Source organism: Streptomyces sp. NPDC030245, assembly GCF_055572995.1.
Genome location: NZ_JBVICF010000003.1, coordinates 1 through 57,671, shown reverse-complemented (window position 1 = coordinate 57,671; position 57,671 = coordinate 1). Strand labels below are relative to the sequence as shown.

The 57,671-nt window shown below is 70.7% G+C and carries 44 protein-coding genes, 1 tRNA gene, 1 rRNA gene and 1 pseudogene (1 of these 47 running past the window's edge); 18 read left to right on the top strand and 29 right to left on the bottom strand.

Annotation, left to right across the window (positions count from 1 at the left end; genetic code table 11):
* The 6 genes from hflX to miaA form a co-directional block, all read right to left on the bottom strand.
* Positions 1-230, bottom strand: the 5' portion of a protein-coding gene (hflX, locus tag ACZ4Z4_RS08930) for a GTPase HflX (RefSeq protein ID WP_468324324.1). It extends 1,261 nt beyond the left edge of the window; the window shows 230 of its 1,491 coding nt (coding positions 1-230); it begins with the start codon at positions 228-230; its stop codon lies beyond the left edge, outside the window.
* 194 nt (positions 231-424) lie between these two features.
* Positions 425-1,909 carry a M1 family metallopeptidase gene (locus ACZ4Z4_RS08925; RefSeq protein ID WP_468324321.1) on the bottom strand — a complete coding sequence of 495 codons (1,485 nt, stop codon included), beginning with the start codon at positions 1,907-1,909 and terminating at the stop codon, positions 425-427.
* A 111-nt stretch (positions 1,910-2,020) separates the two neighbouring features.
* Positions 2,021-4,162: a RelA/SpoT family protein gene (locus ACZ4Z4_RS08920; RefSeq protein WP_468324318.1), complete on the bottom strand. Its 2,142-nt coding sequence runs from the start codon at positions 4,160-4,162 to the stop codon at positions 2,021-2,023.
* A 142-nt stretch (positions 4,163-4,304) separates the two neighbouring features.
* Positions 4,305-5,183 (bottom strand): diaminopimelate epimerase, encoded by an 879-nt coding sequence (gene dapF / locus ACZ4Z4_RS08915; RefSeq protein ID WP_468324315.1) that lies wholly within the window; start codon positions 5,181-5,183, stop codon positions 4,305-4,307.
* A 74-nt stretch (positions 5,184-5,257) separates the two neighbouring features.
* Positions 5,258-5,719 carry a hypothetical protein gene (locus ACZ4Z4_RS08910; protein ID WP_468325723.1) on the bottom strand — a complete coding sequence of 154 codons (462 nt, stop codon included), beginning with the start codon at positions 5,717-5,719 and terminating at the stop codon, positions 5,258-5,260.
* A gap of 107 nt (positions 5,720-5,826) precedes the next feature.
* Positions 5,827-6,765, bottom strand: coding sequence for a tRNA (adenosine(37)-N6)-dimethylallyltransferase MiaA (gene miaA, locus ACZ4Z4_RS08905; RefSeq protein WP_468324312.1), 939 nt, complete (start codon positions 6,763-6,765; stop codon positions 5,827-5,829).
* Positions 6,766-6,947: 182 nt separating this feature from the next.
* Here miaA and ACZ4Z4_RS08900 point away from each other — a divergent pair, with 182 nt between their 5' ends.
* Both ACZ4Z4_RS08900 and ACZ4Z4_RS08895 read left to right on the top strand, forming a co-directional pair.
* Entirely contained in the window at positions 6,948-7,238 is a 291-nt protein-coding gene (locus tag ACZ4Z4_RS08900) for a hypothetical protein (protein WP_468324309.1), read from the top strand.
* A gap of 25 nt (positions 7,239-7,263) precedes the next feature.
* Positions 7,264-7,539 carry an antitoxin gene (locus tag ACZ4Z4_RS08895; RefSeq protein WP_468324306.1) on the top strand — a complete coding sequence of 92 codons (276 nt, stop codon included), beginning with the start codon at positions 7,264-7,266 and terminating at the stop codon, positions 7,537-7,539.
* A gap of 169 nt (positions 7,540-7,708) precedes the next feature.
* On the opposite strand, the gene ACZ4Z4_RS08890 is transcribed toward ACZ4Z4_RS08895, so the two are convergent.
* Both ACZ4Z4_RS08890 and miaB read right to left on the bottom strand, forming a co-directional pair.
* A complete protein-coding gene (locus ACZ4Z4_RS08890; RefSeq protein WP_468324304.1) occupies positions 7,709-8,437 on the bottom strand; it encodes a class III extradiol dioxygenase subunit B-like domain-containing protein in 729 nt (242 codons plus the stop codon).
* Between the two features lie 72 nt (positions 8,438-8,509).
* Entirely contained in the window at positions 8,510-10,000 is a 1,491-nt protein-coding gene (gene miaB, locus ACZ4Z4_RS08885) for a tRNA (N6-isopentenyl adenosine(37)-C2)-methylthiotransferase MiaB (RefSeq protein WP_468324302.1), read from the bottom strand.
* 139 nt (positions 10,001-10,139) lie between these two features.
* Between miaB and ACZ4Z4_RS08880 the strand changes: the two genes are divergently transcribed.
* Positions 10,140-11,135, top strand: a complete 996-nt coding sequence (locus ACZ4Z4_RS08880) for a TAXI family TRAP transporter solute-binding subunit (protein ID WP_468324299.1) — start codon at positions 10,140-10,142, stop codon at positions 11,133-11,135.
* On the opposite strand, the gene ACZ4Z4_RS08875 is transcribed toward ACZ4Z4_RS08880, so the two are convergent.
* Together ACZ4Z4_RS08875 and ACZ4Z4_RS08870 are read right to left on the bottom strand one after the other, a co-directional pair.
* Positions 11,125-12,561, bottom strand: a complete 1,437-nt coding sequence (locus tag ACZ4Z4_RS08875) for a sensor histidine kinase (RefSeq protein ID WP_468324296.1) — start codon at positions 12,559-12,561, stop codon at positions 11,125-11,127. The genes ACZ4Z4_RS08880 and ACZ4Z4_RS08875 overlap by 11 nt on opposite strands.
* A 16-nt stretch (positions 12,562-12,577) precedes the next feature.
* Positions 12,578-13,267, bottom strand: a complete 690-nt coding sequence (locus tag ACZ4Z4_RS08870) for a response regulator transcription factor (RefSeq protein WP_468324293.1) — start codon at positions 13,265-13,267, stop codon at positions 12,578-12,580.
* Positions 13,268-13,553: 286 nt separating this feature from the next.
* Between ACZ4Z4_RS08870 and ACZ4Z4_RS08865 the strand changes: the two genes are divergently transcribed.
* The 8 genes from ACZ4Z4_RS08865 (at position 13,554) to ACZ4Z4_RS08830 (ending at position 20,312) form a co-directional block, all read left to right on the top strand.
* On the top strand, positions 13,554-14,333 hold the full coding sequence (locus ACZ4Z4_RS08865; protein ID WP_398304982.1) for an amino acid ABC transporter ATP-binding protein: 780 nt from the start codon (positions 13,554-13,556) through the stop codon (positions 14,331-14,333).
* Positions 14,334-14,379: 46 nt separating this feature from the next.
* Positions 14,380-15,300 (top strand): glutamate ABC transporter substrate-binding protein, encoded by a 921-nt coding sequence (locus tag ACZ4Z4_RS08860; protein WP_468324290.1) that lies wholly within the window; start codon positions 14,380-14,382, stop codon positions 15,298-15,300.
* A 95-nt stretch (positions 15,301-15,395) separates the two neighbouring features.
* Positions 15,396-16,043, top strand: a complete 648-nt coding sequence (locus ACZ4Z4_RS08855; RefSeq protein ID WP_468324287.1) for an amino acid ABC transporter permease — start codon at positions 15,396-15,398, stop codon at positions 16,041-16,043.
* Positions 16,040-17,032: an amino acid ABC transporter permease gene (locus tag ACZ4Z4_RS08850; protein ID WP_468324284.1), complete on the top strand. Its 993-nt coding sequence runs from the start codon at positions 16,040-16,042 to the stop codon at positions 17,030-17,032. Before ACZ4Z4_RS08855 ends, ACZ4Z4_RS08850 begins: the two co-directional genes overlap by 4 nt.
* Before the next feature lie 255 nt (positions 17,033-17,287).
* The gene (locus ACZ4Z4_RS08845; RefSeq protein WP_468324281.1) at positions 17,288-18,967 is read left to right on the top strand and encodes an FAD-dependent monooxygenase; all 1,680 of its coding nucleotides are present in this window, start codon (positions 17,288-17,290) and stop codon (positions 18,965-18,967) included.
* 222 nt (positions 18,968-19,189) lie between these two features.
* Entirely contained in the window at positions 19,190-19,276 is an 87-nt protein-coding gene (locus tag ACZ4Z4_RS08840) for a putative leader peptide (RefSeq protein WP_361730811.1), read from the top strand.
* 80 nt (positions 19,277-19,356) lie between these two features.
* Positions 19,357-19,896: a cupin domain-containing protein gene (locus ACZ4Z4_RS08835; protein WP_468324278.1), complete on the top strand. Its 540-nt coding sequence runs from the start codon at positions 19,357-19,359 to the stop codon at positions 19,894-19,896.
* Entirely contained in the window at positions 19,893-20,312 is a 420-nt protein-coding gene (locus tag ACZ4Z4_RS08830) for a rhodanese-like domain-containing protein (RefSeq protein WP_468324275.1), read from the top strand. Before ACZ4Z4_RS08835 ends, ACZ4Z4_RS08830 begins: the two co-directional genes overlap by 4 nt.
* A 59-nt stretch (positions 20,313-20,371) precedes the next feature.
* Here the strand turns inward: ACZ4Z4_RS08830 and ACZ4Z4_RS08825 are convergent, their stop codons facing one another.
* The 7 genes from ACZ4Z4_RS08825 to ACZ4Z4_RS08795 all read right to left on the bottom strand — a co-directional run bounded on the left by ACZ4Z4_RS08825 (position 20,372) and on the right by ACZ4Z4_RS08795 (position 28,155).
* On the bottom strand, positions 20,372-22,918 hold the full coding sequence (locus tag ACZ4Z4_RS08825) for an FtsX-like permease family protein (protein WP_468325720.1): 2,547 nt from the start codon (positions 22,916-22,918) through the stop codon (positions 20,372-20,374).
* Entirely contained in the window at positions 22,918-23,652 is a 735-nt protein-coding gene (locus ACZ4Z4_RS08820) for an ArsR/SmtB family transcription factor (protein WP_468324273.1), read from the bottom strand. The genes ACZ4Z4_RS08825 and ACZ4Z4_RS08820 overlap by 1 nt, the downstream gene beginning before the upstream one ends.
* A 144-nt stretch (positions 23,653-23,796) precedes the next feature.
* Positions 23,797-24,528, bottom strand: a complete 732-nt coding sequence (gene recX / locus ACZ4Z4_RS08815) for a recombination regulator RecX (protein WP_468324271.1) — start codon at positions 24,526-24,528, stop codon at positions 23,797-23,799.
* 3 nt (positions 24,529-24,531) lie between these two features.
* The gene (recA, locus tag ACZ4Z4_RS08810) at positions 24,532-25,653 is read right to left on the bottom strand and encodes a recombinase RecA (RefSeq protein ID WP_468324268.1); all 1,122 of its coding nucleotides are present in this window, start codon (positions 25,651-25,653) and stop codon (positions 24,532-24,534) included.
* 247 nt (positions 25,654-25,900) lie between these two features.
* Positions 25,901-27,181, bottom strand: coding sequence for an AI-2E family transporter (locus tag ACZ4Z4_RS08805; protein WP_468324265.1), 1,281 nt, complete (start codon positions 27,179-27,181; stop codon positions 25,901-25,903).
* 140 nt (positions 27,182-27,321) lie between these two features.
* Positions 27,322-27,516: a DUF3046 domain-containing protein gene (locus ACZ4Z4_RS08800; RefSeq protein WP_468324263.1), complete on the bottom strand. Its 195-nt coding sequence runs from the start codon at positions 27,514-27,516 to the stop codon at positions 27,322-27,324.
* Positions 27,517-27,594: 78 nt separating this feature from the next.
* The gene (locus ACZ4Z4_RS08795) at positions 27,595-28,155 is read right to left on the bottom strand and encodes a GNAT family N-acetyltransferase (protein WP_468324260.1); all 561 of its coding nucleotides are present in this window, start codon (positions 28,153-28,155) and stop codon (positions 27,595-27,597) included.
* Between the two features lie 141 nt (positions 28,156-28,296).
* On the opposite strand from ACZ4Z4_RS08795, the gene ACZ4Z4_RS08790 reads away from it, so the two are divergent.
* From ACZ4Z4_RS08790 to ACZ4Z4_RS08770, 5 genes are all read left to right on the top strand, one after another.
* Complete coding sequence (locus ACZ4Z4_RS08790; protein WP_468324258.1) at positions 28,297-29,280, top strand: hypothetical protein; 984 nt, start codon at positions 28,297-28,299, stop codon at positions 29,278-29,280.
* Between the two features lie 192 nt (positions 29,281-29,472).
* Positions 29,473-30,804 (top strand): MFS transporter, encoded by a 1,332-nt coding sequence (locus ACZ4Z4_RS08785; protein ID WP_468324255.1) that lies wholly within the window; start codon positions 29,473-29,475, stop codon positions 30,802-30,804.
* A 190-nt stretch (positions 30,805-30,994) separates the two neighbouring features.
* A complete protein-coding gene (locus ACZ4Z4_RS08780) occupies positions 30,995-35,692 on the top strand; it encodes an ATP-dependent helicase (RefSeq protein WP_468324253.1) in 4,698 nt (1,565 codons plus the stop codon).
* Positions 35,693-35,850: 158 nt separating this feature from the next.
* Positions 35,851-36,651 carry an Fpg/Nei family DNA glycosylase gene (locus ACZ4Z4_RS08775; RefSeq protein ID WP_468324249.1) on the top strand — a complete coding sequence of 267 codons (801 nt, stop codon included), beginning with the start codon at positions 35,851-35,853 and terminating at the stop codon, positions 36,649-36,651.
* A gap of 57 nt (positions 36,652-36,708) precedes the next feature.
* Entirely contained in the window at positions 36,709-37,539 is an 831-nt protein-coding gene (locus ACZ4Z4_RS08770) for an SDR family NAD(P)-dependent oxidoreductase (protein ID WP_468324246.1), read from the top strand.
* Positions 37,540-38,002: 463 nt separating this feature from the next.
* Here ACZ4Z4_RS08770 and ACZ4Z4_RS08765 read toward each other — a convergent pair whose 3' ends face one another.
* From ACZ4Z4_RS08765 to ACZ4Z4_RS08725, 9 genes and pseudogenes are all read right to left on the bottom strand, one after another.
* Entirely contained in the window at positions 38,003-38,473 is a 471-nt protein-coding gene (locus ACZ4Z4_RS08765; RefSeq protein ID WP_468324243.1) for a Dps family protein, read from the bottom strand.
* 206 nt (positions 38,474-38,679) lie between these two features.
* The gene (locus tag ACZ4Z4_RS08760) at positions 38,680-39,054 is read right to left on the bottom strand and encodes a helix-turn-helix domain-containing protein (RefSeq protein WP_055564110.1); all 375 of its coding nucleotides are present in this window, start codon (positions 39,052-39,054) and stop codon (positions 38,680-38,682) included.
* 109 nt (positions 39,055-39,163) lie between these two features.
* Positions 39,164-39,742 carry a CinA family protein gene (locus tag ACZ4Z4_RS08755; RefSeq protein WP_468325717.1) on the bottom strand — a complete coding sequence of 193 codons (579 nt, stop codon included), beginning with the start codon at positions 39,740-39,742 and terminating at the stop codon, positions 39,164-39,166.
* A gap of 68 nt (positions 39,743-39,810) precedes the next feature.
* Positions 39,811-40,506: pseudogene (pgsA, locus tag ACZ4Z4_RS08750) on the bottom strand (CDP-diacylglycerol--glycerol-3-phosphate 3-phosphatidyltransferase); the annotation flags it as partial.
* Positions 40,503-41,975, bottom strand: a complete 1,473-nt coding sequence (rimO, locus tag ACZ4Z4_RS08745; protein ID WP_468324240.1) for a 30S ribosomal protein S12 methylthiotransferase RimO — start codon at positions 41,973-41,975, stop codon at positions 40,503-40,505. The gene rimO and the pseudogene pgsA, both read right to left, overlap by 4 nt.
* Before the next feature lie 150 nt (positions 41,976-42,125).
* Positions 42,126-43,043: a helix-turn-helix domain-containing protein gene (locus ACZ4Z4_RS08740; protein ID WP_468324237.1), complete on the bottom strand. Its 918-nt coding sequence runs from the start codon at positions 43,041-43,043 to the stop codon at positions 42,126-42,128.
* A 212-nt stretch (positions 43,044-43,255) separates the two neighbouring features.
* On the bottom strand, positions 43,256-46,060 hold the full coding sequence (locus ACZ4Z4_RS08735; RefSeq protein ID WP_468324233.1) for a DNA translocase FtsK: 2,805 nt from the start codon (positions 46,058-46,060) through the stop codon (positions 43,256-43,258).
* Between the two features lie 146 nt (positions 46,061-46,206).
* Positions 46,207-46,890 carry a response regulator gene (locus ACZ4Z4_RS08730; protein ID WP_069886868.1) on the bottom strand — a complete coding sequence of 228 codons (684 nt, stop codon included), beginning with the start codon at positions 46,888-46,890 and terminating at the stop codon, positions 46,207-46,209.
* Positions 46,891-47,134: 244 nt separating this feature from the next.
* Positions 47,135-52,543 (bottom strand): HAMP domain-containing protein, encoded by a 5,409-nt coding sequence (locus tag ACZ4Z4_RS08725; RefSeq protein ID WP_468324230.1) that lies wholly within the window; start codon positions 52,541-52,543, stop codon positions 47,135-47,137.
* Positions 52,544-52,989: 446 nt separating this feature from the next.
* Between ACZ4Z4_RS08725 and ACZ4Z4_RS08720 the strand changes: the two genes are divergently transcribed.
* A complete protein-coding gene (locus ACZ4Z4_RS08720) occupies positions 52,990-55,611 on the top strand; it encodes a SpoIIE family protein phosphatase (protein WP_468324227.1) in 2,622 nt (873 codons plus the stop codon).
* A gap of 76 nt (positions 55,612-55,687) precedes the next feature.
* Here the strand turns inward: ACZ4Z4_RS08720 and ACZ4Z4_RS08715 are convergent.
* A tRNA-Thr gene (locus ACZ4Z4_RS08715) sits at positions 55,688-55,760 on the bottom strand.
* 116 nt (positions 55,761-55,876) lie between these two features.
* On the opposite strand from ACZ4Z4_RS08715, the gene ACZ4Z4_RS08710 reads away from it, so the two are divergent.
* Positions 55,877-56,794 carry a CE1 family esterase gene (locus ACZ4Z4_RS08710; protein WP_468324224.1) on the top strand — a complete coding sequence of 306 codons (918 nt, stop codon included), beginning with the start codon at positions 55,877-55,879 and terminating at the stop codon, positions 56,792-56,794.
* Positions 56,795-56,798: 4 nt separating this feature from the next.
* Here ACZ4Z4_RS08710 and ACZ4Z4_RS08705 read toward each other — a convergent pair whose 3' ends face one another.
* Positions 56,799-57,470, bottom strand: a complete 672-nt coding sequence (locus ACZ4Z4_RS08705; RefSeq protein ID WP_468325715.1) for a DegT/DnrJ/EryC1/StrS family aminotransferase — start codon at positions 57,468-57,470, stop codon at positions 56,799-56,801.
* Positions 57,471-57,586: 116 nt separating this feature from the next.
* Positions 57,587-57,671: ribosomal RNA gene (gene rrf / locus ACZ4Z4_RS08700) — 5S ribosomal RNA — on the bottom strand; the annotation flags it as partial.

Genomic DNA, 57,671 nt, shown 5'->3' with positions numbered 1-57,671 from the left:
CGGAGCTGTCGGTACTCGACTTCGGTGACGTCCTCGAGCTCGGTGGAGAGGCCCGCGACGCGGCGCAGAGCCGCGCGCTCGGAGCGGTCGAGCTGCTCGCCGTCCCGCTCTCCGTCGATCTCGTGGCTCCAGGCGACGTCCTCTTCCATCAGGGCATCGGCCCGAAGACCTTCGGGGTAGTTCTGCGCGAAGCTCTGTGCGTCCTGGGAAGGGGAAGAAGAGGAGGTCATTTGGTCCTTACGTCGATTCGTCGATGGAAAAGGCGACGGATGCGGGATCCGTCACAGTCGACAACGCCCGGCGTCCTCCGGAGATTCCCGGAACCGGCCGATCGTGCCCTGAGATGTCCCCGAGGGGATGTCCCTGACGGGCGTGCCGTCGACCCGATGATGGTTGCACGGCACGGCCCGTCTCGTCATCCGGGTTATTTCCCGGTTTTCCACTCCGGATGCCCCGGCATCGGCGGCGTCTTCTTCCCGTACAGCCAGCCGTCGAAGAAGCCGCCGAGATCACGCCCGGCCACCTGGGAGGCGAGCCGCACGAAGTCGGCGGTCTCGGCGTTGCCGTCGCGGTGGATGCGGACCCACTCCCGCTCCACGCGGTCGAAGGCCTCCTGCCCGATCTCCTGGCGCAGGGCGTAGAGCACCAGGGCACTGCCGTCGTAGACGACGGGACGGAAAAGGCTGATCTTCTGTCCGGGCGCGGGCGCCTTCGGCCTGGCCGGGGGCCCGCCGGCCGCGCGCCACCCGTCCGACTGGCGGTAGGCGTTCCGCATCCTGTCGGCCAGCGGCCGAGCCGCCTTCTCCTCGGCGTGCAGAGCCTCGTACCAGGTGGCGTGGCCTTCGTTGAGCCAGAGGTCCGACCACGACTTCGGGCTGACACTGTCGCCGAACCACTGGTGTGCCAGCTCGTGCACCATGATCGCGTCGACGTACCACTCCGGGTACTCGGGGCGGGTGAAGATGTCTCTCTCGAAGAGAGAGAGTGTCTGCGTCTCCAGTTCGAAGCCGGTCCTCGCCCGGGCGACCAGGATGCCGTACACCTCGAAGGGGTAGCGGCCGACCTTCTGCTCCATCCAGCCGATCTGGCCGGGTGTCTTCTTCAGCCAGCGCTCCAGGACCTTGCGGTCCTTGGTGGGCACCACGTCGCGTACCGGAAGGCCGTGCGGCCCCTTGCGGTGCACCACGGTGGAACGGCCGATCGACACCTGGGCCAGCTCGGTCGCCATGGGGTGGTGGGAGCGGTACGCCCAGGTGGTGGCGGCGCCGTTCCGGGCCGTGCCGGCCGGCAGGCCGTTGGCGACGGCGGTGAGCCCCTTGGGCGCGGTGATACGGAAGGTGAATCGCGCCTTGTCCGCGGGATGGTCGTTGCAGGGGAAGACCCGGTGGGCGGCGTCCGCCTGGTTGGCCATGGCCAGACCGTCGCCGGTGCGCAGCCAGCCGCCCTCGGTGCCCTTCGCGGGCACCGGGTCACTGGTGTGCTGGACGGTGATGAGCATCCGGTCGCCAGGGCCGACCGCCGCGGACGGCGTCACGACCAGGTCCTCGCCGCTGCTCTCGAAGCGTGCGCGCTCGCCGTTCATCTCGACGGAGCGCACGGTGCCGTGCGCGAAGTCGAGGTTCACGCGCTCCAGGTGGTCGGTCGCGCGGGCGTAGATCTTGGTGACGGCGTCCAGTGGCTTGCGGTTGTCACCGTGGTAGGTGAAGGCGATGTCGTACGTCTCGACGTCGTATCCGGGGTTGCCCAGGTGCGGGAAGAGCCGGTCGCCGATGCCGAGCGGAGTGGCCGGTGACGGTGCGCCGGCCGCGAGGAGCGCGGTGGAGGCGGCCGCGGCGACCAGGGCGGCGGCCATGCGGGGCGTGCGGAGGGCCTTCGGCCCGGAGGCCGTGGTCCGAGGGGTGAGCAGCATGCAACACCGCTATCAGCGCGCGTCTTGTCAGCACGTGACGGCGCGCGTCGAGCCACTCGAACGAGTCGCCCGGCGCGCCTCCGACCAGGGCAGAGCGCGAGGGCGGTCTCTTCAGTGAGCGGCGGTCGCCGGATGCTGGGCGCGGCTCACGTCGTACACCCCGGGGACCGCGCGCATCGCGCGCATCAGGCCCGGCAGGTGCGCGGCGTCGGGGAGTTGCAGCGTGTACGTGTGGCGCACGCGCTGTTGGGTCGGCGGCTCCACGGTCGCCGAGACGATCGCCACTCCTTCGAGGGCGATGGCTTCGGTGAGGTCGGCGAGCAGGTGCGCACGGCCGAACGATTCGGCGATCAGGGTGACGCGGCACTCGGCGGTGTCCCCCCAGCGCACGCCGACCTCCGCGCGCCCCGCTTCCTTCATGCGCTCCACTCCGGGGCAGCCGATGCGGTGGACGGTCACGACGCCCCCGCGGACGGCGAAGGCGGTGATGTCGTCGGGCGGCACCGGCGTACAACAGCCGGCGAGGCGCACGCTCGCGCCCTCGCGGTCCACGACGGCGTTCGCGGCGGGCCGCAGCACTCCGGCGGGCTCGGGTTTGGGCACCGGCGCCGGGGCCTGCTGGGGCGGCCGCTGCGCGGAGGGTGTCGGCACGGGCGCGGGCGCCGGGTGTGTGGTGAGCCAGCGCCTGATGGCGATCCGTGCGGCGGGTGTGCGCGCGTGGTCCAGCCACTCGCTCGAGGGCCCGGAGGTGAGGTCCTGGCCCATGAGCAGCTGCACGGTGTCGCCGTCGCGCAGGACCGTGCTGAGCGTCGCCAGCCTGCCGTTGACCCGGGCGCCGATGCAGGCGTGCGCGTCCTCGCCGTACTGGGCGTAGGCGGCGTCCACGCAGCTGGCGCCCGCGGGCAGGCCGAGTGTGCCGCCGTCGGGCCGGAAGACGGCGATCTCGCGGTCCTGGGCGAGGTCCTCGCGCAGCGTCGACCAGAACGTGTCGGGGTCGGGGGCGGCCTGCTGCCAGTCGAGGAGCCGGGAGAGCCAGCCGGGCCGCGTGGGGTCCACGCGCTCGTCGTCGACGCCGTCGGACGGCTCCTCCGAAGGAGGAGCGTAGGGATTGCGCAGGGCGACGACGCCCGCTTCGGCGACCTGGTGCATCTGATGGGTGCGGATGAGGACTTCGGCGACCTCGCCGTCGGCGCGGGTCACGGCCGTGTGCAGCGATTGGTAGAGGTTGAACTTCGGTACGGCGATGAAGTCCTTGAACTCCGAGACGACCGGCGTGAAGCAGGTGTGCAGCTCTCCCAGGACTCCGTAGCAGTCGGCGTCCTCGTTCACGAGGACGAGGAGGCGGCCGAAGTCGCAGGCGCGCAGTTCGCCGCGCTTGCGGTGCACGCGGTGCACGGAGACGGAGTGCCGGGGCCTGATGAGCACTTCGGCCGTGATCCCCGCGTCGCGCAGCACGCCGCGCACCTCGCCCGCGATGTCCCCGAGAGGGTCGTCCGCGCTCGCCTCATTGGCGGCGATCATGGCCTTGACCTGCTCGCACTCCTCCGGATGGAGGATGGCGAAGACGAGGTCCTCCAGCTCCGTCTTGAGCGCCTGCACACCGAGGCGCTCGGCGAGCGGGATGAGCACGTCCCGGGTGACCTTGGCGATGCGGGCCTGTTTCTCGGGGCGCATGACACCGAGGGTGCGCATGTTGTGCAGGCGGTCGGCGAGCTTGATCGACATGACGCGTACGTCGTTGCCGGTGGCGACGAGCATCTTGCGGAACGTCTCGGGCTCCGCCGCCGCTCCGTAGTCGACCTTCTCCAGCTTCGTGACGCCGTCGACCAGATAGCAGACGTCGTCGCCGAACTCGGCGCGCACTTGGTCGAGTGTGACGTCCGTGTCCTCGACCGTGTCGTGGAGCAGGGACGCGGTCAGGGTCGTGATCTCCGCGCCGAGCTGGGCGAGGATCAGGGTCACCGCGAGCGGGTGGGTGATGTACGGCTCACCGCTCTTGCGGGTCTGGCCGCGGTGCGAGGACTCGGCGAGGACGTACGCGCGGCGGAGGGGCTCCAGGTCCGCGTCCGGGTAGTGGCCCCGGTGGGCCTCCGCCACGTGGCCGATCGCGTCGGGGAGACGGTCCCGGGTGCCGGATCCGAGGAGAGCGGCACGGCCGAGCCTGCGCAGGTCGAGACGGGCGCGGCCGCGCCTGCGCTGGGCCCCGGACGCGACGGGGCCGGGCGTGGCCGGATTCGTGGCCTCCGCACTCATGAGCACCTCCGGCTGCTTCGACCGGCGGTGATCGGACGGTGGCGTACTCCGTCCGGGCCGGTGCTTGATGCTACCGAGCCCATCACGCGGTGCTGACCGCCTCTCGCCGAGCGTGAAACGGATCACCCATTCGAGCGACACTTCATGAGGTTGCCGTTTCGATCCATGCGGGCATGATCTCGCCCTCGGCGACGATCACGGCGCCGCCCGTCATCTCGATCTCGCCGTCGGGCCGCTCGGTGATCACCAGCCGGCCGCCGGGCAGGTCGACGGTGTACGTGACCGGGGCGCCGGTCACGGCCGGGTCCAGGCCGTCCTTGCGGGCCGCCGCGACGGCCACGGCGCAGGCGCCCGTGCCGCAGGAGCGGGTCTCTCCCGCGCCGCGCTCGTGCACGCGCATGGCGACGTGGCGCGGACCGCGGGGGACGACGAATTCCACGTTCGCCCCGTGCGGGTAGGCGGAGGCGGGGCTGAGGGGCGGCGGGTCGTAGAGGTTTCCCGCTTCGGAGAGGTCGTCGATGAAGGCGACCGCGTGCGGGTTGCCCATGTTCACGTTGAGCGCGGACCAGCGGTGGTCGCCGGCCGCGACGGTGACGTCCCCTTCGGGGAGCAGCGCCTTGCCCATCCCGACGGTGATGTCTCCGCCGGACTCGGCCTTGGCGATGTGCACGGTCTTCACGCCGCCGCGGGTGGCCACTGCCAGGTCGCCCTCGCCGACGTGACCCGCGTGCTGAAGGTACCGGGCGAAGACGCGCACTCCATTGCCGCACATCTCGGCGACCGACCCGTCGCCGTTGCGGTAGTCCATGAACCATTCGGCGCGGTCCGCCATGTGGCGCGCCTCGGGGTGGGCGGCGGAGCGCACGACGTGCAGAAGGCCGTCCCCACCGATGCCCGCACGACGGTCGCAGAGGGCGGCCACAGCGGTCGGGGGCAGGTCGATGGCGTTGTCGGGGTCGGGGATGATCACGAAGTCGTTCTCGGTCCCGTGCCCCTTGAGGAAGGCGATCCGCGTGCTCATTCCTCGATCGTACGGGGTGGGTACGACAACCCGGTCACGCGGTGCCGTGCGGGCGGGGCCCGCACGGCACGGTCTCAGCGGAGTCTGGCCACCCGCCACACGGCGAGGACCACGGCGCCCAGGAACAGCACGGCGTACCCGGAGACGACCCGCCAGTCCGGGCGGCGCCCGGAGCCGCGCTCGGGCAGTCCGGGCCAGGTGTGCCCCACGCGGCGGGCGGCCATCATGCCCCAGCCCGCGGCGCAGCAGCTGAGCAGCAGCCCGAGCATGGCGACGACGGCGCCGCCGTCGCCGAACTCGAAGGCGAGCGGGAACGCGAACATCAGGGATCCGACCGCGGCCAGGATCACGATGGGTGCGAGCTGCCAGACGCGCAGCCGGGGCTGCGGACGCAGCTCGACCTCGACCTCGGGCTCCTGGGACATCGCGTCCGGGTCGGGGCCGTCGTCCGTCACGCTGTCCCGGGTCTCGTCGGGACCGTCGGGACTCAGCTGCTCCCCGCCGTCATGTGCGGTGTCACGAGGGCCGGCCTCCATCGCCACGCGCCCTCCCACTTCGGACTTCACCGGTCGATCGATGGTCGATGATGGCACGGCGTCAGGTGCCGGGATGACCGCCGGAGCGTCCCGATGCCATCACGTGATCAGGCTGTGACCGGTCGTTCGACCAACGCCAGTGCGCGGGCCGGGAGTTCCTCGTGGTCGGCCACCGCCCCACTGAGCCAGTGCACCCGCGGGTCGCGGCGGAACCACGAGTCCTGACGGCGCGCGAAGCGCTTGGTGGCGCGGACCGTTTCGGCGCGCGCCTCGTCCTCCGTGCACTCTCCCGCGAGCGCCGCGAGCACCTGCTGGTAGCCGAGCGCCCGGGACGCCGTACGCCCTTCCCGCAGCCCCTCTGCCTCCAGCGCGCGCACCTCGTCGACGAGGCCCCGGTCCCACATGCGGTCCACGCGCGTGGCGATGCGTTCGTCGAGTTCGGGGCGTGCCACGTCGACGCCGATCTGGACGGTGTCGTAGACGGAGTCGTGGCCGGGGAGGTTGGCGGTGAAGGGCTTGCCCGTGATCTCGATGACCTCCAGGGCGCGGACGATCCGGCGGCCGTTGCTGGGCAGGATCGCCCGGCCCGCCTCCGGGTCGGCGGCGGCGAGGCGGGCGTGCAGGGCTCCGGAGCCGCGCAGCGTGAGCTCCTCCTCCAGGCGGGCCCGCACGGCGGGGTCGGTGCCGGGGAACTCCAGGTGGTCCACCGCTCCCCTGACGTAGAGGCCGGAGCCGCCGACGAGGATCGGCCAGCGGCCCTCGGCGAGGAGACGGTCGATCTCGGCGCGTGCCAGCTTCTGGTACTCGGCGACGCTGGCCGCCTCCGTGACGTCCCAGATGTCGAGGAGGTGGTGGGGCACACCGCCGCGCTCGTCGGGCGTCAGTTTGGCGGTACCGATATCCATCCCTCGGTAGAGCTGCATCGAGTCGGCGTTGACGATTTCGCCGCCGAGACGCTGGGCGAGGAAAACGCCCAGATCGGACTTTCCGGCCGCGGTCGGACCGACGACGGCGATGACCCGCGGGGCGGGGGCTGCACTACTCACCGCTCCAGTCTCGCAAACCCCGCACCCCCTTCCCGAACGAGCGACGTGACGGCACGGCTCCGGGGTCGTTGCCTGTTGCGAGGTTCCGGCCGCCGGTTTCGAGGACCGATCACCCGGGCGACGCAATGAGACGCACCGGGCGGGGCGGGATTTCGCCCACACGAGTAACGTATGGAGTAGATATGGGCGTTTTTTCACGGTTCCGTCGGAAGGCCAAGGACGGCGCGGAGGCCTCGACGGCCGATGCGGCTTCCGACACGCTGACGGCCGAGCCGGAGGCGGCCGCGGAGCCCGCCAAGGCCGAAGCCGATGCGAAGCCCGCCGCCGAGGCCGACAAGGACGCCGAGGGCGTTACCCAGGGCACGTCCGACGAGGCCGCCGAAGGGGCCGAGGCGGACGGCGTGGACATCCCGAAGCAGCAGTCCGCGGAGAAGGCCGCCGACAACGAGGCCGGTGAGGGCGCCCGGAAGTAGCTCCCCGGCGAGGGAAGGTGGACCCATGGGCTTCCTGGACCAACTGAAAGCCAAGCTCGCCCCTGCCAAGGACAAGGTCTCGCACCTCGCGCAGCAGCACGGGGACAAGATCGACCAGGGCCTCGACAAGGCCGCGAAAGTGGTCGACGAGAGGACCAAGGGCAAGTACAGCGACAAGATCCGGACGGGCGCGGAGAAGGCCAAGGACGCGGTCGACCGTCTCGCCGAGCCGGACCAGGGCAAGGACGCGGGCGGCGGCACCACCCCGCCGACGCCTCCATCGCCTCCTCCGGCTTCCTGAACCGCAGCGGCGGACGGCCGCGGAGCACTCCGCTTCGCGGCCGCCTCCGCACGTCCTGACGCCTCCGTAAGAGGCCCCCGCGCGATCGCGCCGGTGACTAGGGCGCGCGTGGCTCCTTGTCGCGCTCAGGTGCGGCGAGGCGCTCCTGGAAGCGCCCCCGGAAGCCTCGCTACGACCAGGCGGCCACCATGTACCCCACGCCGTACGGCGCGTCCTCGTAGAGCAGTTCGCCGCTCAGCGACGCGCCGTCCGCCGCACCGGCGAGCACCTGCCACGAGGCGCGGCCCGCCGCCTTCAGCTCCGCCGCGAGACCCACGTCCAGCGCCTTCAGCGCCGCGATGTCGGCCGCGCCGAGCGCGCGCCCCACCTCCGCGTCGAAGCCGGCCGCACGCTCGTCGAGGTACCCCGGCGCCTTCAGGGTGCGGCACACGCTCGCGTCGCCCATCACGAGCAGTGCCACCCGGTCCGCCCCGGCCCCGAGCTCTTCTCCGAGTTGGATACACCGCTCGGCGGCAAGTGCTTCCCGCACGCCGAGACCTTCCATCGGAGCGGTCGACCAACGCGTGCGTTCGAGCAGCCAGCCGGCGACGGCGAGCGACGTCGGAAGCTCACGCCGCACGGCTTCGTCGTCCGGTGTGTACTGGGGCGCCGGTCCGAGACGTACATCGACGTCCACACCGAACCCCCGGAAGGACCCGCGCGCGCCCTGCGGGTACGGGCCGCGCCCGTTCTGCCCGGCCGGGCCGACCACGAGGAGCCGGTCGGGCCGCGCGGCGGCGAGCACTCCGACGGCGTCCGAGCACGCCGCGCGCGCGGCGTCCAGTTCGGGGGCGGCGCCCGCGGCGACCTCGGGGACGAGCAGCGGCGGAGAAGGGCAGACGGCTGCGGCGACAAGCATGATCCGCAGAGTAACGCGCCCTATGAGGAGATCTCTCCCGAGTCCGACCTCAGACCCACGACTACGGAGTGGTCAGTCGCAGCCGCAGCCACTGCCCGTCGCGACCGGAAGCGGCGCGGGAGCGCCGATCTTCGGCAGTCCCAGCATCACACCGGCGGGCTTCGCGGCCGCCTCGGCGTTCCGCTTCGCCCAGGCGTCGCCCGCGCGCGTGGGACGCACGTTCAGCACGGCGCCCTCGGCCAGCAGGTGGTGCGGTGCGGCGTAGGTGATCTCGACGGTCACGACGTCACCGGGGCGCACTTCGGTGTCCGGCTTCGTGAAGTGGACCAGGCGGTTGTCGGGGGCGCGGCCGGACAGGCGGTGCGTGGCGCCGTCCTTGCGGCCCTCACCCTCGGCGACCATCAGGTCCAGGGTGCGGCCGACCTGCTTCTTGTTCTCCTCCCAGGAGATCTCCTCCTGGAGGGCCACCAGACGCTCGTAACGCGACTGGACGACCTCCTTGGGGATCTGGCCGTCCATGGTCGCCGCCGGGGTCCCGGGGCGCTTGGAGTACTGGAAGGTGAAGGCGCTCCCGAAGCGGGCCTCACGGACCACGTGCATCGTCTGCTCGAAGTCCTCCTCGGTCTCGCCGGGGAAGCCCACGATGATGTCGGTGGAGATCGCCGCGTCCGGCATGGCGGCGCGGACCTTCTCGATGATGCCCAGGAAGCGGTCCTGCCGGTACGAGCGGCGCATCGACTTGAGGATCCGGTCCGAGCCGGACTGAAGCGGCATGTGGAGCTGCGGCATCACGTTCGGCGTCTCGGCCATGGCGGCGATCACGTCGTCCGTGAAGTCGCGCGGGTGCGGGGAGGTGAAGCGGACGCGCTCCAGGCCCTCGATCTTCCCGCAGGCGCGCAGCAGCTTGCTGAAGGCCTCGCGGTCGCCGATGTCCGAGCCGTACGCGTTCACGTTCTGCCCGAGGAGGGTGATCTCGGAGACGCCCTCGGCGACGAGCGCCTCGATCTCGGCGAGGATGTCGCCGGTCCTGCGGTCCTTCTCCTTGCCGCGCAGGGCGGGCACGATGCAGAAGGTGCAGGTGTTGTTGCAGCCGACGGAGATGGAGACCCAGGCCGCGTACGCGCTCTCGCGGCGGGTCGGCAGCGTCGAAGGGAAGGCTTCGAGCGACTCGGCGATCTCGACCTGCGCCTCTTCCTGGACGCGGGCGCGCTCCAGGAGGACCGGCAGCTTGCCGATGTTGTGCGTGCCGAAGACGACGTCGACCCAGGGCGCCCGCTTGACGATGGTGTCGCGGTCCTTCTGGGCGAGGCAGCCGCCGACGGCGATCTGCATGCCCGGACGCTTGGTCTTCATCGGCGCCAGGCGGCCGAGATTGCCGTACAGACGGTTGTCGGCGTTCTCGCGCACAGCGCACGTGTTGAAGACGACGACGTCGGCGTCGCCGTCCGCCCCTTCGGGCGCACGCTCGTAGCCGGCGTCCTCCAAAAGGCCCGACAGCCGCTCGGAGTCATGGACGTTCATCTGGCACCCGTAGGTGCGCACCTCGTAAGTCTTCGCGCTCATCTCGTCCCCCAGGGTACGGGGTCGCCACGCGCGCGTGCCCGCGGATTCGGACCGGGGTGCCCTGGAGGTGGGCTCCGGAGTGGTGCGGTGTGACCGCGCCCCTGGTCAGTACGGTGACCGGGCTGGCAGGATCGCGCGCATGCTCAAGGCACTCCCCCACATCAGCAGGCGCCGCGCCCTGCAAGGTTCGGCCGCGGCCCTCGTGGTGTTCGGGCTGCTGTTGTGGTGGCTTGTGCCCATGGGCGAGGACTCCCCGAGCGGACGGATGGCGTTCAGTACGGGCGTGAAGAAGGGCGTGTACGAGCGGTACGGCAAGCTCCTGCGGACGGCGATCTCGGAGGACATGCCCGATGTCGACGTCGAGCTCCTCAACAGTGAGGGTTCGCAGCAGAACGTCGCGCGGGTGGCCACCGGGAAGGCTGATTTCACCATCGCCGCCGCCGACGCCGTGGAGACGTACCGTCTGAACGCCGAGCCTGGCTGGCACCGGCTGCGCGGCTGCGCGCGGCTGTACGACGACTACGTGCAGCTCGTGGTGGCCCGCTCCTCGAAGATCGACACCGTCGCGGATCTGCGGAACAAGCGGGTGGCGGTGGGACAGGAGCACTCCGGAGTGCGGCTGATAGCCGACAGGGTGCTCGACGCCGCGGGCCTGGACCCGGTCACGGACATCAAGCCGGTGTCCGCCGGGATCGACACGATGCCCGACCTCCTGAAGAGCGGCTCGATCGACGCCTTCTTCTGGTCGGGCGGGCTTCCGACCACCTCCGTGCGCGCGCTCTCGAACGAGATGGACATCAAGCTCGTGAAGCTCGGCTATCTCGTCGACTCGCTGCACAAGCAGGGTGGTGCCTCGCGCTACTACCGGGCCGCGACGATGCCCGCCGACGCCTATCCCGAGGCGCAGCTGGGCTCCGCCGTGCCGACGCTGGCCGTGGCGAACCTCCTGGTGACCACGGACCGGGCCGATCCCGAACTGACCGAAGGACTGACCCGGACCGTCATCGACAGCCGCGACCACATCGGCGACGAGGTGCACGCGGCGCAGCTGGTGGATCTGCGCACCGCCCTGTTCACGGACCCGCTGCCGCTGCACCAGGGGGCGCGCCGCTACTACCGCTCGGTCAAGCCCTGAGCCGTTCGGCGAAGCGCTGAGCCGGCGGCTCACCGCGTGGGACGCTGACCGTCACCTTCAGTCCGTGCGGTTCGTGGTGTGCGTACGTGATCGAGCCGCCGCCCGCCGCGAGCAGGGCCCGTGAGATGGACAGGCCGAGCCCGGAGCCCTTCACGTTCTGGTGGCGGTTGCTGCGCCAGAAGCGGTCGCCGACGCGGGTGAGCTCGTCCTCGGTGAGGCCGGGGCCGCCGTCGGTGACCACGACGGTCGTCGTCGCGTCGCAGGAGGAGACCGCCACGTGGACGGGCCCGCCCTCGGGGGTGAACTTCAGGGCGTTGTCGATCACCGCGTCCAGCGCGCTGGAGAGGGCGACCGGGTCGGCCCAGCCGGTGGTGGCCGGACACGTGCCCGTCAGCCGCACACCTCGCTCGTCGGCGAGCGGCCGCCAGGAGGCGACGCGCTCGGCGGCCAGCTCCCCGATGTCGGTGAGGCTCAGGTCGGCCGCGACGTGTTCGGCGAGCGCCAGGTCGAGCAGGTCGTCGAGGACCTGGGCCAGGCGCTTGCCCTCGGTGCGGACCGAGGCGATCTCCGCGTTGTCCTCGGGCAGTTCGAGGGCGAGGAGTTCGATGCGGAGCAGGAGGGCCGAGAGCGGGTTGCGCAGCTGGTGGGAGGCGTCGGCGACGAAGGCGCGCTGCTGCTCGAGGACGTCCTGGACGTTGTCGGCCATCTCGTTGAACGACCGGGCGAGGCGTCTGAGTTCCGGCGGCCCGCCGGCCACCGCGACCCGGGACCTGAGACGCCCTGTCGCTATGTCGTGCGTGGTCGCGTCCAGGACGCGCACCGGGCGCAGCACCCAGCCGGTGAGCCGCAGCGCCGCGCCGACCGCGAGGAGCATGGCCGCCGACTCGCCGGCGCCGATGAGCAGCCAGCCGTGCAGCGTCTGCGAACGCATGCGTCCGGTCGGCGAGTCCGTGACGACGACGGCGATGACGTCTCCGTCCTTGATCACCGGGGAGGCGACGGCCAGCCGCCCCCGCTGCCAGGGCCACACCTGCTCGGGGTCATGGCTGCCGCGGGAGCGGAGCGCTTCTTCGAAGGCGTCCCGCAGGGCTCCGTGGCGGGGCAGGAACCAGTCGTTCGGGGACTGGGCCATGGCGCCGTCGTCGCGGTAGAAGACGCCCGCGCGGATGCCGTACACGTCGAAGTAGTCGTCGAGTTCCTTTTGCAGGGTCTCGCGGCGCTCGTCCGTGCTCCCCATGTCGAGCGGCCCTGTGGGGCGTTTCGTGACGAACTGCGCGAGTGAGGCGAAGCGGGCCGTGTCGTCGATCCGGTCGACGACCACCTTCTGCTGCTGGGCGGCGGCGACGCTGACGGCGAGCGGAAATCCGAGCGCGAGCAGGACGCCCGCCATCAGGATGATCAGCAGCGGGAGGAGGCGAGAGCGCACCTGTCCTCGCTCTTGGCTAAGCGGCCGGGGCGACGAGGCGGTAGCCCACGCCGCGCACGGTCTCGATCAGGGCCGGCATGTGCAGTTTGGAACGCAGGGAGGCCACGTGCACCTCCAGGGTGCGGCCCGTCCCTTCCCAACTGGTGCGCCACACTTCGCTGATGATCTGCTCCCGCCGGAACACCACTCCGGGGCGCTGGGCGAGGAGGGCGAGCAAGTCGAACTCCTTGCGGGTCAGTTGGACGACCGAACCCTCCACGCTGACCTGCCGGGTGGGGAGTTCGATGCGTACGGGGCCCAGCCGCAGGTCGCTGTCGCCGGGGGCCGGAGCGCCGACGGGGGCGGGCCGGCGGATGACCGCGTGGATACGGGCGATGAGCTCTCCGGTGTCGTACGGCTTCACTACGTAGTCATCGGCTCCGAGGTTCAGGCCATGGATCCGGGAGCGTACGTCGGAACGTGCCGTCACCATGATCACCGGAGTCGAGCCGCGCTTGCGGATCTTGCCGCACACCTCGTAGCCGTCCTGGTCGGGCAGACCGAGGTCGAGAAGCACCACTCCGAAGGGGGGCGTTTCCGCGGGCAGCAGGGCCTGGAGGGCCTCTTCGCCGTTGCGGGCGTGCACGACGTCGAAGCCGTGCCGGGCCAGGACCGCGGACAGGGCGGCGGCCACATGATCGTCATCCTCGACGAGAAGCAGTCGCATGAGGGCCCCCTCCAGTTCATCGGTCGTTCCGTAGTGGCCGGTATTCATGGCCGGTGGCCGCGCGAGCGTCCCATGGCATCCACGCCGATGGATAAGGACCGCGTCAAGAGGGTTCCGGGCGTCGGCACGTTCCGTTACCCACCCGGTACGCACTCCGTGGACCCTCTTCACACGGTGTGTCCGGTTGCGGCCGGATCGTTATGCTCAATTTCCCCTCAGATGTAATGACGCTGGTCGCACTGGGTTATTACTGTCCTCCCAACCGAGGAGGATGGAGCAACAAGCCGTGACCGAAGTATCGGTGACCAAGGACGCCATACCGCCTGGGGCGGACGACCTTGTCGTGCTGAAGAACGTCAACAAGCACTTCGGCGCTCTGCACGTCCTCCAGGACATCGACCTGACCATCGCCCGCGGTGAGGTCGTCGTCGTGATCGGCCCCTCGGGGTCCGGCAAGTCGACGCTGTGCCGCGCCATCAACCGCCTGGAGACGATCGATTCGGGAGACATCTCGATCGACGGCAAGCCGCTGCCCCAGGAGGGCAAGGAGCTCGCCAGGCTCCGTGCGGACGTGGGCATGGTCTTCCAGTCCTTCAACCTTTTCGCGCACAAGACCGTGCTCGAGAACGTGACGCTGGGCCAGACCAAGGTGCGCAAGATCGGCAAGGCGGAGGCGGAGAAGAAGGCGCGCGGTCTGCTGGACCGCGTGGGCGTCGCCTCCCAGGCCGACAAGTATCCCGCGCAGCTCTCCGGCGGTCAGCAGCAACGCGTCGCCATCGCGCGCGCGTTGGCGATGGACCCCAAGGTGATGCTCTTCGACGAGCCCACATCGGCGCTCGACCCGGAGATGATCAACGAGGTCCTCGAGGTGATGCAGCAGCTCGCCCGGGAGGGGATGACGATGGTCGTCGTCACCCACGAGATGGGTTTCGCCCGCTCCGCGGCCAACCGTGTCGTCTTCATGGCAGACGGCCGGATCGTCGAAGAGGCCGTGCCTGACCAGTTCTTCAACAACCCGCGCAGCGACCGGGCCAAGGACTTCCTGTCGAAGATCCTTAAGCACTGAGGCTCCCACGCCGTCTCAACACCAGTCGAAACAGAGGATGTTCACCATGAAGCTCCGCAAGTCCGCTGCCGCCGTGGCAGCAGTCGCTGCCATCGCGCTGACCGCCACCGCCTGCGGCGGCAAGGAGGGTTCGGCCGGCGACAAGCCGGAAGGCCCGAACGGCAAGGACACGAAGGCCCTCAGCTACACGGTCAAGAAGGACGCTTCGGTCGACTCGTCCGTGTTCAAGGCCGCCAAGGAGCGCGGCAAGCTCGTCGTGGGCGCCAAGGCCGACCAGCCGTACCTGGGCTTCCAGGACCAGTCGACCAAGGAGTACTCCGGCTTCGACATCGAGATCGCCAAGATGATCGCGGCCGATCTCGGCTTCTCGGCCAAGCAGATCGAGTGGAAGACGATCGACTCCGGCGCGCGCGAGACGGCTGTCTCCAAGGGCGACGTCGACCTGATGATCGGCACGTACACGATCAACGACGAGCGCAAGAAGCAGATCGACTTCGCCGGTCCGTACTACCACGCCGGTGCCTCCCTCCTCGTCCGCAAGGATGAGAAGGACATCAAGGGCCCCGAGACCGTCCGCGGCAAGAAGGTCTGCTCCATCGTCGGCTCCACTCCGCTGCAAAACATCAAGAAGCCGAAGTACGGCGCCAAGGTCACCGAGCTGTCCAAGTACTCCGAGTGCGTGGCCCAGATGCTCAACAACCAGGTCGACGCCGTCACCACCGACGACGCCATCCTGATGGGCTACGCCGCGCAGAACCCCGGCAAGCTCAAGGTCGTCGGCAAGCCCTTCTCCGACGAGCCCTACGGTGTCGGCCTGAAGAAGGGCGACAAGGCGCTCCAGAAGGCCGTCGCGGACGCCATCAAGGCGCACCAGGAGAACGGCGACTACAAGAAGGCGTTCGACGCCACCATCGGCAAGTCCGGCTCCGAGTACAAGGACCCGCCGGCCTTCACCGACCCCAAGTGACACCCCGCGCCCCGCTTCGTACGGCCTGACGGCCCGTGCGGGGCGGGGCGTGTTGTGAGCACATCGCCGTCCGACCGCCCTCTCGCGGAGAATTCATGAACGTACTGACCGACAACCTGTCGCTGTTCCGCGAGGGGTTCATCGGCACCGTGGAGCTGACCGTGGTCAGCGGCGTCATAGCCATGGTGCTCGGCGTGATCATCGCCGCCTTCCGGGTCTCCCCGGTCCCGCCGCTGCGCGTTTTCGGCACCCTGTGGGTGAACATCCTCCGGAACACCCCGCTGACGCTGCTGTTCCTGGTGGCCTTCTTCATCCTGCCGAAGATCCTCTTCCCGGACATGGACTCCTTCGTGCTCGGCGTCACGGCGCTGGGCTTCTACACGTCGTCCTTCGTGGCCGAGGCCCTCCGCTCCGGCATCAACACCGTGCCGATGGGCCAGGCCGAGGCGGCCCGTGCGCTCGGCATGAGCTTCACCCAGGTCATGCGGGTCGTGGTGCTCCCGCAGGCCACCCGCGCGGTCATCGCCCCGATGGGTTCGATCTTCATCGCGCTGACGAAGAACTCCGCGATCGCGGGCGGCTTCGACAACGTCGACCTGTTCAACGTCACCAAGACCCTCAGCAATGACGGTTACGACATCACGATGATCTTCGTCTGGGTCACGGTCGCCTACCTGATCATCACGTACGCCATCAATGGCGCCTTCCGGCTGCTGGAGCACCGAATGGAGGTCGCCCGATGAGCGCCAGCGTTCTCTTCGACGCACCGGGCCCCAAGGCCAAGGTCCGTAACAGGATCTACTCCGTCGTCGGCACCGTGGCAGTGCTCGGCCTCATCGCCTGGGTGGTGCTGCGGCTCAACGAGAAGGGCGAGTTCGAGGGTGCCCTGTGGGACATCTTCAACTACTCGGGCATCCGCGAGAACATCTTCGACGCGCTGCTGTCGACGCTGAAGGCCTTCGCCCTCGCCGGTGTCCTGTCGCTCGCCTTCGCGGTCGTGCTGTGTGTCGGCAGGCTCTCCGACCACCGACCGATCCGCTGGCTTTCGGTCGTCTTCATCGACCTCTTCCGGTCGATCCCGCTGCTGATCACGATCTTCGCCCTCTGGGTCGGCATCCTCGGTGACATGACCCCGCTGTGGGCGCTGGTCCTGGGTCTGACGATCTACAACGGCTGCGTCCAGGCCGAGGTGCTGCGCGCGGGCATCAACGCCGTGCCCAAGGGCCAGAAGGAAGCGGCGTACGCCCTGGGTCTGAACAAGACCCAGGTGATGACCACCATCCTGTTCCCGCAGGCCGTGCGGTCGATGCTGCCGACGATCATCAGCCAGCTCGTGGTGACCCTCAAGGACACCTCGCTGGGCTTCATGATCCTCTACCCCGAGCTGCTGTACTCGGCACGGCTGATCGCCAACAACACGCCGGTGAACGGCACCTACCCGTTCGTCCAGACGGTCACCGTCTTCGGTGTCATCTACATCTCCCTCTGCCTCGCGCTCTCCTCGCTCGCCACCTGGATCGAGAAGCGCGGGCGCCGCACCAAGACGGGCATCGTGGTGGCCGCGGCCGCCGAGCCCGCGGAGGCTCCCGGCGTGCTCGACGCGGCCACGCCGCTCGGCCCGACAGTCGCCGCGGAGCCCGCGCCCGGCGCTCCGGCCGCGCCCGCCGACGCCGGCGCGGACACGGACGGGCCCGAGGACGACTCCAAGGGCCCAGTTGGAAAGTCAAACTGACGCACTGTAGGTACAGTTGTGGGGGACGGTGTTCGCGCCGTCCCCCACGCGCGTTGTCGGCAGAACGCCGGGGCCATGTTCCGGCCCCGGTCCCCGTGTGTGCCGCTGCCATCGTCACTTGACGCAAGCACCGGCAATGGGTTGCATACGTTCTGTGATCGTGCACCGGGCTCCAACTGCCAGTTTCTGTACGTACGTCCAGCGCTTCCGGGCAGTCCGGACCCTCGGAGCCCGACGGGCCGGAGGGTGTGCGCCGTGGACCCGGTGATCATCGTCGGCGCGGGCCCCGTCGGGCTCGCCCTCGCCCTCGCGCTCGCCCGCCAGTCGGTGCCCACCGTCGTCCTCGACGAGGGACAGGGCAAGGACGAGCATCGGCTCGCGCGGACCGTCGTGCTCCGCGAGGACACGGCGGCGTTCGTGGAACGGCTCGCGGGCCACTCATTCGGCGACACGGAGACCGGCGCACGGTGGACCGGTTGGCGGTCCGTGCGGCGCAAGCAGCTACTGCGGGAGGTGGAGTTCAGTGACGACGCCCCCGCGCCGCTGCACCTGCCGCAGCACGTCCTGACGGGCGCGCTGCGCACCGCCATCGCCGACGAACCGCTCGTCAAGATCGCGGTCGAGAGCAAACTCGACTCCCTGGAACAGGACGCGGGCGGGCTGACCGCGCACACACGCGGGCCCAAGGGCACGTTGTGGCGCGGCAGTTACATGGTGGGCTGCGACGGAGCACGCTCCACCGTGCGCAAGCTCCTCGACATCCGCTTCCCGGGACGCACGGCCGTCGAGCGACACGCCGTGGCCGCGCTGCGCACGGAACTTCCGTGGCCGGGTCAGGCGTTGTTGCACCGGGCGCCCCCGTGGCGCCACGGGGGCGCCGAGGTGACCGGCCGCCCCCTCGCCGACGGCGTGTGGCGCATCGACTGGCTGCTTCCGCCACGCGGTGACCTGGTGACACCCGACGCCCTCGTCGTGCGCATCCGGGAGACCCTCGCGGGCTGGTGCGGGGGCTCGACACCGCCGTACGAACTGCTCGACACGGGCGTGCACACCGTCCACCACCGGCTCGCCCGACGGTGGCGGGTCGGCCGCGCCTTCCTCGCCGGGGACGCCGCGCACCTGCTCGGCGCGCTCGGCAGCCAAGGCCTCGACGAAGGCCTGCGGGACGCCGACAACCTCGCGTGGAAACTGGCGCTCTCCTGGCACCACGGCGCACGCGAATCGCTGCTCGACAGCTATCAGGTCGAGCGGCGGGCCGGCGTGGCCGCGCGGCTGCGCGCCGCCGACCAGGCGCTGCCCGCGCTGCGCGGCGGCAAGGGCCTGCGGTCGTACGTACCCGGAACCGCACGCGGACACGACGCTCTCCTCATGGACGGGCACGTGGGGCGCGGCCCGCTCGGAGCTCCCCCCTCGTACGCCGATTCGCCCCTGTCGGCTGCTCCGTCCGAATCCGTCACGGTGGTCGGGACGGAGCCCGGGGCGCCCGTCGCCGATGTGCGCGTGACGGCGCCGGACGGCTCTTTCGTACAGCTGCGGGACCGGCTCGGAACAGGTCACCTGATCGTCGTCCTCGTCGCGCCGGGCACCGTCGTGTGGGAGCGGCGGCACTGGGTGACCGCCGGCATCATGCCGCGGCTCGCGGCCGCCGTCACGGCGCTGCCCCACCCCGCCGAGCTGCTCGTCGCGGAGAGCTACCCCGGGGCGGCGGCCCACTCGGTCCTGCTCGTACGGCCCGACGGCCACCTGGTCACCGCACTCTCCGGAGTGCGGCCGGCGGAGTTGTACGCGGCGGCCGAAGCGGCGCTGGGCGGGCCGGCGGCGCCGGGGCCTGGGGACGAGGCGAAGGGGGCGGTGGGGGCAAAGGGGGCGGGCCGGGCTGACCGGGTGGATGGGGCGGACGAGGCGCAGCGTGCGGCAGGGGCCACGAGGCGTTAGGCGTGGGCGGGAGCCGCGGCGCGGCGCGGCTCGCCTTCGGCGCGTGTCTGCTTGTCGGCTGTGACGGCGTGAGAGCGCCCAGGTCCGCTACCGGCGAGCTACGGGCAGGGCGGGCCGGGATGGGCGCGCCAGAATGCGTCTCAGCGGCCGTCGGGCGGCATCCCTGGCTCGCATGCTGAGCCCGGGTTGACCGGCCCCCGGCTCCGTGGTCTACTCCGGATCGTGACCGACACCGATGTTCGCCTGTGGCGGAGAGTCCACATGGACCTCGTCCGCTACGCAGGCTGCGTGTGTCACCTCTCCTGCTGAACTCGCATCTCTGCCTCGCGCGCTGAGTCCCGTTCCGGTCTGTCTCGCGCGCGCTTCCGCGAACTTCCAGGACGGTACCCGTGTCTGTTGCCCCTTCCTCCCCCGCGCCCTCGACCGCACGCTCCTCGGCGCCCACCGCCGCCGAACTCCTCGACTTCGTCCGCCGCACCGCGGCCGACTCCGCGCTCGTCGCCTCCCTGCCCCTCGACCCCGAAGGCCGTACGTGGGTGCGTCTCCAGGGACCCGGCGGCAGCGAGGCCTGGCTGATCGGCTGGCCGCCCGGCACCGGGACCGGATGGCACGACCACGCGGAGTCGGTCGGCGCCTTCCTCACCGCGACGGGCACCCTCAAGGAGAACTCGCTCGCCGCCCGTCTGCCCACGGACGGGTGGAAGACCTTGGAGCTCTCCGAGGACGTCGACCGTGAACGGCAGCTGACGGCCGGCGAGGGCCGCGCCTTCGGCCGCAACCATGTGCACGAGGTGCTGAACGAGTCCACGACCGAACACGCCGTCTCCGTACACGCCTACTACCCGCCCCTGCCGCGGATCCGCCGCTACAGCCGCACCGGTGACGTGCTCCGCCTGGAGTCCGTGGAGCGCCCGGAGGACTGGCAGTGAACGACGACCGGGAGTCGGTCGGAGAACCTCCCGTCGGAATCGACGAGTTGCTGGCGCGCGTGCGGCTGGGCCTCGATCGGCTCACTCCGGAGGAGGCGTACGAGACCAGCCAGAGCGGAGGGCTCCTGGTCGACATCCGCTACGCGGCGCTGCGCGAGCGCGACGGGCTGATCCCCGGAGCGCTCGTCGTCGAACGCAACGAGCTGGAGTGGCGCCTCGACCCGCAGGGCAGCCATCGTGCCCCGGAGGCCACCGGTCACGACCTGCGCGTCGTCGTGGTCTGCAACGAGGGTTACGCGTCCAGCCTCGCGGCCTCCTCCTTGCGGCAGTTGGGGCTGCGCCACGCCACGGATCTCGTCGGCGGATTCCAGGCGTGGCGGGCGGCCGGGCTGCCCGTGGTGACCGCCGGAACGTGAGCACGCGCGCGTGGGTGCCCCCTCTTTCTGAGGAGGAGGCACCCTTCGCGCAGGGACCGCTACTCCTTGGCCGTCGCCACAGTGACGGGTAGCGGCTTCAGGGCGACGCGGCCCGGCAGGGCAGTCGCGGCGAGGGCGAGCAGCCCGGCGACGGCCACCACGGAGACGTACACCAAGGGAACGACTGTCGGTGCCGCGCTGCCGGTCATCCCCACGCTGAACGCCGTCAGGACGGCGAGTGCCACCCCGCTGCCCAGCGCGACACCGATGAGCAGGATCGACAACGCCTCGGCGCGCAGCACCCGCAGGACCTGGCGGCGCGTGGCGCCCGCGAGACGCAGCATCGCGAACTCACGCACGCGCTCGGAGACGGACATGGCAAGGGTGTTGACGACAGCTATGGCGGTGAAGGCCAGTACAAGGCCCATCGCCAGAAGGTTCACCTCGGCATTGGCCTGTCGGCTCTCGGCCTGGAGACCGGCCACGGCCACCGGGGAGAGAACGCGCACTCCCGGGAACTTCTGGACGCCTGCCGCGAGTTGTTCCTGCGTACGGGCGCTCTTGACGAGGACAGTGCTGGCGAGCGGGTTGTCCACGTGGCGGGCGACCAGGTCGTGCGCCATGGTCAGATCGCCGAAACCGAGACCGCGTGCGTACACGGCACGGACGGTGAGCTCCGCCTTCGTGCCGTCCCCCAGGGTGAACTTGAGCGTGCTGCCCGGCTTCAGGCCGAGCCGGTCGGCGGCGAGTTCGCTGACGGCGACGGCGTCCTCGTCGAAGTCCGCGAGCGAGCCCGCGGTGACGTCCGGGTCCCAGGTCCGGGTGAGGCCCTCGGGAGTGACGCCCTGCGCGGGGTACTTGTCGAGCCCGACGCGGACCGTCGTGCGGACGATCTCGGTGGCGGCCTCGACGCCCTCGGTCGTACGCAGCTTCCGTGCGGCCTCCGCCGGGACGCCGGGCCCTCGCGCGGCCAGCACCCAGTTCGCGCGGACGCCTTCGCGGGCCTGGGCGCGGGCGGCGTCGTCAAGGGTGGGTCCGACGAAGAGGACGGTGCAGGCCATGCCGGTGAGGAGGGCGAGCGGAGTGACGACGGCCGCCATCCTGGCCGCGTTGCCGCGCAGATTGGCGTGGGCGAGCCTGCCCCCGGGGCCGGTCAGCCGCAGAGGGCCCCGCAGCAGGGCCGCGGCCGCCCGGACCACGAGCGGTCCCAAGAGCGCGATGGCGCAGGCGAAGACCACCACGGCCAGGAAGGTCACGGGAGTCGACGCGGCCTCGGTGCGCAGCACGCTCAGCACGGCGACCAGGACGGCCCCTCCGGCGAACAGCACCAGACCCGCCACAACGCGGCCCCAGGCGACCCCGTGCCGCTCGACCCGCGCCTCGGCGAGGGCCTGTGCCGGACGGATCCCGGCGATCCTGCGCCCCGCGATACGGGCGGCGGCCCAGGCGCCCAGCAGGGTGGCGGCCACGGCCACGAGGGGCGGGAAGGCGCTGACGGCGCGTTCGAGGGTGGCGGGCACGGCTCCCGATGCCACGAATCGGGCGTGCAGCCAACCACCGAGCGGGATTCCGGTGAGCGCGCCGGTGGTCCCCGCGACGGCGCCGACGATCAGCGCCTCACGGCCGAGCAGTCTGCGGATCTGCCTCGGGGTCGCGGCTACGGCGCGCAGCAGGGCGAGTTCGCGGTGGCGCTGCTGGACCGAGAGGGCGAAGGTACCGACGACCACGAGGACGGCGACCAGGAGGGAGGTGCCGCCCATGGCGCCGCCGATGCTGACGAGCTTGACGCGCGCTCCCGCCGCGTCGAGGAATTCCACCGGTCCGCGGTCGTCCCCCGCGCTGACCTGCGCCGTCGTACCGTCGAGGGCGTGTTCGGCCGCGTCTTCCAGGTCGGCGACGGCGGTTCCCTCGTCCGGGACGACACCGAAGGCGGTCACCTTCCCGGGGTGTGCGGCGAGCCGCTCGGCCTCTCCGGAGGAGAAGAAGAGCGAGGTCTGGTGCGCCAGGGCACCTGTCTCGGATGCGGCGATGCCGGTGATGCGGTAGTCGCGCGGGCTCTGCGTCGACTGGACGGTGAGGTGGTCACCCGGCTTCAGACCCGTGCGGTCGGCGAGGTCGCGATCGACGACCAGATCGTGGGCCGCGCGCGGGGCCCTTCCGTCGACGATGCGGAAGGGGGTGAGCACGGCGGACTTCCAGGCATGTCCGTACGAGGGTTTACCGGTGCCGCTCGCGGCATCAGGCAGCACCGGCTCTGCGAGGAACGTGAGTTCGGGCACGACAGAAGCGGCACCCGGGACCCTTTTGAGCCTGTCCTCGATGTCGTCGGCATGCAGCCAGGCCCTCTCGGCGATGGGTTTCGCCTTGTGCTTGACCTTCGTCTTGCCCTTCTTGTGCTTGATCGTGGTCTGGTGGACGTTCTGGTCCGCGGAGACGATGACCGGTGTCGCGGCGTAGCGCTCGGTCTTGATCGTGCCGCGCAGGCCGGTTTCCAGGAGAGTGCCGCAGGCGGTGATGAGTGCCGCGGCACACATCAGCGCGAGGAAGGCGCCGAGGAAGCCGCCTTTGCGGGCCCTGACTGTCTGTAGTGCGTAGCGCAGCATCATCATGAGGACTCGGCCTCTTTCCGGTCGTCGGACGAGGCCGCGGCCTTCGGTGCGGGGAAGGCGAGGAAGCGCGTGAGGACGGTGCGGGCGTCTGCCGGGGTGTCCGCGTCGGGGCGCTTGTAGCGATTGAGGAGCGCGATGTACTCCTCGAAGAACGCGTGGAGTTCGGGGAGGGTCAGCCGGATCGTGCCCCGCGAGTAGGGCAGCGCGTCGGCCCACTCGTCCGGTTCGGCGTTGTCCGACCGGTGTTCTTCCTCGCTCCGCTCCCGCAGCAGTTGCGCGAAGAGCTCCAGGTCGGCGGCGTACGAGAGGTTGTTGAGCTCGTCCATGACGAGCCGTGTCTCGGGGCTCTGCCGACTGCGCGGCGGAAAGCGCCGGTCGCCCGGGACGGCCCGCCACCAGCGCTCACGCCCGTGCGGCTCGTCTTTGTGCGGCTCGCCTTCGGGCCCCGGGCCGTGGGTTTCCTCGACGAAGCCGTAGCGGGCGAGTTCGCGCAGGTGGTAGCTGGTCGCCCCGGTGTTGAGGCCGAGGGCGCGGGCGAGCGTCGCGGAGGTGGCCGGGCCATGCACCGTGAGGTGCAGCAGCATGCGCTGCCGCCGCGGCTGCGCGAGCGCTTTGAGGACGCGCAGGTCGCTCAGCTCTTCCGGGACCGGGGCGTCGGTCAGGGGCGAGGCCCCGGTCCGAGGGGGGACGTCGGGTCGTGCCGCGTCGTTCGTGCCGGGTTCCTGTGCCATGCGTACACAGTCGTCTGTGCACAGGTCGCTGTGCACTGCGGTGGCCCGGCGTCTCCGCAGGGGGGATAACCCCACCCTGCGGAGCGCGGGCTGGGATGCGTGGATCGCTCCGGTTGCCGCCCCACCCCCGTGGGGGCGGCCCGCTCAGAACGCCTCGTACCCCAAGTCCTCGGTGTCCTCGCCCTCTTCCTCGAGCGCCTGCCGCACCACTCTGAGGGCCATGCCCTCGCCGTACCCCTTGCGGGCGAGCATGCCCGCGAGGCGGCGCAGGCGCTTGTCCCGGTCGAGGCCTCGCGTGGAGCGGAGCTTGCGGGCGACGAGCTCGCGAGCGGTCGCCTCCTCCTGCTCCGAGTCGAGCTGCCCCACGGCTTCGTCGATGAGCGTGGACTCCACGCCCTTGGTGCGCAGCTCCCGCGCGAGCGCACGGCGGGCCAGGCCCCGGCCGTGGTGGCGGGACTCCACCCAGGCGTCCGCGAAGGCGCTGTCGTTGATCAGTCCGACCTCTTCGAAGCGGGAGAGCACCTCTTCCGCCACGTCATCGGGGATCTCCCGCTTGCGCAACGCGTCGGCGAGCTGCTTGCGCGTGCGCGGCGTACCGGTGAGCAGGCGCAGACAGATCGCCCGCGCCCGCTCAGCCGGATCCCCCGTCGGCGGCTCCCCCTTCTCGGCCCTCGACGAGGCAGGGGAACCGCTGTCCTGGTGGCCGTCGAACCCGCCGCGCCGCCGCCGGCGCCCACGGCTGGGGCCGGCTCCGTCCTGGTGGCCGCCGTCCCGGTCTGTGCCGTCCTGATCCACACCGTCCCCGTGGCCCCGTCCGGCGGGACCGGTGCGGCTTTCGGGGGCGGTGTGGTCCGCCCAGTCGGTTCGTCGTGTCACGGACTAGCTCTTGGCCGCCGCGGCCTTGGACTTGGTGGCCTTGACCGCCGGCGTGGGCACCGTCTTGGCGGCGTCGTCGGCCGGGGCGCCCGCCGCGTCCGGGGCCGACTCGGCGGCCGGGGCCTCGGGCTTCACGCCCACGCCCAGCTTCTCCTTGATCTTCTTCTCGATCTCGTTGGCGAGGTCGGGGTTGTCCTTCAGGAAGTTGCGGGCGTTCTCCTTGCCCTGGCCGAGCTGGTCGCCCTCGTACGTGTACCAGGCGCCTGCCTTGCGGACGAAGCCGTGCTCGACGCCCATGTCGATCAGGCCGCCCTCGCGGCTGATGCCCTGGCCGTAGAGGATGTCGAACTCGGCCTGCTTGAAGGGCGGCGCGACCTTGTTCTTGACGACCTTGACGCGGGTGCGGTTGCCCACCGCGTCCGTGCCGTCCTTCAGGGTCTCGATGCGGCGGATGTCCATGCGCACCGAGGCGTAGAACTTCAGCGCCCGGCCACCGGTCGTGGTCTCCGGGGAGCCGAACATCACACCGATCTTCTCGCGGAGCTGGTTGATGAAGATCGCGGTGGTCTTCGACTGGTTGAGCGCGCTGGTGATCTTCCGGAGCGCCTGGCTCATCAGACGGGCCTGAAGACCCACGTGCGAGTCGCCCATCTCGCCCTCGATCTCCGCGCGCGGCACCAGGGCGGCGACGGAGTCGATGACGATGAGGTCGAGGGCGCCGGAGCGGACCAGCATGTCGACGATCTCGAGGGCCTGCTCGCCGTTGTCCGGCTGGGACAGGATGAGGTTGTCGATGTCGACGCCGAGCTTCTTCGCGTACTCGGGGTCGAGGGCGTGCTCGGCGTCCACGAAGGCCACCGCGCCGCCCGCCCGCTGGGCATTGGCCACGGCGTGCAGGGTGAGGGTCGTCTTACCGGAGGACTCCGGGCCGTACACCTCCACCACGCGGCCGCGCGGGATGCCGCCGACGCCGAGCGCGACGTCGAGCGCGGTCGACCCGGTGGGGATGACCTCGATGGGCTCGTTCGGCCGCTCGCCCATGCGCATCACTGCGCCCTTGCCGAATTGCCGTTCAATCTGTGCGAGCGCGGCGTCGAGCGCCTTCTCGCGGTCGGTTCCTGCCATGGGTTCCACCCGATTTGCTTGAGTCGATCGCTTCACGTCAAAGACGCTAACGCCTGCCACTGACAATCCGCCCCGACGCCCGTCCAGCCTGTGGATAACTCGAGGCGATCCCTCACCGAGATCCTCCGGAGCGTGCCCGGGATCCCCCCGCCCACCTTGGGGAATCGCCGCCTGGACCCCCATGAGAATGGATGTTCGAATTTAGTGTCAAGCGTGGCACGCTGCCCGGCCGACCGACCGCCGCGCTCTACCGGCGCCCGTCCCGCTCCGGCTCCGTGCCGCCCTGCTGCGGCGGCGCCCCCGGCCTGTTCGGCCCCCGCAAGGCGCCCCGCATGCGCGCGAGGAGAGGTGCTCCCACCTGGCGCCGGTGCCCGTGCACCCGGGGGTCGTCCGTGACGTCGTACCTCTTCACGTACGCCCCGAGGAAGGCCTGCAGCGTCGCGACGGCGGGGATCGCGATGAGCGCCCCGACCGCGCCGAGGAGCGCCGTGCCCGCGATGACCGAGCCGAACGCGACCGCGGGGTGGATGTCGACGCTCTTGGCGGTGAGCTTGGGCTGTAGCACGTAGTTCTCGAACTGCTGGTAGACGACTACGAAGATCAGCACCCAGAGCGCGTACCAGGGGTCGACCGTGAAGGCGATCAGCATCGGCAGGGCGCCCGCCAGATACGTGCCGATGGTCGGGATGAACTGCGACACGAGGCCCACCCACACGGCGAGCACGGGCGCGTAGGGGACATCGAGCACCTGGAGCAGGATGTAGTGCGCGATACCGGAGATCAGCGCCATCAGGCCGCGCGAGTAGAGGTAGCCGCCGGTCTTGTCGACCGCGATCTCCCAGGCCCGCAGCACTTCGGCCTGCTTGGCGGGCGGCAGCACCGAGCACAGCGCGCGCCGCAGCCTCGGCCCGTCCGCCGCGAAGTAGAACGAGAACAGCAGGATCGTCAGGAGCTGGAAGAGCCCGCCGAGGACCTGCGCGGAGACGTCCAGGACGCCGCTGGCACTGTTCTGCACGTATTTCTGGAGCCAGTCGGAGTGGACCAGGCTGTCCTGGACCTCCACGCGGGAGAGGTCCGTGTGGAAGGTCTGGTTGATCCAGCTGATGACCTTGTCGAGGTAGTCGGGGAAGTCCTCGACCATGTCGACGATCTGGCTCGCGAGCATCGACCCCATCAGCGTGACGAAGCCGGCGCTCGCGATCACGACGCTCAGGAAGACGAGGAAGGTGGCGAAGCCCCGGCGCAGCCCGCGCGCCGCCATCCAGCTGACCGCCGGCTCGACCGCGAGCGCCAGGAAGAACGCGATCAGAACGTTGATCAACAGCCCGGTCAGCTGGTGGAACGCCCAACTGCCCAACTGGAAGCACGCGACGAGCGCGAGGGCGAGAACCATGGCGCGCGGCAGCCAGCGCGGCATGCGGGCGCCGTGCCCTGCCTCGGCCCCGGTGGGGGGCTGTGCGGGCGGCGGCGTCGTGCCGGGCGGAACGGGGTTCTGGGTGACCTGCGCGGTCTCTTCTGTCGGTGCCACGGAGCAAGTCTCACTCACGTCGTGGGCGATCGGCCGCCACCCTCACATCTTGGGACGGCCATGCTCTTGGGGCGGACGCGCTCATAGGGCGGCCCCACGCGCGCGTGGAAGCGTCCCGGCGGCGGCGAGCCCCTCCGGGGTCAGCGCTTGTCGGCCGGCACGTCCATCGCCACGCACACCGCACGCCAGACGTCCTTGGCCTCCCAGCCCGCGTCCAACGCCTCGTTGACCGTACGGCCGCCCAGCTCCGTCATCACGTGGTCACGCGCGAAGGAGTCGGCGTACGCCGCACCGAAGTGATCCGCCATCCGCTGCCAGAAGACCGTCAACCGCATGCCATCCGCTCCGCCCTCACTCCGATGTGTATGTATACGCAGCGTAAAGCCTGAGCCGACGGGGCGGTTCTCCGGAGATCAGCTCGACGGCAGGCCGTCGTGCAGAATCCGCTGGAACAGGCGGTGATCCCGCCATTCCCCGTTGATGTGCAGATAGCGCGGAGCCCGACCGATCGGCTCGAAACCGTTCTTCTCCAGCACGCGCTGCGACGGGGCGTTGTCGAGGAGGGTGGTGGCCTCGATGCGGTGCAGGCCGATACTGTCGCGGGCCGCGCGGCATACGCTCGCCACGCCCGCGCTGGCCAGTCCCCGGTTCTGCCGTCCGGCCGCCACCCAGTACCCCAGGTAGGCGCTACAGAAGGGCCCGAACACCATTCCGGAGAGCGTGATCGTGCCGACGATCTCGCCCTCGTCCTCGAACACCCAAGGGACGGCGCGCCGCTCGGCGTACTGCTTCAGCTGCTCCCCGATGCGTTCGGCCTGGGCGTCGACGGTGAAGAAGCTGTCCGGGCGGCGCGGGTCCCATGGAGCCAGATGTTCCCGGTTCGCCGTGTACGCGGTGTGCAGCGCCTCCGCGTCGTCGAGGGAGATCAGCCGCAGCACGGCGCCACAGGACAACACTTCAGGAGCGATGATCATCCAATGACTGTAGTTCGTACGGGACATGCACTCCGTGCCCGCCGGGAAACCGTCAACCACATGCCGCCCCTGACGCGCCCCTGAGAGTGCAGCCCGGCGCAGAGGGCTCGCTGAGAACGCTTTCCGCCCTACCGTCGGGGCATGGCCGAAATCGGAGCATCCCCCGACGCAGTGCCCTCCCCCGAAGCAGTGCCTGTCCCGGACGCAGCGCTCTCCCCGCTGGCCCGCGCCGAGCACTTCATGTGGCTCACCGCACGCGTCCTTGAACAGCGACGGTTCGCGTACCACTTCCTCGACGGCGCCGGCGGCGATCAGGCCGCGGACGCGGTCGAGGCCGCCCTGACCTCGTACGCCACCCGTGACGGCGGGTACGGCCACGCCCTCGAACCCGATCTGCGTGGGCCCGTCAGCCAGCCGCTGCACGTCGGGCACGCGCTGCGCGTGCTGGACTCGATCCGCCGCTGCGGCGGGCAGCGGGTGGAGCGCGTGTGCCGGTATCTGACCTCGGTGTCGACAGCTGAGGGAGCCCTTCCGGCGATCCATCCCAGCCAGCGCGGCTACCCCTCGGCGCCGTTCGTGCCGGTCGTCGACGACCCGCCGGGCGCATTGCTCGCCACCGGCCCCGTGGTGGGCCTGTTGCACCGCAACGAGGTGTGGCACGCCTGGCTCTTCCGGGCCACGGACTTCTGCTGGGCGGCCGTCGAATCGCTCGAGAAGTCACATCCGTACGAAATTCAGGCAGCTGTCGCCTTCCTCGACGGCGTACCCGACCGCCCACGCGCGCGTGCCGCCGCCGACCGCCTGGGACGCCTCATGCGACAGCAGAGGCTCGCGGCGCTGGATCCGGACGACCTGGCCGCCTACCCGGTGGCGCCCGGATACGCACCGGGCGAGCACCACTTCGCGCACGACTACGCGAAGACCCCGGAGTCGCTCGCCCGCTCGTGGTTCACCGACGAGGAGATGGCACGCTCCCTCGACCAGCTCGCCCGGGAGCAGCAGGCGGACGGCGGCTGGCCCGTGCGCTGGCGGCAGTGGGCGCCGGGCACGGCCCTGGAGTCGCGCCCGATCGTCACCATTGAGGCACTGCGCACGCTCCGTGCCTACGGGCGGCCCATCCACTGAACGTCGACTGACATCGACTGACCGAGGGCGCCCTCCTCGCCTGGGTGCTTCTCTTTCCCTCCGTACTTCACTTCCCCTGCGTACTTCTCTTCGCGCGAACGCTGGTCGGTCTCGCTCCGGAGTCCGAGACTCGTCCCTGTGCACCCGCCCGAGCCGTGCAGCACTCCCAGCGCACACGAGGAGCCCGCGGAGATGACAGAGCACAGGAGAGCGGCCTGGCGCACCACGTGGTTGCTGCTGGCCTTCATGGTGGTGAACTTCGCCGACAAGGCGGTCCTCGGGCTCGCGGGGCCGGAGATCCGCGCGGACTTCGACCTGACCCGGCAGGAGTTCGGCACGGCTCAGTCGGCGTTCTTCGCACTGTTCTCCGTAGCGGCCCTCGGGGTCTCCCTGCTGACGCGGCGGGTGCGGACGACCCCGCTGCTCCTGGTGCTCGTGCTGCTGTGGTCGGCGGCTCAGTTGCCGATGCTGTGGGGTGCGGCGGGGTTCGGCACGCTGGTGGCCACGCGGGTGCTCCTGGGAGCGGCCGAGGGCCCTTCCGCGCCGGTGGCCGTCCACCACGTCCACGGCTGGTTCCCCCAGCGTGAACGGGCCCTGCCCACCGCGGTCCTGCTGTTCGGAGCGGCGGCCGGCGTCGCCGTGGCCGCGCCCGTGCTGAGCTGGGTGATCGGTCACTGGGGTTGGCGGTGGTCGTTCGGTGTGGTGGGGCTGGTCGGTCTCGTCTGGGCGGTCGCCTGGCAGATCTGGGGCGCCGAGGGGCCGCATGCCCCGCAGGTCGGAAGGGCCGCGGAGAGCGGCGGGGGCGGGGGCGTGGACGGATCCGCGTCGGACAGCGTCCCCCTGCGCGCCGTCCCCCTGCGCGCCGTTCTGCTGTCGGGCTCCTTCGTGACGGCGGCCCTCGGCGCCTTCGCCGCGTACTGGCTGATGAGCACCCTGCTGACGTGGACGCCGGACTACCTGGAGAGCGTCGTCGGCTGGGACCTGGACGGAGCGGGCACGCTGGTGGGTGTCGCCGCCCTCGCCAACGGCGTGGTGCTGCTCGTCCACGGCTCGGTCGCACAGCGCTCCGCCCAGCGGGAGCCGTCGGGCCGCCGACTGCCGGTGGGGGCGGGCGCCGGACTGCTCATGGTGGTTTCGGGCGGCGCCGTCGCCGTGTTCGGAACAGTCGACTCCATATGGTGCAAGGTGCCTCTGCTGCTGGGCCCGGTCACTCTGGCCATGGTCATGCTGACGGTGGCCATGACCGTGTGCGCCCGCATCGCCCCGCCCTCCCAACGTGGCGTCGTGCTGGGCGTACTGACCTTCGTGTACGCGCTGGGCGGCATCCTGTCGCCGCTGGTCCTCGGCGGCATGGTGGACCGGGCGGCCACGGTGTCCGCGGGCTACGAGCAGGGTTGGCTGCTGACCGCTGGGCTGCTGCTGACCGCGGGCATCCTCGCGGCGCTGCTCTGCCGTCCGGAAGCGACCGCGAAACGGCTCGGGGTGCCCGAGACGCCGACGGCGCGGCTACCTCTCGTTACCTGAACCGGCGCACCCGTGCGTCGATGATCAAGGGGGCGGCGTGCGGCGTGCAGATCATGAAGCGCAGTCGGCGTTCATGCAGCGCAGTCGCCGTGCATGAAGCGAAGTCCCCGTTCACTCGTTCCGCGAGGCTCGCACGAGCTCTTTTCCGCAGGTCGGCGCCGTTGTCAGTGGTGGGGTGCACGATGGGGGCATGGTCAGCTCCGCGTCCAGTGCGCCCGGCGTCCCCAGCGCCCTAGCCGGATTCTCCCCCGCGACCCGCGGTTGGTTCACGGGGGCCTTCTCCGCGCCCACCTCCGCCCAGGCGGGGGCGTGGCACGCCATCTCCGAGGGGTCCGACGTGCTGGTCGTCGCGCCCACGGGCTCCGGCAAGACCCTGGCCGCGTTCCTCGCGGCGCTCGACCAGCTGACCTCGGCACCGCCGCCCGCCGACCCGAAGAAGCGCTGCCGGGTGCTGTACGTGTCGCCGCTGAAGGCCCTCGCGGTCGACGTGGAGCGCAATCTGCGCTCCCCCCTGACCGGCATCCGCCAGGAGTCGGTGCGGCTCGGCCTGCCCGAGCCCGAGGTGCGGGTCGGCATCCGCTCGGGTGACACTCCGGCCGCCGAGCGCCGGGCCCTGTCGACCCGCCCGCCGGACATCCTGATCACCACACCCGAATCGCTCTTCCTGATGCTCACGTCGGCCGCGCGGGACGCCCTGACCGGCATCGAGACAGTGATCCTCGACGAGGTGCACGCGGTCGCGGGCACCAAGCGCGGCGCGCATCTCGCCCTGTCCTTGGAGCGGCTCGACGAGCTGCTGCCGAAGCCCGCGCGTCGCATCGGCCTGTCGGCGACGGTGCGCCCGGTCGACGAGGTGGCGCGCTATCTGTCCCCCAAGCGCAAGGTCGAGATCGTCCAGCCGCCGTCCGGCAAGGAGTTCGACCTGTCGGTGGTCGTCCCGGTGGAGGACCTCGGGGAGCTGGGCGGATCCCCGGCAAGCGACTCCGGCGACGGCCCGGGGGCCGAGGCGGAGCGCCCGTCGATCTGGCCGCACGTCGAGGAGCGCATCACCGACCTCGTGCAGGCCCACCGCTCGACGATCGTGTTCGCCAACTCCCGCCGGCTGGCCGAGCGCCTCTGCAACCGGCTCAATGAGATCGCGTACGAGAGGGCGACCGGCGAAGCGCTCCCCGAGGACCACTCCCCGGCGGAGCTGATGGCCGAGTCGGGCGCGGCCAAGGGCGCCCCGCCCGTCCTGGCACGCGCCCACCACGGCTCGGTCTCCAAGGAGCAGCGCGCCCAGGTCGAGGAGGACCTGAAGGCGGGCAGGCTGCCGGCCGTCGTCGCCACGTCCAGTCTGGAGCTGGGCATCGACATGGGCGCGGTCGACCTGGTCGTGCAGGTCGAGTCGCCGCCGTCGGTGGCCTCCGGGTTGCAGCGCGTGGGCCGGGCGGGGCACCAGGTGGGCGCTGTCTCCACGGGCGTCGTCTTTCCGAAGTACCGAGGAGACCTGGTCCAGGCCGCCGTCGTCACCGAACGGATGCGCACCGGCTCCATCGAGTCCCTCCGCATCCCGGCCAACCCGCTGGACGTGCTGGCCCAGCAGCTGGTGGCGATGGTCGCACTCGACACCTGGCAGGTCGACGACCTGCTCGCGGTGGTCCGCCGTGCGGCGTCGTTCGCCTCGCTTCCGGAGTCCGCGTTCACGGCGGTCCTGGACATGCTCGCGGGGCGCTATCCCTCCGACGCGTTCGCGGAGCTGCGTCCGCGCGTGGTCTGGGACCGCGTCGCGGGCACGGTCACCGGGCGGCCGGGGGCGCAGCGTCTGGCGGTCACCTCGGGAGGCACCATCCCGGACCGCGGCCTCTTCGGAGTCTTCCTCGCGGGCGCCGATCCCAAGAAGGGCGGCGGCCGCGTCGGAGAGCTCGACGAGGAGATGGTGTACGAGTCCCGGGTGGGCGACGTCTTCACGCTCGGCACGAGCTCTTGGCGCATCGAGGACATCACCCGCGACCGCGTCCTGGTCTCCCCCGCCCCCGGCGTCCCCGGGCGCCTGCCCTTCTGGAAGGGCGACCAGTTGGGCCGCCCGCTCGAACTGGGACGGGCGCTCGGCGCGTTCCTCCGCGAGGTCGGCGCGCTCCCGCAGGACGACGCGCGCGTGCGCCTCCTCGCCGCCGGCCTCGACGCCTGGGCCGCCGACAACGTCCTCGCGTACCTCTCCGAGCAGCGCGAGGCCTGCGGGCACATCCCGGACGACCGCACGATCGTCGTCGAGCGGTTCCGCGACGAGCTGGGCGACTGGCGGGTCGTCGTGCACTCCCCCTTCGGAGCCCAGGTGCACGCCCCGTGGGCCCTCGCCCTCGGCGCCCGCCTCACCGAGCGGTACGGCATGGACGCGCAGGTCATGCACGCCGACGACGGCATCGTGCTGCGGCTGCCCGACGCCGACCTGATGGGCCTCGACCTGCTCGACCAGGAGCCCACCGCGCCCCCTGTGGAGTACGACGCGGAGAAGGCCCCGGTCGGCGCGGGCGACGTGACCTTCGACAAGGGCGAGGTCAACCAGATCGTCACCGATCAGGTGGGCGGCTCGGCGCTGTTCGCCTCGCGCTTCCGCGAATGCGCCGCCCGCGCGCTGCTGCTGCCGCGCCGCAGCCCCGGCAAGCGCACCCCGCTGTGGCAGCAGCGCCAGCGCGCCGCCCAGCTCCTCGAGGTCGCCAGCGAGTACGGCTCGTTCCCGATCGTCCTGGAAGCGGTCAGGGAGTGCCTCCAGGACGTCTTCGACGTACCGGGGCTGACCGAGCTGATGGGCGACATCGAGTCCCGCCGCGTCCGCCTCGTCGAGGTGACCACGCCCGAGCCCTCCCCCTTCGCCCGCTCCCTCCTGTTCGGGTACGTAGCCCAGTTCCTGTACGAGGGCGACTCCCCCCTCGCCGAGCGGCGCGCGGCGGCGCTCTCCCTGGACTCCCGGCTGCTCGCGGAGCTCCTCGGCCAGGCGGAGCTGCGCGAGCTGCTCGACGCGGATGTCCTGACGGAACTGGAGCAGGAGCTTCAGTGGCGTACTGAGGACCGCCGCATCAAGGACGCCGAGGGCGTCGCCGACCTGCTGCGGCTCCTCGGGCCGCTCACCGGGGAGGAGTTGGCCGAACGCGGCGCCGAGCCCGGCTGGGCCGAGGAGCTCGCGGCCGCCCGCCGCGCCATCCGGGTGCGCATCGCGGGCGCGGACCACTGGGCGGCGATCGAGGACGCGGGCCGGTTGCGCGACGCCCTCGGCACAGCGCTGCCCGTCGGCGTCCCCGAGGCGTTCACCGAGCCCGTCAAGGACCCTCTCGGCGACCTCCTCGCCCGTTTCGCGCGGACACACGGCCCGTTCACGTCCGCCACCGCCGCCGCCCGCTTCGGCCTGGGAGCGGCGGTCACGGAGGGCGCGCTGCAACGCCTCGCGGCGAACGGCCGCGTGGTGCAAGGGGAGTTCCACCCGGCGGGCATCGGCCAGGAGTGGTGCGACGCCGCGGTACTGCGCCGGCTGCGCCGCCGCTCCCTCGCCGCCCTGCGGCACGAGCTGGAACCGGTGCCACCGGCCGCGCTCGCCCAGTTCCTGCCCCAGTGGCAGCACCTGAGCGGGCACGGCCTGCGCGGCATCGACGGCCTGGCACGCGCCGTCGAACAGCTCCAGGGCGCCACCGTCCCCGCCTCCGCGCTCGAGAAGCTCGTGCTCCCTTCGCGCGTCGCGGGCTACCACCCGGCCATGCTCGACGAGCTGACCGCGGCCGGCGAGGTCATCTGGGCGGGCGCGGGCTCGCTGCCGGGCAAGGACGGCTGGGTCTCCCTCTACCTGGCCGACACGGCGCCCCTGCTCCTGCCTCCCCCGCACCCCCTGGAGCTCACCGCCCTGCACCAGTCGGTCCTGGACACCCTCTCCGGGGGGTACGGCCTCTTCTTCCGCCAGATCGCCGACCAGGTCCGCGCCACCACCCACCCGGGCGCCCTCGATCCCCAGCTGGCCGACGCCATCTGGGAACTGGCCTGGTCGGGCCTGCTCACGAACGACACGCTCGGCCCGATGCGCTCCCTCCTCGGCTCCGGCCGCACCGCGGGAGCCACGGCCCACCGCGCCAAGCGCAGCACCCCGCGCGGGCGCTACGGAAGCCTCACCGCGGCCGCCCGCACCGCCTCCGGCACCGTCTCCCGCACCGGCCCGCCCACCGTCGCGGGCCGCTGGTCGCTCCTCCCGCACCGCGAGCCCGACCCGACCCTGCGCGCCCACGCCCTGGCCCGCGCCCTCCTCGACCGGCACGGCGTGGTGACCCGCGGCGCGGTGGCGGCCGAAGGCGTCGAGGGCGGCTTCTCCGCGACGTACCGCGTCCTGTCGGCCTTCGAGGACAGCGGACAGGCACGCCGCGGCTACGTCGTCGAGGGCCTGGGCGCCGCACAGTTCGCGATGGACGGCGCGGTGGACCGCCTGCGCGCCACGGCGAACGCCCGAGACCGTACGGACGGTGCGCGCCCCTCCGACGCCCAGGCCGCCGTCGTGCTGGCCGCCGCGGACCCAGCCAACGCGTACGGGGCGGCCCTGCCCTGGCCCGAGCCGCCGAACGGCGCGAGTCACAAACCCGGCCGCAAGGCGGGCTCCCTCGTCATCCTGGTCGACGGCGAGCTGACGCTCTACATGGAGCGCGGCGGCAAGACACTGCTGGCCTGGCCCGCCACTCCGGAGAACCCGGTCGCCGACGACCCCCGGCTGCACGCGGCCGCCGAAGCGCTGGCCGCGGCCGCCCGAGCGGGTTCCCTCGGCACGGTCACGGTGGAGCGGGTCAACGGCTCCGCCGCCCTGACGTCCCCCTTCGCCCCTCTCCTGGAAGGAGCCGGCTTCCACGCCACCCCACGCGGCCTCCGCCTGCGCGCGTGAGGACGCACGCGACGAGCCACGTCACGCACACCACACCCACGGACATGCACACGCACGCACACACACCTACATGCACGCGCATGCGCACCGGCACCAGCCCAGCACCAGCATCAGCACCAGCACCAGCACCAGCGTCCCCTCCATGCCACCCTGGACCCATGCCCGAAGGTGACACCATCCACCAGGCGGCCCGGCGCCTGGACTCCGCCCTCGCCGGGCACGTCCTCACGCGCTCCGACCTCCGCGTGCCCAAGCTCGCGACGGTCGACCTCACCGGCCGCACCGTCCTGGACGTCACCCCGCGCGGAAAGCACCTCCTCACCCGTATCGAGGGCGGCCTCACCCTGCACTCGCACCTCCGGATGGACGGCTCCTGGCGGCTGTTCGCCCCCGGTGAGCGGTGGCGCGGCGGCCCCGGGCACCAGATCCGGGCGATCCTCGGCACCGCCGAGCGCACCGCCGTCGGCTATCGCCTGCCCGTCCTCGAACTGCTCCGCACCACCGACGAGGACAAAGCCGTCGGCCACCTGGGCCCCGACCTCCTCGGCGCCGACTGGGACCCGGAGCGCGCCCTGCGCAACCTCCTGGCCGCGCCCGAGCGCCCTCTCGGCGAGGCCCTCCTGGACCAGCGCAATCTCGCGGGCATCGGCAACGTCTTCAAGAGCGAGATCTGCTTCATCCTGGGCGTCACCCCCTGGCTCCCGATCGGGGAGCTGTCCGAGGAGAAGACAGACCGCCTCCCCGCCCTCGCCAAGAAGCTCCTGGAAGCCAATCGCAACCGGCCCTCCCGCACCACCACGGGCCGCGACCTCAACGGCCAGCGGCTCTTCGTGTACGGGCGGGCGTCCCGCTCCTGCCGGCGCTGCGGCACCCCGATCCGCGTCGGTGAACAGGGCGACGGCTCCCGTAGCCGACCCACCTACTGGTGTCCCACCTGCCAGCCGGGCCCGACGCCGTAACGGCTCTCCCCTGCCGCCCAGTTGACGAGTCGTCAGAAGCAGCCGTACCGTCCCGTCATGCCCGTCAAGGCGTACGACCTCACCGGCCGCACCGCTTTCGTCACCGGCGCCGCCAGCGGCATCGGGCGCGCGACGGCCCTGCTCCTCGCGGAGGCGGGCGCCACCGTCCACTGCGCCGACCGCGACGAGCAGGGCCTCCACGAGACCGCCGCCCGCATCAAGGCGGTCGGCGGCACCGCGCACACCCACCCCTTGGACGTGGCCGACAGGAAACAGGTCGAACAAGCCGTCACGGCAGCGGCAACAACCCCCATAACCTCCACAGCCACAGCCACAGCCGCCACCGCCACAACCCCCACCAACACCCCCCGCCTCGACATCCTCGCCGCCATCGCCGGTGTCATGCACGACAGCACAGTCCTGGACACCCGCGACGAGGACCTCGACCGCGTCCTCGACATCAACTTCAAGGGCGTGCTGTACGCCTGCCGGGCCGCGGCCCGCGTCATGATCGAGGCGGGCTCCGGCGGCAGCATCGTCACCATGGCCTCGGGCGCCGTCGACACCGGCGGCCCCGGCCTCCTCTGCTACGGCGCGTCGAAAGCGGCCGTCGTCCAGCTCACCAAGACCCTGGCCACGGAGGTCGGCCCGCACGGCATCCGCGTCAACGCCGTCGCGCCGGGCTGGATCCGTACGCCCATGACGGCCCGGCACGGCACGGAGGACCGGAGCCACACCGAAGGAGTCATGGCGCGCCTGTCACCCCTCGGCCGCGTCGGCGAACCGGACGACATCGCTCACGCCGTGCTGCACCTGGCGTCCGACGCCGCGTCCTTCACGACCGGCCAGATCCTCCGCCCCAATGGCGGCGTCGCCATGCCGTGGTAGCCGCGCCCCACGCTTCCCTCCCGGCCGCACACCGCCGGCGCCCCTTCCGAGCCGCCGCCACCTCGCCCTCCGCACGCGCCTTCGGCACACAGTGCACAGGCAGCACGCTCAACCCCCACCCGCCGGCCGCGACCGCCCCCTCCAGCACCCCGGCATCAGGAGCGAGGGCCAGTCGCAGCACGCCCCACCACCACAGCCCGCCGAGCGCCAGGACAGGCACCCATCGCACGGCCCGCCACGTCACGGTCGTCCCGCTCACGGCTGCCACAGATGCCACCTCCCGCCCAACGCGAGGTCGACGCTAAACGCCGGGGTTCACTCCCTGGGAGGGCGTACTCCCGGCGCCAGAAGCACTACACGGGCGCACAGCACACACAGCACACACAGCACACACAGCGCACAGCGGCACACACAGCGCGCCCCGGCCGTTCACGTCGTTCCCGGCCGGGGCGCGCCGAACGCGTCAGCTGTTCTCCGCCTGGAACATCCAGTGGTGCTTCTCCAGGTCGGCCGAGATCTGGATGAAGATGTCCTGGGTGACCGGGTCCGCCTCACCGGTCGCGTCGATACGTTCCCGCATCCGGGTGATGACCGCGCCCAGCGCGTCCACAAGCGTCCCGACCGCGTCCTTGTCCTTGACCCAGCCCTCGGGGACCTTTCCGATCCCGCTGCTCTGCGACACGGTAGCCGCGCGCCCGTCGGGCGAGACGCCGAGCGTGGAGGCACGCTCCGCCACGGTGTCGGAGTGCTGCCTGGCTGTGTCGACGACGTCGTCGAGTTGCAGGTGCACGGAGCGGAAGCGCGGGCCGACCACATTCCAGTGGATCTGCTTGGCCACCAGCGACAGGTCGACCAGGTCCACGAGCGCGCCTTGCAGTGCCTCCGAGACCGTCTTCAGATCCCCCTCGGACAGCGGGCTCTTCACGGCGTACATCTGTCTCCTCCAACTCACGAGCGAATGAGGTAAATCCCCACCAACCATGGCACAAAAGCCGCCAATAGGTCGATTCGGAACTTTCTAGCCCCGCAGGGGCCACCTCGGTACAACACAGCAGCCTCTGCTCATACAACGCAGAAGCCCCTACCGGGTACCCGGCAGGGGCTTCCACACACATCGGAGCTGCTCAGGGCAGCGCCGCCTCACGCGGCGACGACGTCGACCGCCTCCGCAGGTGCCTTGATCGTGACCCGTTCCGGTGGCACTCCGGCCACGGAGACGGAATTGAGCATCGAGCGAACCGGTGCGCGCACCGGTTCGGGGACTGCTGCAGACTCAGCCAGCTCGGCGAGCGACAGTTCGTCGCTCACTTCACGCATGAGCTCGGACATCCGTACGTCAAGCGCGTCGCAGATCGCGGAAAGCAGCTCGGAGGAAGCCTCCTTCTGCCCCCGCTCCACCTCGGAGAGATAGCCGAGCGAGACTCGGGCGGACGAGGAGACTTCGCGCAGAGTACGGCCCTGGCGCTGGCGCTGCCGACGCAGCACGTCACCCAGCAGGCGACGGAGCAGAATCATCGGTGGCTCCCTCCTCGGACCGCGTAGCCGCATCCTTCACGCCCCACCGTACCGCCTTGCGCGGCGGCCGTGCGGGGAGCGATGTCGTGTTCACTCAGGGCTGCAAACATCAATTCCCCCCGTTCTGTTCCGTATCCTGTGCCCGCCCATTCTCGGCACGTTCTCCGGATAGCTGCTCGAGAAGCAGCGTGAGCACGCTCCGTACACTCTCCATACGGATTTCCGAACGGTCACCGTTCAACCGCAGGGCGGCAACTTTCCCACGCGGTCCGCCATCGGCGTAACCGCGCATCGTTTCGACTTCTGACTCGGTAACCACGGTTTCCGGCCTCGAAACCGCGTTATCCGGCCCCGAAATCGCCACGAACACCGTTCCGACCGGCTGTCCGTCCTGCGCATCGGGCCCGGCGACCCCGGTGGTCGCAAGTCCCCAGTCCGCGCCGAGCACCTCGCGGACACCATCCGCCATCTGCTGCGCGACCTCGGGATCCACCGCCCCGCGCTCGTCCAGCAGAGTGCCGTCGACCCCGAGGACGTCCCGCTTCAGCTCGGTGGCGTACGCCGTGACGGACCCCCGGAAGACCTTCGAGGCCCCGGGCACCGACGTGATCTCGGCGGCCACCAGGCCCCCGGTCAGCGACTCGGCGACGGCGAGCGTCTCACCGCGCGCGGCCAGGACGCGCACCAGTGCGCTCGCCGGCAGCTCACCGACCGACTGCACCGACAGCTCGGCGCCCGAGACCCCGGGGGACGTCACTTCGCGGCCTCCCGGGCGGACTCCGCGGCCGCCGCACGTGCCTCGGCCATGCCCTGCCTGCGCAGCACGACGGCCTGCTTCACATAGTCGAGCCCGGTGACCACGGTCAGTACGACGGCCACCGCCATCACCCAGAACCGCAGGCTGGCGAGCGGCCCTGTCAGGGCGAGAACGTACATCCCGACGGCGGTGCCCTGCGCCAGCGTCTTCATCTTGCCGCCGCGGCTGGCCGGAATGACTCCATAACGGATCACCCAGAAGCGCAGCAGCGTGATCCCGAGCTCACGCCCGAGAATCACGCCCGTCACCCACCAGGGGAGGTCGCCGAGCCAGGAGAGACAGATCAGCGCGGCGCCCATGATCGCCTTGTCGGCGATGGGGTCGGCGATCTTCCCGAAGTCCGTGACCAGGTTGTACGTGCGGGCCAGGTGGCCGTCGAAGAGGTCGGTGATCATGGCGACGGCGAAGGCGGCCCAGGCGAACGAGCGCCAGGCCGGGTCGTACCCGCCGTTGCCGAGGAGCAGCATCACGAAGCCGGGCACGAGCAGCAGCCGCACCATGGTCAGCAGGTTCGCGACGTTCCACAGGCTGGCCTGATTGACCGCCGCGGCGCCCAGCTTTCCGCCGCGCACCGGCTTGGCGCCCGAAGCACCCTGTGCGCCGGAGCCGCCCGCGGAGGCCGGGACTCCGGTCATCTGCCAGCCTCCTCGAGACACTCAGCCACCAAGTCCACGCCCTCCGTGCCGACGACCTTTGCCACGACCATACGGCCGACCTGGAGCCCGGCTTCGGCCGCGGCGCCCGTCAGGCGGATCTGGCCGTCCGTCTCGGGGGCCTGGTGCGCGGCTCTGCCGAGCGGTCCCTCCTCCTCGTCGATGGACTCGACGAGGACGTCGACGGTCTCGCCGAGCCGCTCGTCGGCGCGCTGCGAGGTGAGCTCCTCGGCGAGCCGGGAGATGTGCGCGAGGCGCGCGTCGACGACGTCCTGGTCGAGCTTCTGGTCGTAGGTGGCCGCTTCGGTGCCCTCCTCGTCGGAGTACCCGAAGACGCCGATGGCGTCCAGGCGCGCGCCGGTCAGGAACCGCTCCAGCTCCGCGAGGTCCGACTCGCTCTCGCCGGGGAAGCCCACGATGAAGTTGGAGCGCACGCCGGCCTGCGGCGCCTTGGTCCGGATGGTGTCCAGGAGCTCCAGGAAACGGTCGGTGTCCCCGAAGCGGCGCATGGCGCGCAGCACGCCGGGCGCGGAGTGCTGGAAGGACAGGTCGAAGTAGGGGGCGACCTTCTCCGTCGACGTGAGGACGTCGATGAGGCCGGGCCGCATCTCGGCGGGCTGCAAGTAGCTGACGCGCACCCGCTCGATGCCGTCGACGGCGGCCAGCTCGGGCAGGAGGGTCTCCAGGAGCCGGATGTCGCCGAGGTCTTTGCCGTACGAGGTGTTGTTCTCGGAGACGAGCATGACCTCCTTGACGCCCTGCTCGGCGAGCCAGCGGGTCTCGCCGAGGACGTCGGAGGGGCGGCGCGAGATGAAGGAGCCGCGGAAGGAGGGGATGGCGCAGAACGAGCAGCGCCGGTCGCAGCCGGAGGCCAGCTTCACGGAGGCGACGGGGTTGGTGCCGAGACGGCGGCGCAGCGGGGCGCGCGGCCCCGACGCGGGCGCGACGCCCTCGGGCAGGTCCTGCGGCGCCGGCGCGGGCGCGTGTCCCGGCAGGGCGACCCCGGATCCGGCGGCCTGGCGCTCGGCGGGGCTGATCGGCAGCAGCTTGCGCCGGTCACGCGGGGTGTGGGCCTCGACACTGCCGCCGCTGAGGATGGTCTGGAGGCGGTTGGAGATGTCGGAGTAGTCGTCGAATCCGAGCACGCCGTCGGCCTCGGGCAGCGCGTCGGCGAGCTCCTTGCCGTACCGCTCGGCCATGCAGCCGACCGCGACGACGGCCTGGGTCTTGCCGTGGCCCTTCAGGTCATTGGCTTCGAGGAGGGCGTCGACGGAGTCCTTCTTGGCGGCTTCGACGAAGCCGCAGGTGTTGACGACGGCGACATCCGCGTCCTCGGCGTCCTCGACGAGCTGCCAGCCATCCGCCTCCAAGCGGCCTGCGAGCTCCTCCGAGTCCACCTCGTTGCGGGCGCAGCCAAGAGTGACAAGGGCGACGGTGCGGCGTTCAGGCATGGTCTCAAGACTACTTCGTCCGCGCCTCGGCCCCGGCCGCGAGGGTTACCGGCCGGTCCGCCACCCGCCGCCGGCGCGTCACCCGGCGGTCACGTCGCCTCGTGCGGTCCCGCCGGCCGGCGCCTGGTCAGCGCCCTTCAGCGGGACCGGTCAGCCGGCTTCGGGGTCGCCCTTCGTGTAGGTGAGGCGCTCCACCGTGCCGGGCTCGAATTCGTTCTCGACCGGCTTTCCGTTCACGTACAGGTTGATCGCGCCCGCGTCGCCGAGGACGAGGTCGATCTTCTGCTTGTCCTGGAACGTCTTGTCCTGGCCCTGTTCCAGGACGCCGTCGAAGAGGGTGCGCCCGCTGTGGTCCTTCGCGGAGATCCAGCTGCGGCCGTCCGCGGCGTCGACCTTGACGGTGACCTTGTCGCGCGGGACACCGGCGATGGCGCTGTCCGACGGGTCGGGCTTGGGGTCGGCGGGCTTGGTGGGCTTCGGCTTCTCCGCGGGCTTGCTGCTCGCGGGGGTGGCGCCCTCGGCCACCGCCTTCGAACCGTCGTCCCCGTCGTCGCCGCTGAACGCGGTGAAACCGACGAAACCGATCACCGCGACGATCGCGGCGACCATGGCGGCGGTCCAGTTCGGCCTGCGCGGTTCGGAGCGGATGCGCTCGGCCTCGAAGAGGGGCGCCGCCGGCGTGGGCGCGGGCGGGCGGCCGCCGTGGCCCTCGTCGTACTGCGCGATCAGCGGGGCCGGGTCGAGTCCGACGGCGCGCGCCAGCGTCCTGATGTGGCCGCGGGCGTACACGTCGCCGCCGCACCGGGAGAAGTCGTCCTGTTCGATCGCGTGCACGATCGGGACGCGCACGCGGGTGGACGAGCTGACTTCGTCGACGGTCTGGCCGGCGACGAGACGGGCCTGCTGAAGGACACGGCCGATCGAGGGGCGCTCGGGCGCCTGCTCTTCGCCGGTGCGATCTGCCGGGACTCCGTCCGCGGCGTGGTCAGGGCCGTCCGCGACGCGGTCGGGGCGGTCGAGGCGGTCGTCCGAAGGTCGGTCGTCTTCAGGGGAGTTACCGATGGACACGGGGGCGCCTTTCGAGCGTGTAGCCACCTGCCGGAGGTTCAGTTTAGGCGGGTCTTGAAAGGGTGGGGCAACCGGACGGACGGACTTTGTACGCCATCGGAATGGCCGGACATCCTGATGGTGGAACATCCTGCTCTCGTCTCCCTCAACTTGACGTGTGTCGAGAGGAAACGGTTGCCTGTCGATCCCTTATGGGTGAGCCTCTCCCACCCTTATGGCTGAGCCTCCCCGCGGATCACGGCGAGCACTCCGTCCAGTTCGTCAGGTTTCACCAGAACGTCACGAGCCTTGGAGCCCTCGCTGGGTCCGACGATGGAGCGGGACTCCATCAGGTCCATCAGCCGGCCGGCCTTGGCGAAGCCGACGCGCAGCTTGCGCTGAAGCATGGACGTGGACCCGAACTGGGTGGAGACCACCAGCTCAGCGGCCTGGCACAGCAGATCGAGGTCGTCGCCGATGTCCTCGTCGATCTCCTTCTTCTGCTTGGTGCCGACGGTGACGTCGTCCCGGAAGACGGGCGCCATCTGGTCCTTGCAGTGCCGCACGACCGCGTGGATCTCGTCCTCGGTGACGAAGGCCCCCTGCATACGGACGGGTTTGTTCGCCCCCATCGGCAGGAAGAGGCCGTCACCCTTTCCGATGAGCTTCTCCGCGCCGGGCTGGTCGAGGATGACCCGGCTGTCGGCGAGCGAGGAGGTCGCGAAGGCGAGCCGCGACGGCACGTTCGCCTTGATCAGGCCGGTCACGACGTCCACGGAGGGACGCTGGGTGGCGAGCACCAGGTGGATGCCGGCGGCGCGCGCGAGCTGTGTGATGCGCACGATCGAGTCCTCGACGTCGCGCGGCGCGACCATCATCAGGTCGGCGAGCTCGTCGACGATCACCAGCAGGTACGGGTATGGCTGGAGCTCCCGCTCGCTGCCCTCGGGCGTCTTGAGCTTGCCCTCGCGGACGGCCTGGTTGAAGTCGTCGATGTGCCGGTAGCCGAAGGCCGCGAGGTCGTCGTAGCGCAGATCCATCTCGCGTACGACCCACTGGAGCGCCTCGGCGGCCCGCTTGGGGTTGGTGATGATCGGCGTGATCAGGTGCGGAATGCCCTCGTACGCGGTGAGCTCGACGCGCTTGGGGTCGACGAGGACCATCCGGACGTCCTCGGGCGTCGCTCTTATCATGATCGACGTGATCAGGCAGTTGATGCAGGACGACTTGCCGGATCCGGTGGCACCGGCGACCAGGATGTGCGGCATCTTCGCCATGTTCGCCATGACGTAGCCGCCCTCGACGTCCTTGCCGAGCGCGACGAGCATGGGGTGGTCGTCCTCGGCCGCGTCCGCGAGACGCAGCACGTCACCGACGTTGACCATCTCGCGGTCGGTGTTCGGGATCTCGATGCCGACCGCGGACTTGCCGGGGATGGGCGAGATGATCCGGACGTCCGGGGAGGCGACCGCGTACGCGATGTTCTTGGCCAGTGCCGTGATCTTCTCGACCTTCACGGCGGGGCCGAGCTCGATCTCGTAGCGCGTGACGGTCGGGCCGCGCGTGAAGCCGGTGACGGCCGCGTCGACCTTGAACTCGGTGAAGACGTTGGTCAGCGAGTGGACGACCGCGTCGTTGGCGGCGCTGCGGGTCTTGCCCGGGCCGCCCCGCTCCAGGAGGTCGAGGGAGGGCAGCGCGTAGGTGATGTCCCCGGCGAGCTGGAGCTGCTCGGCGCGCGGCGGCAGTTCCCGCTCGGTCTCGGGCGCGGCCTTGGTGAGGTCCGGCACGGCTCCGGTGGCGCCGGCGTGGCCGCGGCCGCCGTCAGCCCCGTCAGCGGGCTTCTGCGGCTTCTTCTTGAGCTTGCCGGGCACCGGCGCGTCCGTCGTGCGCGCGGTCGGTACAGGGGCCGTGTGCTCGCGCTCCTCGCGCTCCCCCGACACACCCTGCGTCAGATCGGCGACCAGCGGCGACGGCGGCATGCCGTGCATCACCGCACCGTCCAGGGCGGCCGCCGCGGCGGCGGCCACGTCCACGGCGTCCATCGGCCGGTCCATGTCCGGCTGGACGGGGGCCCGGCGCGGCCTGCGCCGGGTGGAGAGCGCCTGCTCCTCGGCCTGGTCGGGGTCGTACGCGTCGGGGGCCGGGCCGCGCCGGCGTGCGGAGCGTGCGGGCAGCGCCTCGCGCCACTGCTCCTCGTACCGCTCGTCGTCTGCGTACTCGTAGGCCTCGTAGCCCTCGGGTGCCGGCTGGATCACGCCGAGTTTTACGCCGAGCAGCCGCAGCCGCTGCGGGATGGCGTTGACGGGCGTCGCCGTGACGACGAGGAGCCCGAAGACGGTGAGGAGCACCAGGAGCGGCACCGCGAGGATCTCGCCCATGGTGAAGATCAGGGGTGTGGAGGCGCCCCAGCCGATGAGGCCGCCGGCGTCCCTTATCGCCTGCATGCCGTCGCTGCGGGCCGGTGAGCCGCAGGCGACGTGGACCTGGCCGAGCACGCCGATGACGAGGGCGGAGAGGCCGATCACGATGCGGCCGTTCGCCTCGGGCTTCTCCGGGTGCCGGATGAGGCGGACGGCCATGGTGCCGAGCAGCAGCGGCACGAGCAGGTCCAGACGGCCGAAGGCGCCGGTCACCAGGACCTCGACGAGGTCGCCGACCGGGCCGCGGAGGTTGGACCAGGTGCCCGCGGCGACGATCAGCGCGAGGCCGAGCAGCAGGAGCGCGAGGCCGTCCTTGCGGTGGGCGGGGTCGAGACCCTTGGCGCCGCGCCCTATGCCGCGGAACATCGCGCCGACCCCGTGCGCCAGGCCCAGCCAGACGGCGCGCACGATCCGGTACACGCCCCCCGTGGGGCTCGGCGCCGCTTTGGGCGCCGGCTTCGCGGCGATCTTCTTCGCCGGAGCCTTCTTCGCTGGTGCCTTCTTCGCCGCAGCCTTCTTGGCGGGCGGTCTGGCAGCGGCCTTCTTCGCCGGAGCCTTTGCCGGCGCGGCCGCCTTCTTCGCGGGCGTCTTCTTGGCTGCGGGCTGACGTGAGGCCATGGGTGTGAGGTTACCGTTGCCGACCACCGTCAACACGTGTGCCTACTGCTTCACCCGTTCGTGTCGCCCCTGTGAAGGCCGAGAACTGACGGTGGTTCACCGGGTGGACCCGGCACGAAACCCCGTCAGCGGGGCTCCGTGCCGCGTCAGTTCTGCGAGGGGACCGAGGGGGCACCGCTGCCGGTGCCCGGCTCCAGGGCGTCAAGGGCCCGCCGCAGGCCGGTCAGTTTGCGTTCGAGATGGGCTGCGGTGGCGACCGCCGCCGCGTCCGCCGACTCGTCGTCGAGCTGTTTGGAGAGCGCCTCCGCCTGCTCCTCGACCGCGGCGAGCCGCGCCGACAGCTCGGCGAGCAGACCCGCGGGCTCCTTCGCGTCCCCGGCCGCGGCCTTGCCGCCGCCTTCGAGCTGGAGGCGCAGCAGCGCCGCCTGCTCCCGCAGTTGGCAGTTCTTCATGTACAGCTCGACGAACACCGACACCTTCGCGCGCAGCACCCACGGGTCGAACGGCTTGGAGATGTAGTCCACCGCGCCGGCGGCATAGCCGCGGAAGGTGTGGTGCGGCCCGTGGTTGATGGCGGTGAGGAAGATGATCGGGATGTCCCGGGTCCGCTCCCGCCGCTTGATGTGCGCCGCGGTTTCGAAACCGTCCATTCCCGGCATCTGGACGTCCAGCAGAATGACCGCGAAGTCGTCCGTGAGTAGTGCTTTGAGCGCTTCCTCCCCGGACGATGCCCGCACCAGTGTCTGATCGAGCGCAGAGAGGATGGCCTCCAGCGCCAGCAGATTCTCCGGCCGGTCATCGACCAGGAGGATCTTGGCCTTCTGCACCATGGCCCGCCCTCCTCGCCCCGGCGGTACACCGGGCGCCGCCCCAGGGGACGACTCCCTTGCGCCGCCCGTCCTTGTGCCGGTCATCGTAGCCGCACCCCGCCTGTCGCCACACCCTGTCACCGCGATGTCACTGTGCACGTAGCAGAAACGCGGTGGGAGACCAGAAGGTTCCCCGAATACCGCGGTTCTACACGGCATCGGCCACACTCTGTCAGCAACTCCGTGTGACGACGCCGGTTCTCGGTCACCGAGCGCGCATCCACTGCTCCATCACCGACAACAGATGATCCGGGTCGACCGGCTTCGTGACGTAATCGGAAGCTCCGGAGTCGATCGCCTTCTCCCGGTCGCCCTTCATCGCCTTCGCGGTGAGCGCGATGATCGGGAGTCCGGCGAACTGCGGCATCCTGCGGATCGCCGTCGTCGTCGCGTACCCGTCCATCTCCGGCATCATGATGTCCATCAGGACCACCGTCACGTCGTCGTGCTGTTCCAGCACCTCGATGCCTTCACGGCCGTTCTCCGCGTACAGCACCGCGAGACCGTGCTGCTCCAGGACGCTGGTGAGCGCGAAGACGTTGCGGATGTCGTCGTCGACGATCAGGACCTTCTCACCGCCGAACTGGAAACCGACCCGCGGCGCGACAGGCGTCTCCTGGCCCGCGTTGGGCCACGGCTCCTGCGTGCGCTGCGCCTCCGGGGCGCCGGGAGCCGGCTGCCCCGGCAGCGACGAGGGCTCCTGGACGGGCGTCGCACGGCGCCTCCGCCGGAACAGCGCGGCGGGGCTCGTGGGCTCCTCGCGGTGCGCCGGGGGGGCCGCCTGCCGCTCCGTCTCCTCGGCCGCGGGCGCCTCCTCCAGGGCGGGCAGCTCGCGCGACTGCGGCGCGGGCGCCAGCTGGGCGTAACCCTGGGGCGGCAGTTCGCTCGGGTGCAGCGGCAAATAGAGCGTGAAGGTGGAGCCGCGGCCCGGCTCGCTCTGCGCGTGGATCTCGCCGCCGAGCAGCCGCGCGATCTCCCGGCTGATCGACAGGCCGAGGCCCGTACCGCCGTACTTCCTGCTCGTCGTGCCGTCGGCCTGCTTGAACGCCTCGAAGATGACCCGCATCTTGCTGGCCGCGATGCCGATGCCGGTGTCCGTCACCGAGAAGGCGATCAGATCGGCGTCCGCGTCGCGCAGCGAGCCGGCCTCCAGGAGCTGTTCGCGGATCGCGTTGGGCACGTCGTTGCTGGCGTGCCGGATCACCAACTCGACCGCTCCGGAGTCGGTGAACTTCACCGCGTTGGACAGGAGATTGCGCAGCACCTGGAGGAGGCGCTGTTCGTCCGTGTGCAGCGTCGCGGGCAGCTCCGGAGAGACCCGTACGGAGAAGTCGAGGCCCTTCTCTGCGGTCAGGGGACGGAAAGTGGCCTCTACGTAGTCGACGAGTTGGACGAGTGCGATGCGCGTCGGGGAGACGTCCATCTTGCCCGCCTCGACCTTCGACAGGTCGAGGATGTCGTTGATCAGCTGGAGCAGGTCCGAGCCCGCCCCGTGGATCGTCTCCGCGAACTCGACCTGCTTCGGGGTGAGGTTCGCGTCGGCGTTGTCCGCGAGCAACTTGGCGAGGATCAACAGGGAGTTGAGCGGCGTGCGCAGCTCGTGCGACATGTTCGCGAGGAACTCGGACTTGTAGCGCATCGAGACCGCGAGCTGTTCGGCCCGCTCCTCCAGGACCTGCCTGGCCTCTTCGATCTCGGTGTTCTTGACCTCGATGTCACGGTTCTGCTGGGCGAGCAGCTCCGCCTTCTCCTCCAGCTCCGCGTTCGAGTCCTGGAGCGCCTTCTGCCGGTTCTCCAACTCGGCCGACCGCTCGCGCAGTTGCTCGGTCAGCTTCTGCGACTGCTTGAGCAGCACCTCGGTCTTCGTATTGACGCTGATCGTGTTGACGCTCGTCGCGATCATCTCGGCGATCTGGCTGAGGAAATCCTTCTGGATCTGCGTGAAGGGCTGGAAGGCCGCCAGCTCGATCACGCCGAGCACGGTCCCCTCGAAGAGCACCGGCAACACGATGACCTGCGCGGGCGGCGCCTCACCGAGGCCGGACGCGATCCGCAGATAGCCAGAGGGCGCGTTCTCCACGAGGATGGTGCGCCGCTCCTTGGCGGCCGTCCCGATGAGGGTCTCGCCGGGCCGGAAGGACGTCGGCATGGACCCCATGGAGTAGCCGTAACTGCCGAGCATGCGCAGTTCGTACGCGTCCTCCTGGTCGCCCCCGAGATCCTGCGCGTCGTCCGTCGGCATCGCCAGGAAGAACGCGCCGTGCTGCGCGGAGACGACCGGCGTCAGCTCGCTCATGATCAGCGAGGCGACGTCCTCCAGGTCCCTGCGGCCCTGCATCAGGCCCGAGATCCGCGCGAGGTTGCCCTTGAGCCAGTCCTGCTCCTTGTTGGCCAGGGTCGTGTCGCGGAGGTTCGCGATCATCGTGTTGATGTTGTCCTGGAGGGCCTGGATCTCCCCCGCCGCGTCGACCTCGATCTTCAGATTGAGGTCGCCGCGCGTCACCGCGGTGGCGACCTTCGCGATGGCGCGCACCTGGCGGGTCAGGTTTCCGGCCATCTCGTTCACGGACTCGGTGAGGTCGCGCCACGTGCCGTCGACGTCCCGCACGCGCGCCTGACCGCCCAGCTGGCCCTCCGTGCCCACCTCACGGGCCACCCGGGTCACCTGCTCGGCGAAGGACGACAGCTGGTCGACCATCGTGTTGATGGTCGTCTTGAGCTCCAGGATCTCGCCCCGGGCGTCGATGTCGATCTTCTTGGTCAGGTCACCCTTGGCGATCGCGGTGGTGACCATCGCGATGTTGCGGACCTGACCGGTCAGGTTGGACGCCATCGAGTTCACGGACTCGGTGAGGTCCTTCCACGTACCGGAGACGCCCGGCACGCGCGCCTGCCCGCCCAGGATGCCGTCCGTGCCCACCTCACGGGCCACACGCGTGACCTCGTCGGCGAACGAACTCAGCGTCGTCACCATGGTGTTCACCGTGTCGGCGAGCTGCGCGACCTCGCCGCGCGCCTCGACCGTGACCTTCTTGGTCAGGTCTCCGTTGGCGACCGCCGCCGAGACCTGGGAGATGTTCCGCACCTGGCTGGTCAGGTTGTTGGCCATCAGGTTGACGTTGTCGCTCAGGTCCTTCCAGATGCCCGTGACACCCGGCACCCGCGCCTGACCGCCCAACTGGCCCTCCGTGCCCACCTCACGGGCCACGCGCGTGACCTGCTCGGCGAACGACGAGAGCTGGTCGACCATCGTGTTGACGGTCGTGACGAGTTCGAGGATCTCGCCCTTCGCGTCGACGGTGATCTTCTTGGAGAGGTCACCCATGGCGACGGCCGTCGTGACCTCGGCGATGTTCCGCACCTGGAGGGTGAGGTTGTTCGCCATCCCGTTGACGGACTGCGTGAGGTCCTTCCAGGTGCCCGAGACGCCCTGGACCTCGGCCTGGCCGCCCAGGATGCCGTCGGTGCCCACCTCGCGGGAGACCCGCGTGACCTGCTCGGCGAAGGCGGACAGCTGGTCCACCATCGTGTTCAGGGTGTTCTTCAGCTCCAGGATTTCGCCGCGCGCGTCCACGTCGATCTTCTGCGACAGGTCACCGCGGGCCACCGCCGTCGCGACCTGTGCGATGTTGCGGACCTGCGCGGTGAGGTTCCCGGCCATGCCGTTCACGGAGTCCGTCAGATCACGCCACACACCGGCCACGCCGGGCACCTGCGCCTGACCGCCGAGCCGCCCCTCGGTGCCCACCTCGCGGGCCACCCGCGTCACCTGGTCCGCGAAGGCGGACAGCTGGTCGACCATCGTGTTGATGGTGTTCTTCAGCTCCAGGATCTCGCCGCGCGCGTCGACCTCGATCTTCTGCGACAGGTCACCGCGCGCCACGGCCGTCGTCACCTGCGCGATCTGCCGCACCTGCGACGTCAGGTTCCCCGCCATGAAGTTGACGGAGTCCGTGAGGTCCTTCCACGTACCGCTCACGCCGTCCACGCGGGCCTGCCCGCCGAGGCGCCCCTCCGTGCCCACGTCCCGCGCCATCCGCGTGACCTGGTCCGCGAACGACGACAGCTGGTCCACCATCGTGTTCACGGTGTTCTTCAGCTGGAGCATCTCTCCGGAGACGTCGACCGTGACCTTCTGCGACAGATCGCCGTTCGCGACCGCCGTCGTCACCTGCGCGATGTTCCGGACCTGCCCCGTCAGGTTGCGGAAGGCGGTGTTGACGGAGTCCGTCAGGTCCTTCCACGTACCGGCAGCGCCCTGCACCTGCGCCTGACCGCCGAGCTCACCCTCGACACCGATCTCCCGCGCCACCCGCGTCACTTCGGAACCGAAGGCCGAGAGCTGGTCGACCATCGTGTTCACGGTGTTCTTCAGCTCGAGCATCTCGCCCGCGACATCGACGGTGACCTTCTGCGACAGATCGCCGTTCGCGACCGCCGTCGTCACCGTCGCGATGTCCCGCACCTGCGTGGTGAGGTTGCGGAAGACCGTGTTGACCGAATCGGTCAGATCCTTCCAAGTACCCGCCGCGCCCGGCACATTCGCCTGCCCGCCGAGCTGCCCCTCGGCCCCGACCTCGTTCGCCACCCGGGTGACCTCGTCCGCGAACGTACGCAGCGTCTCGGTCATCTGGTTGATCGTCTCGGCGAGCTGGGCGACCTCGCCGCGCGCGCTCACCGTCACCTTCCGCGACAGATCACCGCTCGCGACCGCCGTGGTGACCTCGGCGATCCCGCGCACCTGGGCCGTGAGGTTGCCGGCCATCAGGTTCACCGAGTCGGTGAGGTCCTTCCACACACCCGCCACACCCGGCACCTGCGCCTGGCCGCCGAGCTCGCCCTCCGTGCCGACCTCCCGGGCGACGCGCGTCACCTCGGAGGAGAACGACGAGAGCTGGTCCACCATCGTGTTGACGGTGTTCTTCAACTCCAGCATCTCGCCCGCGACGTGCACGGTGACCTTCCGCGACAGGTCGCCCTTCGCCACCGCCGTCGTCACCAGCGCGATGTCCCGCACCTGCGCGGTCAGCCGGTACGCCATGGTGTTCACGGAGTCCGTGAGGTCCTTCCACGACCCGGACATTCCGCGCACTCTGGCCTGCCCGCCGAGCTTGCCCTCGGTACCGACCTCGCTGGCCACCCGCGTGACCTCGTCCGTGAACGTGGAGAGCTGGTCGACGAGGTTGTTCACCGTCCGCCCGACCTTCAGGAACTCCCCGCGCAGCGGATGCCCGTTCCCGTCGGCCCCCTGCGCCCGCAGCTCCATGCGCTGCTCCAGATCACCCTCCGCCACCGCGGAGAGGACCCGGCCGACCTCGGAGACCGGTCGTACGAGATCGTCGACGAGCGCGTTCGACGCGTCGATCGCGGCGGCCCAGGAGCCCTCGCTCGCTCCGGTCTCCAGCCGTTCCGTGAGTTTTCCCTCACGTCCGACCGTGCGCCGCACCCTCGACAGCTCTCCCGTGAGGTGCAGATTCCGGTCGGCCACCTCATTGAAAACAGCCGCGATCTCCGACATGACGTCGTCGCCCGAGACCGTGAGCCGCTTGCGGAAGTTGCCGTCCCGCATCGCCACCAGGGCCGCGAGCAGCCTGTTCAGAGCCGCAGCGTCCACCGAAGCCGTCGTCCCGTTGCGCGGTTTGCGCTGTTTGTTCAGGGACTGTCCGTCTTTCGCGCGCGTCTTAGTGCCCCGCGTCGCTGCGCCAGACTCCACTGTGTCCCTCCCGCAAGGGTCGACCGGTACTGCTCGGGTTGTTCTGACCTGTCCCATGAAGCTTGCCCAGTGTTTCACCATGGCCGAACCAGGCCATAACAGTTCGGCAGCTTCGCACACCGTCCGCACACCCTCCGGGCGGAAACACTGACGACCGGCATCAGCATGGACGGCGAAGGTAAGTAACCTTGCATCCGGCTGTCCAACCGCCCCGGTCCTGCCCGGCCAGGGCGGTGGTACACGAAACAAGCGGGCATCGGAGGGGCGGCCGCACCATGGGTTCGGGAGAACTGGGCGTCGAGACAGTCGCCACTGTCGACACCGTCGATACTCGTACGAGGAGTGCTGTGATCACCGCGCGTGCGGCTGCCACCTTCGAACCCGTCGGGCGTTCCGTCGCGACGGCCCGCTCCTTCGTGCGCGACACCCTCCAGGGCTGGGGGTTCTCCGACATCGTCGACGACGCCGTCGTCCTCACCAGCGAGCTGGTCACCAACGCCGTGGTGCACGCCGGCACCGCCGCCGACGTCGAGTGTCTGCGCAGCGAGGACGCCGTCCGCATCGAGGTCTCCGACCGCTATCCGGAACGCGAGATCCCGCTCCAGCAGTCCCCGGTCAACATGGGCAGCCCGGACCGCGAGGGCGGCCGCGGCCTCCAGCTCTGCGCCGCGCTCGCCACCCGCTGGGGCGTCGACTACAGCCCCACCCACAAGCAGGTCTGGTTCCAGCTCGACCTGCCCCACCGCCCCGTGGGCACCCGCACCGCAGGACCCTCGCTCCCGGCCGACCTGCTGCCCATCGCCGACGGCAGGGTCCGCGTCGCCGTCATCCAGATCGACCGCCTCGGCGCCATCTCCGCCTGGAACGAAGACGCGGAGGACCTCTTCGGGTACGTCGCCGAGCAGGTCATGGGCAAGCCGCTGATGGACCTCGCGGCCTGGCCGCACACGCCGGGCACCAGCACCGGCATCGCCGAGGCGCTGCGGCTCTCCCGCTGGGAGGGCAGCTACGGCGTCCGCGGCGCCCACGGCCGCGTCATCCCCGTCTACGCCTCGCACCTGCGCGTCCGCGACGCCGACGGCGAGCCGTCCACGGTCTGCCTGCTCGTGCGCGACGACGAGCGCGCCGTGCTCCAGACCCCGCTGCGCGGCGCCGCCCCGGAGCCGGGCGCCCGCAGCGAGTCGCACACCGCGGACCCCTTCGAGGTGTTCATCGGCTCCCCCGCCCCCGACGACCTCGACGGGCTGCTCCAGCGCACCGTGGAGCGCGCCCGCGACATGCTCGACGGCGACGCGGCCTTCCTGCTCCTCGCCACCGACGACGAGACGGAGCTGGAGGTCCGTGCCTCCACGGGCCTGCCGTCGGCCCGCCAGCGCTTCGCCCGCGTACAGGTCGAGTCGGCCCCCGGACGGTACGGCTCCGCCCGCATGCCGGCCGTCCACGAGGACCTGACGGTGGTGCCGGGGGCGGTTCCCCTGCTCGAAGGCACGGGCATGCGCTCCGTCGTCACCGTCCCGCTGAAGGTGGAGGGCCGCCTCACCGGCTCCCTGGGCGTGGCCGCCGAGGCCTCCGGCCGGTACTCGAACGAGGAGGCCCTGCGCCTCCAGTTCGCCGCCGACCGCATCGCCCTGGCCGTGGAGTCCGCACGCCTCGGCGAACTGGAGAGGCTCCGCCGCGGCTCGCTCTCCTTCCTCGTCGAGGCCTCCGACCTCCTCGCGGGCACCCTCGACCGCGACCAGACCCTGGCCCTCATGGCACAGATGACGGTCCCGACCCTCGCCACCTGGTGCGCCGTCTACACCATCGCGGACCAGTCGGCCGAGCCCTATCTGTCGTACGTCCTGCACGAGGACGAGGAGCGCATCGACGGCCTGAAGGCCCTGCTCTCCAAGATCTCCCCGCCGGACCCGGTGCCGACCCCGGGCGCCCGCGTCTGGGCGGCCCCCTCCGAGGCCGCGCACCAGGCGGCCCTGCGCACCTCCATGCGCAGCGTGGGCCTCGGCGAGCCGATGACCCTCGGCTCGGGCATCGGCACGACGCTCTCCACCGCCTCGGCGGTGGGCGGCGAGACGGTGGTCCTCCCGCTGGTCGCCCGCAACCGCGTCATCGGCATGCTCACCCTCGGCAAGCCCGCCGACGAACACTTCCGCCAAGAGATCCTCGAATTGGCCGAAGATCTCTCCCGCCGGGCGGCCCTCGCCCTCGACAACGCCCGCCTCTACTCCGAGCGCATGGCCATCAGCCAGTCCCTCCAGCGCAGCCTGCTGCCGCCGGGACTCCCGCAGATCCCGGGCGTCGAGGTCGAGGTCATCTACCGCGCGGCCGGCGAGGGCAACGAAGTCGGCGGTGACTTCTACGACCTCTTCCCCATCCGCGACGGCGCGTACGGCTTCGCGATCGGCGACGTCTGCGGCACGGGCCCGGAGGCCGCGGCCGTCACGGGTCTCGCCCGGCACGCCCTGCGCCTGCTCGCCCGTGAGGGCTTCGGCGGCCCCGCGGTCCTGGAGCGCCTCAACGCCGCGATCCTCGACGAGGGCTCCCGCAGCCGCTTCCTCACCCTCCTCTACGGCGAGTTGTGGCCCCAGGAGGACGGCTCGGCGGTCCTGAAGGTCGTCTGCGCCGGCCATCCGCTGCCGCTCCGCCTCCGCCAGGACGGCACCGTCGAGCCGTACGCGGAACCGCAGCCCCTGCTCGGCGTCATGGAGGACCTCGAACTGTACGAGCAGACGATGACGCTCGACCCGGGCGACGTCCTGCTCTGCGTGACGGACGGCGTCACCGAGCGCCGCGAGGGCACCCGCATGCTCGGCGACGACGGCCTGGCGGACGTCCTCACGACCTGCACGGGCCTGACGGCCGGCGCGGTCGCGGCGCGCATCATGCGCGCGGTGGAGCGCTTCGCGACGGACGCCCCTTCGGACGACATGGCGATCCTCGCGATGCGGGTCCCCGGCCTCCAGAAGGACTGAGCGCGCCGGGGCGCCACGGGGTGCCCCGGACACGCCGAAGGCCTCCGCCCAACCGGACGGAGGCCTTCATTACTTGAGCCCCCAAGCGGAATCGAACCGCTGACCTTCTCCTTACCATGGAGACGCTCTACCGACTGAGCTATAGGGGCCTGCTGCGCTCCGGGGTTTTCCCCGCGGCAACGGAATAGATCATACCTGAAATCGAAGCCGCCTCGAACCGCCCCTTCCTCTGGACCGCCCTTCCCGGCGCTGCCACTCTGCGCGCATGCCGACCCGAACCGGTACACCTGTGCGGCACGCCTTGCCCCTGGCTCTCGCCGCCCTGCTCCTGCCGCTCACGGCCTGCGGGTCCGACGACGACAACACCCCGGACCCGAAGGCCGCCAAGAAGCCGGCCGCCGCGGAAACCCCGCGCCCCGGCACCCAGAAGGTCACGATCCCCTGGAAGGGCGAGAAGCGCGTCTATACGGTCCACGCACCACCCGGGCTCAAGCGCACCGAGAAGCTCCCGCTCGTCATCGCCATGCACCCCTACCCGGGCGACGGCAGAACCGCGGCCGCGATCAGCGGCCCGAGCGCCAAAGCGGACAAGGAGAACTTCCTCGTCGCCTATCCCGACGGGCTCAACAAAGGCTTCAACGCGTTGATCTGCTGCGGCTCCGAGGACGACGTGGGTTTCATCCGTACGATGACGAAGCGGCTGACCGGCACCTGGAACGCCGACCCGGACCGCGTCTACGCCACCGGAATCTCCAACGGCGGCGACATGGCGTACAAGCTCGCCGTCGAACTCCCCGGCACCTTCGCCGCCATCGCCCCGGTCAGCGGCGGATACCTCGGCACCGACGCGGAAGACACCTCGTACATGCCGAAGACCCCGGTATCAGTACTCACGTTCCTGGGCGGCCTCGACAGGCACTACGCGGCGATGGACGAGGGCATCAACACCTGGCAGCAACGCCTGTCGTGCAAGCCGAGCCGACCCACCGAACTGAAGAACAAAATCAAAAAGACGACAGCCAAGTGCCGTGACGGCTCGGACGCGGTCGTCTACCGGCTGCCCGACATGGGCCACTCCTGGCCGGGCGGCGCGGGCGGCGGAATGTCCGACCCGACGGCAGGCGTCAACGCGACGGATCTGATGTGGGAGTTCTTCAAGTCCCACCCCAGGACGGCTTCCTAGGGTCTCAGAAGGCCGGTTGCAGAAGCCCGCCGAGCGCGTTGCACGCGGAGACGACGCGCTGGAGCTCGCGCCGCGTCATCGACGGGCCGGCCGGCAACGCCAGCGTCTCGTCGGCGGCCCGCTCGGTCTCCGGAAGCTGTACGTCCCGCCAGAACCGAGGCGTACGGTGCACGGGCGTCTTCACCGGCACCCGGCAGTCGATGCCCTTGGCGCGGACGGCACGTGCGAAAGCGTCCCGGTCGGGCCGCCCGTTCCCGGGCACGCGCACGACGTACTCCTGGAAGCTGTGCCCTTCGCCTTCGTCGGGCGTCACGACTCCGCTGAGCCGCCCGCTGAGGTACGCGGCATGCGCACGCCGAAGCTCCAGCCCGTCGTACGGGGTCTCCGGCTCGCCCTCCTCCTGCTGCTCCAGGACGAGGAGCCCCTGCCGCTGCCCGAGCTCCCGCAGCCTGCGCATGTCGGCTCGGTTGCCGAAGCGGTGCACGACGACGACGGCGGCCGTCCGCGGGGTCACCACGGCAGCGACGGCATCGGGGTCGAGGCAGTACGTGGTCGGTTCTATGTCAGCGAAGACGGGCATCGCTCCGGCGAGGACCACGTCCTCGGCGACCTCGGCGTTTCCGTAGGCCGGCACGATGACCTCGTCGCCGGTGCTGACACCGGCGGCGCGCAACATTCCAAGTGTCCCCATGCCTATGGAGGTTGGCTGCGCAACGTGAACGGCAAGTAACGCAAAACAAAAAAGAGCTGGTCCCCGAACCGAAGTTCAGGGACCAGCTCTTATCAAAAGGAGTTCGGCGGCGTCCTACTCTCCCACAGGGTCCCCCCTGCAGTACCATCGGCGCTATGAGGCTTAGCTTCCGGGTTCGGAATGTAA

Coding starts and splice junctions, on each gene's coding strand:
- ACZ4Z4_RS08925 (WP_468324321.1), bottom strand. CDS start 1,909: ATGCTGCTCACCCCTCGGACCACGGCCTCCGGGCCGAAGGCCCTCCGC.
- ACZ4Z4_RS08920 (WP_468324318.1), bottom strand. CDS start 4,162: ATGAGTGCGGAGGCCACGAATCCGGCCACGCCCGGCCCCGTCGCGTCC.
- dapF (WP_468324315.1), bottom strand. CDS start 5,183: ATGAGCACGCGGATCGCCTTCCTCAAGGGGCACGGGACCGAGAACGAC.
- ACZ4Z4_RS08910 (WP_468325723.1), bottom strand. CDS start 5,719: ATGGAGGCCGGCCCTCGTGACACCGCACATGACGGCGGGGAGCAGCTG.
- ACZ4Z4_RS08900 (WP_468324309.1), top strand. CDS start 6,948: ATGGGCGTTTTTTCACGGTTCCGTCGGAAGGCCAAGGACGGCGCGGAG.
- ACZ4Z4_RS08895 (WP_468324306.1), top strand. CDS start 7,264: ATGGGCTTCCTGGACCAACTGAAAGCCAAGCTCGCCCCTGCCAAGGAC.
- ACZ4Z4_RS08890 (WP_468324304.1), bottom strand. CDS start 8,437: ATGCTTGTCGCCGCAGCCGTCTGCCCTTCTCCGCCGCTGCTCGTCCCC.
- miaB (WP_468324302.1), bottom strand. CDS start 10,000: ATGAGCGCGAAGACTTACGAGGTGCGCACCTACGGGTGCCAGATGAAC.
- ACZ4Z4_RS08880 (WP_468324299.1), top strand. CDS start 10,140: ATGCTCAAGGCACTCCCCCACATCAGCAGGCGCCGCGCCCTGCAAGGT.
- ACZ4Z4_RS08870 (WP_468324293.1), bottom strand. CDS start 13,267: ATGCGACTGCTTCTCGTCGAGGATGACGATCATGTGGCCGCCGCCCTG.
- ACZ4Z4_RS08860 (WP_468324290.1), top strand. CDS start 14,380: ATGAAGCTCCGCAAGTCCGCTGCCGCCGTGGCAGCAGTCGCTGCCATC.
- ACZ4Z4_RS08855 (WP_468324287.1), top strand. CDS start 15,396: ATGAACGTACTGACCGACAACCTGTCGCTGTTCCGCGAGGGGTTCATC.
- ACZ4Z4_RS08850 (WP_468324284.1), top strand. CDS start 16,040: ATGAGCGCCAGCGTTCTCTTCGACGCACCGGGCCCCAAGGCCAAGGTC.
- ACZ4Z4_RS08825 (WP_468325720.1), bottom strand. CDS start 22,918: ATGATGCTGCGCTACGCACTACAGACAGTCAGGGCCCGCAAAGGCGGC.
- ACZ4Z4_RS08820 (WP_468324273.1), bottom strand. CDS start 23,652: ATGGCACAGGAACCCGGCACGAACGACGCGGCACGACCCGACGTCCCC.
- recA (WP_468324268.1), bottom strand. CDS start 25,653: ATGGCAGGAACCGACCGCGAGAAGGCGCTCGACGCCGCGCTCGCACAG.
- ACZ4Z4_RS08800 (WP_468324263.1), bottom strand. CDS start 27,516: ATGCGGTTGACGGTCTTCTGGCAGCGGATGGCGGATCACTTCGGTGCG.
- ACZ4Z4_RS08795 (WP_468324260.1), bottom strand. CDS start 28,155: ATGATCATCGCTCCTGAAGTGTTGTCCTGTGGCGCCGTGCTGCGGCTG.
- ACZ4Z4_RS08790 (WP_468324258.1), top strand. CDS start 28,297: ATGGCCGAAATCGGAGCATCCCCCGACGCAGTGCCCTCCCCCGAAGCA.
- ACZ4Z4_RS08785 (WP_468324255.1), top strand. CDS start 29,473: ATGACAGAGCACAGGAGAGCGGCCTGGCGCACCACGTGGTTGCTGCTG.
- ACZ4Z4_RS08780 (WP_468324253.1), top strand. CDS start 30,995: ATGGTCAGCTCCGCGTCCAGTGCGCCCGGCGTCCCCAGCGCCCTAGCC.
- ACZ4Z4_RS08775 (WP_468324249.1), top strand. CDS start 35,851: ATGCCCGAAGGTGACACCATCCACCAGGCGGCCCGGCGCCTGGACTCC.
- ACZ4Z4_RS08770 (WP_468324246.1), top strand. CDS start 36,709: ATGCCCGTCAAGGCGTACGACCTCACCGGCCGCACCGCTTTCGTCACC.
- ACZ4Z4_RS08765 (WP_468324243.1), bottom strand. CDS start 38,473: ATGTACGCCGTGAAGAGCCCGCTGTCCGAGGGGGATCTGAAGACGGTC.
- ACZ4Z4_RS08760 (WP_055564110.1), bottom strand. CDS start 39,054: ATGATTCTGCTCCGTCGCCTGCTGGGTGACGTGCTGCGTCGGCAGCGC.
- rimO (WP_468324240.1), bottom strand. CDS start 41,975: ATGCCTGAACGCCGCACCGTCGCCCTTGTCACTCTTGGCTGCGCCCGC.
- ACZ4Z4_RS08735 (WP_468324233.1), bottom strand. CDS start 46,060: ATGGCCTCACGTCAGCCCGCAGCCAAGAAGACGCCCGCGAAGAAGGCG.
- ACZ4Z4_RS08730 (WP_069886868.1), bottom strand. CDS start 46,890: ATGGTGCAGAAGGCCAAGATCCTCCTGGTCGATGACCGGCCGGAGAAT.
- ACZ4Z4_RS08710 (WP_468324224.1), top strand. CDS start 55,877: ATGCCGACCCGAACCGGTACACCTGTGCGGCACGCCTTGCCCCTGGCT.
- ACZ4Z4_RS08705 (WP_468325715.1), bottom strand. CDS start 57,470: ATGTTGCGCGCCGCCGGTGTCAGCACCGGCGACGAGGTCATCGTGCCG.